The following is a 57,671-nucleotide window of genomic DNA, read 5'->3' on the forward strand; positions in this document are numbered from 1 at the left end:
AACGCGTAAAACAGCGAAGCCTGCACTCCGCTCTGGTTGCCCATCATGCCCCGATCCTCCATTCTCAAAGGAATTGAATCAGGACTTCAACACCAAAGCAACGCCTACTTTTTCAACGGAATCGGCCGTGAATGCTATATCCGCGCAGGATCAGGCAGGGTGATTGCTGCGGCGCACCAGGCAGTTCCGAGCCCGTTGTGACAAATGCTTTAGCATGAACAAACGGCAGCTTTTCGCAGCTGGTAGACTATTTGGGCAATTGGTCCAGTTCGGATACTTCTTTTTCGATCAAAGAAATCATTGAGGCGATGCGGGCAAATTTGCTCCTGCCACGCCTGAAGATCAACCAAAGGTCATGATAATGCTTGATGGGTAAATCCAGTATGGAGACATCACTACGCCTAGCAAACGCATCGACCCCCGATTTGGGCAGTATCGCAAACCCTAATCCTTCCGCAACCGGAATAAGGATCTGCCCTATTTGATTGACGGACGTTCGCGTTCTCAGCTGATCCGAGCCTCGGTACTCCTTTGCGAAATTTCTCCCAAGAAGCTCATCGGCATGTTCATACCCATCTGGGTGGGCGACAAATCCGAGTTTGTTCAGGTCTTCTAGCCCAACCTCTTGGGTTTGCATGGACTTCGGAACCACCAAGCAGAGCTCCTCACGCATGATCATCTTGGCTTCAAGTTGCGGCTGGAGGGGCCGGGTCGCCAGGATACCCAAATCCAATTCTCCGCGAATAAGGCCGCGTGTCACATCGCCTTGCGGGGCAGCTGTCAGGTGAAGCGCAAGATCAGGGGCCGTTCGCAAACGCTCCAAAAGATGTGGATAGAGCCACATCGCAAAGCTACCCGAACATCCGATCCTGACCTCGCCCACGCCTGGGTCATCCCGCTGCATCAATTCCTTAAGTTCACGTTCCTGTCGGCGACGGGCTAGTCCTACTTTGAAAAGAGCTTCACCGGCTGGGGTTGGCGTGAATGATTTCCCGTCCTGCACGATCAGGGTCTTGCCGACTTGCGCCTCCAACTTTCTAAGATGCTGCGACACACCGGGTTGTGTCATCCCCAGCACGTCAGCCGACCTTGTGAAATGACCAATCTCACAAAGAGTCGTGAAAGTGTTCAACCAAGTTGCATTTAGCATGATGATAACAATCCATTATTTAAAATATACATATCGATAATTTCAGGAAATGTCACTGCTAACCTATCTTCCAGCCAACGCAAATGAAAGGAAAAGCAATGACACCTACACCACGCACTTTCTCACACATTGGTCTCTCAGTACCGGATCTGGATAAGGCCGTTGCATTCTACCGGGATATTCTGGGTTTCTACGTGATTATGGAACCGACGCAAATCACTGAAGACGACAGCGACATTGGCCAAATGTGCAGTGATGTCTTGGGTGAAGGTTGGAGTAAATTCCGCATCGCGCACCTCGCGACGGCCGACCGCATCGGGTTTGAGCTGTTTGAGTTTGAAGGCCATCACGCACCGGAAAACAACATGGATTTCCGACAACACGGAACGTTCCATTTCGCCATTCAGGATCCAAACCTCGAAGACCTCTTGGCGAAGATTGTTGCTGCAGGCGGCAAACAACGCATGCCGGTCCGAGAGTATTTCCCCAATGAAAAGCCTTATCGCATGGTTTATGTTGAGGATCCATTTGGGATCGTTTTCGAGCTATACAGTCACAGCTATGAGCTGACCTACTCGGGAGGGGCCTACTCTTAGGCCAGGGCAACCCAACCTGCAAACCGGACCTTCAACAAGAAGTCTGAAAGGTTCGGTTTGTCCGCCCTGCGGTCATCCGGCATCTGAAAATGCTGCGGTTTGCACGACTGGCAGCTTCCAGAAAGACGAAATTAAACCCCGAAAGTCGGCAAGGGCCGTTTCTTTGAATAGAAAAAGCTTGGCAAATAGACGGCGGCAGAGAGCTGCCGTCTAAAGTTTACGAAGTTCCCGTTGGTTCACGTGAACCGGCAAAGGTGAACAAAAAGGGAAAATGAAGGCATTTCCGGTTCAAAACGAAGTTCCCGTTCGTCGATTTTCTGCGGTTTCGACAGGCGGGAACAGTCTTGACATCGAAGGGGTCACTGGTTCCTTGTAAAGGGGGATCATTTGGTTTTGCGCACATGCATTTGAGCGAAAGAATAGCCAATAATGCTACAGCGCTGAGAAGGATTTTTGTGTAACAATTTGCGTAACAAATTGTGTAACAATGCATGTGGTGATGCGGCTCTATATCGCATAAATAAGCCGTTTTGGTCGGTGGTTCGAATCCACCCGACTGTACCATTTCACTCTGATGATTTTCCCGAAAAACAAATAGTTCAAACCACTAGCTTTCTTGCGGTGTGGTTGTCTTCGTCCTGTGCGCAGCTTTGTATAGCAAATCGGGCAACAAAGGCTCGCTATGAGGGATGAGCCAAGCTCTCTGCAACAATCCAGAAAGACTATGGTGGGGATCGAAAATGAGCGACACACCAGCATCAGGCTCCGGGACGGTCAAGCGTACCAGCCCACCGGCGCAACCTGATGGGCGTTTTTTGTGTCAAATCCGATCGGGGTGGCTACGCCCAACAGCAATGATCAGATGATCAGCACCGAAATGTCGGAAGGCTGCAAGCGTGAGCGGACTGCATGCTGGCTTAGGCAACTTTGTGTTTTTTTCTTGAAATGTGCAACCAGAAATTAATCATAGCAACAAGAACTAACTATGACTCGTGTCTAGCGAGGGTGTTAAAAGGGGTGAGTATTTGTGTTATACTGAGATTATGCCTGATGTCGAAGCGATGCTGATGCTTTAATATTTAACAGTAGTGACTAAAACAATATAGACCTCATAAAGTCTTTAATGTTTTCTAAGGTAGTTTTCTCTATTCTCCACGCATTGGAGGCCTTATGCGTCTGTATAAATACCTATACTCGTTGTGCGATCGTCCCAGAACTGTTGCTGCAGCGCTGTTTTTTGCGCTCTTTTCAGCGAGTTTGATGATTGCTGGCACACTGTTTGTTTTTCAGGTTTTTCTGAATCTGGAAACACAATTGAATCGTGAGATCGCAAAGGTTGATCAGCTTGATTCTGCTTTTCACACGACGATGGTGGCGCTGAATTCCCACAACAGCACGGAAGCTTGCTCGCCGGAATTTCATCATTGGTTGAGTACAATCGCATTCTTGCCGGATGGTATCCATGAAATTCTATATTCAGACAAGGATCAGTCCTGCTCGGTCAGTCGTGGAAAAATTCCAGAAGGAATTGAATTGGGCAAGGCCGATCTCGTGCGGCGCGATCTGGGATATCAATTCTGGATGGACCGTGATCTTGGGGTTATCGGCTATCCCGGTTTGCAAGGCACGTTCTTAAGAGAAGGCAATTTTTTGCTTGTCCTACCACCGTTAAAGGCACAGGAGACTTGGCTGCATGGGCAAAAGCAAGAATTTGTGACACCAACGAAGGATGGCACATGGTTGCATCGCGGTGGTGCTGCCAGCCTGAAGGACAAATATCCGGATGTTCAAACAGCGCAAGCAGGCTTTTCTGCAACCGATTGGGCTTTTTGGGGCTTCAAATGCGACAGCTTCAATCTCGTCTGTGTCATGGTTGAAGCGCCAGTAACAGGTTTGATTGTGGCCAACAGTCAAACGATCCTTGTTGGTTTGGTGTTGATGCTCACCATTGTCTGGTCGTTAACCCAAGCTGCCAAGACAAAATTCCTCAGTATGATGTCTTTGCCATCACGGTTTGTGCGCACAATGTCAGAGGACAGTCTCGTTTGTCATTATCAGCCCATTCTGTCTCTTGAAAGCGGCGAGATCGAGGGCGTTGAAGTGCTTGTGCGCTGGCGCGACCTGGACGGATCGCTGGTTTATCCAGATCAGTTTTTGCCTGTCGTTGAGAAACGCAATCTATCGCGAATTCTGACGGAAATCGTGATCAAAAATGCTTTGTCGGACCTGAAAAACATTCAATTCGCAGTGGAACACCCCAGGGTAAATATCAATGTTTTCCCCCAAGATTTTGATGCACGCTGGCTGATCAAATTGTTGATGCCCCTGCAAACGGGGGCCTACAATTTCCAGCCAGTGGTTGAGATTGTCGAGACATCCGATCTCCCACTGGAGCCAACACGTGAAGCCATCGCTTTGCTTCGTGCCAGTGGCATCGAAACCTATATCGATGATTTTGGGGTGGGCTATTCAAGCATTCACTATTTGAGTGGGCTCGGAGCGGATGGCGTCAAGTTGGATCGCTTTTTTGCCATGGCACCGGAAGATTCCTTGTCTTCCAAACTGCTGTTTAGTGCAATTGAGATGATCAGTAAAACGGGCCAGAGGCTTGTGGTCGAAGGGGTCGAAACCAAAGCCAAGATGATGAGCTTGCGCGCCACCAATAAGGTTCATCAGTTGCAGGGCTACGGCATTTCACCGCCGGTTGCCGTTGATCGTCTGGCCGCCTTCCTTGAAGAATTCCGGCATAATCACGATCAAGCCACTGCGTTCCACCCCAAAGCAATCAGTGAAATATCGGCCGCCTTCAAATAGATCCACTCACGAAACCACCAACGATGGGATCAGCGATGTGACCTCCTGTTTGTTGCCATTTCTTCTTGGTTTGCAGAAGGAATTGCCGATATCACCGGTTTAGATTAAGATTATTTCAACTCAACAATTGCAGTATTCTATCTATCACAATTGGCCGGTTCAAATTCAAAACGTGAAGCGATGACTATAGAAATGTGCAGTAAGGCAGAAACTTCACAGGAGGCCAAAATGCTTGATGGTTCTGTGACAGAGTTGTTCTTGTTAAACAAGGTGCTCACAGAAAAAGGCAAATTATTTGCCGCGAACCAGAACTTACAGTCCGAAACATCGCTGCAGGTGAATCCAAACCAAACCCGTGACCCATCGCCAAAACACCAAAACCAAGAGGTTCTGCGTTCAGTTTTTGACGAGGATCCCGACTATTTGTTTGTGAAGGACAGAGAAAGCCGCTTTGTCATTGCCAATCGTGCTGTCGCCGCAGATTTGGGTTGCAGCCCACATGAACTGATCGGAAAGACCGATTTCCACTTTCACAGATTGCAACATGGGCGCAAATACTATTCGGACGAACAGAAGGTCATGAGTTCTGCCGTTCCGATACTGCATTTGGAAGAGGTCGTTATTGATTTTCGCGGACGGAAAAAGACCTTTTCTACATCCAAGCTGCCACTATACGACGACCAGAACTGCATTATTGGTCTTGTCGGAATCTGTCGTGAGATCACAAATCAAAGGCAAATGTGATTGAGTTGCGCAGTCTAGCCCCATTATCGATGCGGACAGGCGCAAGTCATTCTGTCAGTTGAGCGGCTACCTGCGTCGCTTACGGCCCATTGGGTCCAGACAAGCCTCGATGGATGCCGTTGCTATCGAGACGGAAGCAAGACTGCGGGGTGCCGCGTCGATAAACCCGACCGGCAGACGATCTTGATCATGTGTTCTTGATCAGGCGCTTTGGCGAAGACTTCCGGCAGAGAGGTCGCCATTTTGAGACAAGAGTTCAATGAGCTGTTCTTGGGTCAAGGGTTTTGAATAATAGAAGCCCTGGACCATATTGACTTGCAATTCGCGCAACAGCTTGAGTTCTTGCTCGGTTTCCACTCCTTCAACAATGCAGTCCAGTTCAATGTCTCTGGCAAGGTTGAGCAGCGATTTGACTATCGTGAAGTTACGGGCCTCGCGATTAAGATTGCTGACAAAGCTCTTGTCGATCTTGATCTTGGTCAGCGGCAGATGATGCAGGCGTGACAACGAGGAATGTCCAACCCCGAAATCATCCAGCGAGACGCCGCATCCAAGGTGTCGGAAGAGGCGCAAGTGCTCCTCGACCTTAGACGAATCTGTACCAAATGCGGTCTCGGTCACTTCCAGATTGATGCGTTGGGGTGCAATATCACTGCGAACAATCCGCTGATAGATCCACATCAGCAGGTCCTCATCCGAGACATCCTTGGCTGACAGGTTGACCGATAGCTGCAAGGCGCTTGGCCAGTCTCTTGCCGCAGCAAGGCTCTTTTCGAAAACGATTTTGGTGATATCGACAACACAGCCGGATGTTTCGGCAACGGGAATGAACTCGGATGGCATTACGTTGCCCAGAGAGACGCTGTTCCATCGGGCAAGCGCTTCGACCGCGATGATGCGATCATGGACGATGTCGACAATGGGCTGGAAGACTGGCGTGATCTCGTCAGAGAGTCCTTCAGATTTCAACGCATGTTGAATCTGCGTGGTGCGCCGCTGTTGGCAATGCAGATATTCGGAGAAGATGGTGCATGTGCCGCGCTCGTTTCGCTTGCCTTGATACAGGGCGAAATCCGCCTTCTCGATGACATCTTGGAAGCTGTCCATGTCTGGATCGAAATGGGCAATCCCGACCGTTGCAGAAATGGCGACTTCACTGTTGTCGATATCGAATGGGCGTTGCATGACCGCGCAGATCTGCTCTCCGATAAGGTGGGAATCCCCATCGGAACAAGGCTCGCTGACAATGAACGAGAATTCATCCCCGCCAACACGGAAAAAATCCGTTCCGGGGAACTGAGACGTCAGAGTTTGAAGCCGCAGCCCGACCTGTTTGAGCAATAAGTCGCCCACCATGTGGCCATACATGTCATTGATTGGCTTGAAACCGTCCAGATCGATGGCTCCCACCGCGATGGAGTTTTTGCTCTGACAAGCCTCCATGCATTGGCGCTCAAGGGCATTGTAGAAGGCCCGACGATTGGCCAGATCGGTCAGGCTATCCCGGTTGGCCAACCGTTTGTTGACTTCAATCAGTTGCTTGGAACGAACTTCCTCTTCGACCATGTGGCAGAAATGGCGATAGCTCTGGCGCATCACGAACAACATGCCGGCGCAAACCAGAGTCACATTGACCGCTGCAGCTCTAAAAAAGACCGTGTCGGAAAAGAGAAAGAAACCCACAAAGGTACCATTCACCACAATGGAAACAATGAGCGCAGCCTGAGGCACAGAACCCAGGCAGAAGATGCAAGATATAACCGTCACGGCCATGTAGAAAGAGACGTGCGCCTTGTCCAGGACATCGCCATACTCAAATAGCATCAAGGACCAGGTTGTGAAGGCAACGGAGATAACGACAGACAGTTTGATCACCGCTTGTACGCGCGAAATAGCCTGCTTTTTTGATAGGGAAGCGGGATCAAGACGCAGCCAGTCAATGCTGCGAAAGACAACGATCACCGTGGCGATAACAAGCGGGTAAAGGGTCAACCAGTCAGGTGCAATGGACATATGAGTGATAGCAAGTGCCCAGCTGCTGATCAGGAGGATACCATACATCATGGGCAACTGCCCTGACAGCACCGTCAATTGCGCGCGCAACATGGCCAGATCCTTGTCTCCGGCAAGAAACCAGCTCTTAAGCTTCTGAATGGTGTTTGGCTTGGCCTGAGCCATACAATAGTCTCCGATCGGCGTTCTTTGTGGCGAAGCCTATCTGAGAAGATGAAATATTCGGTAAAGTTGGTATTCTCGGTCAATACCATACTAATCTACAGCTTCTGCGTCCAAGCGCCAGCCATTCGCACCAGCCTGACTTCCATCCCGAAGTGAACAGGCAATCCGCCTGCATACACCAGTATGCCATCAATTGCCTCGGCAGCATTTTCAGCGATCAGACGCTAGGTGGGAGACATTTGGCAGTCAAACACGCTGTGCGCCGTAAACTCTGATCGTGGGTAATCAGCCCCTTCGCTCGCGTGCAGCAGAGACCGGTTGCCGACTTTCCGTTGCTTCTACTCTTTTGCGTTCAGCGCCGCTTGATGGGCCTCTGCCAAGCTTTGATCCTCTGTGAAGACATGTTGAAAGCTCGGCCGAGCAATGATGCGGTCGCGATAGCTGACAAAAGCAGGCCTTTCTGGCAAAAGACCGAACATCATTGTCCAATGAAAGGCCGATGCCCACTGTATGTCTGCGATACTGAAACGGTCACCCAGAAGATAGGGGCCGTGCGACAGCGCCATTTCCACGACATCAAGCATCTGGTCATAAGTGCCATAGACAGACATTGTTTCCGGTCCGGGATCCCTTGATTGCGCTTTGTCAACCAGAGCAGGCTCAAAGCAGGCCGCGTAAAAGAGCATCCAGCGCAAATAGCGCCCCCGATCCGTGTCGGAAATGGCCGGAGCGAGACCTGCCTGCGGGAACAGATCCCCCAGATAGATTGCAATAGCGATCTGCTCGGTAATGATCGTCTCACCATGCTTGATGGCAGGCACTTTGCCCAACGGGTTTATCTTGAGATAGCCTGGCTCGCGGTGCTCGCCTGCCTTGAGGTTCATCACATGCAGCTTGTAGGGCGCGCCGAGTTCATCAAGAATGATACGGGTGGTGCTTGAGCGTGTCTGCGGGCAATGGAAAAGGGTCAAGCTTCTTTCGTCGGTCATATCGTGGTCTCGTTTTCTCTTGGTTTGAATGGCTTTTAGAAATTGAGAGGAAAATACGTCCGACTACCTGTCAAAAACTGTCAGGTATATTTAAGATAATTGGAGAAAAGGAGTTTTTCCATGCGCGCCAGCCGTCTCTTGAATATCCTGACCACGCTGCAGGCCTCTGGACATGTTACGGCAACAAGGCTGGCCGAGGAAAACGAGGTCTCGCTCAGAACTATCTATCGTGACATTGATGCACTGTCTGCCGCTGGTATTCCTGTTTATAGCGAGCGGGGCCCCGAGGGCGGCTATAAGCTGCTTGAAGGCTATCGCGTCCGTCTCAACGGGATGTCCTCGGAAGAGGCCGAGGCGCTCGCTTTTTCCGGCATGGCAGGCCCTGCTGCCATCCTTGGTCTTGGGTCCATATTGGCCGCCGCTCAAAACAAACTGATGGTGGCCTTACCGGAAAGCCTGCGCGAAGGGGCCGACCAAATGCGACAGCGTTTCCATCTGGATACGTCCGCTTGGCATCAAGAAACCGAAGAGCCTTTGTATATTCGCGAGATAGCTGCCGCCGTTTGGCGCAGCACGGTCATTCGGATGACCTATCGCAGTTGGCATGCCGAAAAGGACCGCACCGTCTGCCCTGTTGGCCTGATCTTGAAAAATGGCGCATGGTATGCGGCTGCGATGACAGAAGACATCGTTAAAACCTACCGGGTCAGCCGCATTTTGAAACTGGAGACAACATCACAAACCTTCACCCGTCCGCGCAATTTCAATCTGGTAGCCTATTGGCAAGAAAACGAGAAGCGCTTGGAAAGGGAGTTGCATCCGCATCAAGCCAAACTGCGTGTCTCCGCGCTTGGCCTACGCATTCTGAAAGGCATCAGCCCCTCCTACGTGCGTGAGCATATGGATATATCTCCCCCTGATGCCAAGGACTACCGAACAGTGAGCTTGCCGAGCAGTCGCCCGGAGCAGGCTGTCCACGAATTCTTGCGTCTTGGTGCCGAAATTGAGGTGCTGGAGCCCAGCGAATTACGACAAGCAATGGCGATTGTCGCAAGAGATATGGCGGCTCTTTATGAGGAATGACGGCCCAGTCCGGTCACTCACAAGCGAACTCGGTCCTCAGATCCGCTTCCCCATACCCGCCATTCAAACAAAGCGCGGTGTTGAGCGCAAGCAGATCTCGGCAAACCTCAAGGCGACAGCACGCCGCATTCACTTAAGACGATGTCGGCGCGTTCGCTCAAGGACACCTTTGGCAACACACTCACAGTGTGGCCTAAATCATCCAGCATTCGCGAGATGCGGTGATATTCCTGAACCGCCATATCAAAGTCATGTCTGCGCTCTGCATCACCGACGAAAAGCTCTTGCCATGGCGGTGCTATGAATACACGCTGCGCATAGGGTCGATAGTTGCCAAGGGTTTCCTTTGCTTTTTGGCCTCCGGAATGCTCCAGGGCGACGGCAGCATCGATTAGTCCCCGATCGAAGAAAACAAGACCATCAAAGTGCCGAGCGGCTTCTAGGTCGGATATTGCCAGCGCAACAGCGCGCCGCGCAAATGCTTGCACATCCACCCATGGTAAAGCTCTGCCGTCTCCAGCCAGTTCATCCGCAACGATGCGTCGACCAGGCTCGGATATGGTCGCAAGTCCACGTTCAGCCAAAACGCTCAGTAGGGTTGATTTCCCTCCACCTGAACAGCCTGTCAGCAGGATGAATCTATCGCTCAACAATCTTGCCTTTCCATGCTCTGGGATATGTCTTTCTTGCTGCACAGAACAGCAATGCTGTCTTCTCCACGCAAGCCATCAAGAGCGATGCGGATTTTGCTTCTGCGAAAGACTGCATACGGCCTGTCAAGTTGGGCTGTTGCTTCGGATCATTAAGGCAACGCCCGCAAGGAGTTGTTCAACCCGTACTGGGCGTAACTTGTAAAATACCCAGTTTTTGACCTTCTTGCTCTCCACAAGCCCCGCCTCTTGCAGAATTCTCATGTGATTGGTCACTGTTGGCTGTTTGAGACCGATCTTTTCAGTAATGAAGCCGACGCAAACACCGTCATTGATCAAGTCACCATCGACCTGCGGCGGGAAATGGTGCTCAGGCTCCGCCAGCCAATGAAGGATGCGCAGGCGGTTCTCGTTTGCGACAGCACTGAGGTCACGTGCTATTGACTTTTGGTCAAAATCTAAATAGTCATTCATCTATATACCCTGTTGGCTATGTAGGATCCTTGTGTCATTAATCAAACAAACTTTCAACTTTATCCATTGCGATGTTTTCGCCTGCGAGCCGTATTCGGGCAACAGTCTTGCTGTGTTTCCCGAAAGCAAGGGGCTAAGCGGCGATCAAATGTTGACCATCACCCAAGAGCTGCGCCACTTTGAATCGATCTTTTTGAAACAAACGAATGGTCGGATATGCGCCCAAGTGTTTGATTTGTTCAAAGAACTTCCATTTGCAGGTCACCCCATCATTGGGGCGGCCTGCATATTGCACAAACAATCGGGCACGGATTCCGAACGGATCTGGACCATTGAATTGCCAGCTGGGCGAAGTGTGCAAGTCACCACGGAATATCGAGATGGGCGCTATTTCGGCACTCTGGATCAAGGACGCCCCAAGATGTTGGGCACTGTTGAGGAGAGGGCGGAAATCGCTCAAGCCTTCAACCTTGGTGCGTTAGCCGATCTTCCTCTGGAGGTTATTTCCACTGGCCTGAAGTATTTGGTGGTGCCGGTTGACGGTGGATTGGCTGATGCGCACATTACGGTGCCGGATCTGGAGACAAAACTGAACGGCTTGGGAGCGGAGTTTGCGTATCTCTTTGACGTGGGCACTTTTGAGGGGCGGCATTGGAACAATGACGGGATCATGGAAGATGTTGCAACTGGCAGTGCGGCAGGCGTCGTTGGTGCTTATGCTCTGAAGCATGGGCTTGCCCAACCAAGCGAAAGTGTCTTGCTTAAGCAAGGCCATTTTATGGGGCGGCCCAGTGCGCTCATCGTAACCCCATTTGGTACATCTGGAAATGTGGAACGGGTCACTGTCGCCGGAGAGGTCGCCTTTGTCGGACAGGGGGAGGTTATTGCACCATGAACCGGTTCGTCGTTCCCAACGCACTGTTTCCAGTCGTTTCAAGGAAAATGGTGCAATCGCTTGAGATCGGGAAAATAGGGGAGGGGCGGCATTGCCACACACATAGTGTGTGCAGCGTTTCAAAGGACTAGACCGCCCTACGGCTTTGGAAGCTATGGTCTTGTTTTATTATATGTAAATCTTGTTTTGAGTGCAGTTTTTTTGAACGAAATGTGAAGGTGCATGGCAAATTACTTGAAAAACAGTCGAGCCATGGAGTGAACCCGCGACAAAGAAATCGCTAGCGACGCTTCGGGCGTCTTCGGACTGGTGTTTTTGCTTTTGGCTGCGTCTGCCCATCGCTTTCTTGGGCGAGCCGAAGAGACTTTAGCCTTGAGATTGTTTCTCTGGTCTTAAGGGTCTGAACCTCCAGGTCGCTCATGGGTTTCTTTGGGGGCTTCTGAATGGCGAAAAGACTTTCCTCCGCCTTGGATCTGGCAATGCTGATCATCGTATAGTCCTCGTTTGGCAAGATCGCACCTCTGGTGCAGTCTTCATCCTTGTTAGTCCGTCAGTTGTAGATTGACGGCTTGGCGTTTGCCGCAGGCGTTTTTTTGCAGGTCATAGGAAAGCTGCAAGCCGTCGATCAGGCTGTTCAAGCCTGCCTGCTCGATATCGGAGATATGAACGAGCGCTTCTTTCGAGCCGTTGTTCGGCGCGATAACACCCAAACCGGTCGTTGAGTTGTAGAATTTTACTGTGCCAATTGTCATGATTGATGCCCTTTTAAATCCGGCCCATATTTTGAGACAACCTGCAAAACACCCAAGAACGCAGGGATCTTGGGGTGGCAAGGTTTTAAAAATGGGAAAATTAAGCTGGACGGCAGAAAGAATTTCTGAAGCCGTCTTTCCGGATATACTGTATATATAGATATTATTTTATTTTGCAAGTCATGTAGATAAAAATGCATTTATCTTGACGCGTCATGTTTGACTTGACCGATATGGGGAAGTTCTTTTTTGGGGCAAAATACTACTTTTCGAATAGGCGACGCGATCGTTCGCGCCGCCGACTGATTTCTCTCATTTGCTCTGAATTCAGAAGCTACGGTTGTAACGCAGGTAACTATAGAGAGTGGTGGTATCGCCAAGACGCTCGACATCCAGATTGGCGCGGATTGAAGAGCCATCTGTCAGAGATACGGTATCAAGGCTCAGACTGCCGCCGCCACCACATTCGGAGCTATCCTCACGTGCCCATTTGTGCTGGCAAAGGACCGAGGGGCCGAAGGAGAGGGTTGCTGTTCGGCTGTCGGAAGACAGCGCGTTAAACGGGGTTTGAATTTGTGGTGTGAACTGAAGTCGGGCAATGGTCAAATTTTCCGTATTCAGATCCAAATCAGTGGTGAAACCAGAGGCGGTGGCGTCGAATTTGTCGCCGGATAGCCATACATGCGACAGGCTGGCGGAGACTTCCGGAATCAGGTTGAAGTCGTCATAACTGATCACACCAGACAAGGAACTGCCGATCAAAGCGGTTGTCGCCCAATAGGTGCCGTCAACATCTGTGGTGCCATTGCTCAGAGCCAAATCATTATGTTGGCGCCCGACTTGCACGAACATGTCGGCAAAGAAAGCCTGATGGATGCGTTTAACAGCATAGGCCCCAATATTGCCGCCGATGCTTGTCTGATCACCGGAGTAGGTACCGTCAACATCCGCTTTGCCCAGATCAACGCCAAGAAAATAGCCAAACAGCATATCTTCATCGATGCGATGTTCCCGCGCCAGACGACCCGATCCCATCAAGCTCTTTGAGCCGTCATCATCAAAAGAGAAGGTCAAGCCGCCGGAAACCACGAACCGCGCATGTGTCTCGCTGTCTTCATCTTCATAGATCGCCATCGCATGCGCGGCCATTGCCGACGGGGAGCTTCCGATCGAACCCTGATAGGCGAGTGGGCCAACATGGTTCAGTCCAGAAAGGCTTTTACCATTGACGTCGGCCGCGAACCGATTGCGCGCCTGAGACATGAAGCGGCTATTGATAAGGGATTGCTGGGTGAGGCTTGCAGTGACCTGATTTTCGATCACTGTTTCGGTGGAGGCTTTCTCGGTCTCACCCGCACTGCCGGGATTTACCAGAACTGAGACATAGGTTATGCCGCCAAAAATGTCCCACATATTTGTTCCGCTAGTTACGGCGGAGCTGTTATATGTGACCGTCAGATCGCTATCGGCAATGCTGCAAGTGGTTGAGATTGCACTTCGGAGTTTGCTGGCATCACCCCAAATCCAGTCAGTGGTATTTGTGCTGCCTGATGGGCAATCGTAACTGACTTTCCAGGCGTGCATGGCCCAAGCGGGACTGCAGGCAAAAGAAAAGATGAGCCCCCAAATACATGCGATCACAGGAGCGTAAAAAGGTCTTCTTGAATTTGTCATTGATGCTGGCTTTGCTTGCAAAGTGAGTCTTGACGATCAGCTTAAGATCTCGTTAACAATTCGCCATGTGACATTCTGGCTTTTCACAAGCAATTGAAATTAAAAGTGAATTTTAAGGCAATCTACTTATCCAATGGAACGCACTGATCCTGTGGAGCGCAGGGGCATGCCCGAAACGGACAAATAGGGCACAGCAAGAGCCCTTGGATTGCCTGCGGGCCAGCATGAAATTCCGCCCCTTTCCCACCCCGCAAGCCATAATGCTCCGTCCCGCAGCATCAATGCAGAATGCAGCATATTCAATCCGCAAATGTCAGCAGTGCGGACTTTTGGGACATTGGGTGCAGTGCTGAAATGCTGACATAAAAAAATGTCGCTCAAAACTGGTCGGTAAGTATCATTTTAAACATTAGCTCCACCTAAAGATGGCAATCGTATTAACTGTGCGCTTTGATTGAATGCGCGAAGTACGAAGCGTCGGTTAAACTAATGAACCATGCCAGAATTCAAGAGCGAGTTAGTGGCTAATGATCAGGAGTAGTTGGATGAAGAATGTAATGGGGGCATGCGGTCACTTTATCAATAAATGGGCTCCGAGGCTGATTCCCAATACTTGGCTTCTGACATTGCTATGTGCGGCTTTGTCTTTTCATGCTGTTTATGCACTAGCGGATGAGTTGCCTAAGGCCGAAAAGGGTTGGGCATATTATTGCTCCGGTGAACGGTTGGATCCCTACTACGACAGCCCAAATGCGATCGTCATACTAAAATTGCGCAAGGAAGACGTGCGGCATGACAAGAAAGCAATGCTCTATTGTGAGACCGATAAAGTAGATGAACGCTTCATTCTTGAGAGTTTGTTCTTGCCGGGAGACCGGCGAATTAGAGGTGCTATTTCATTTAAGGTGCCAGTGATCATTGATGGTAAGGCTTACCAATTTGAAATGGTAACTGGATCAGGACCAATGGCGAACTACCAACAGCAGGGCAAATTGGAACGCTTCAATTCGAAGGGAAAGATCTGTGGCATGGCAAGTAAAGCCAATGAGTTAGGTTTATTTGTTGCCAAATTTAGAGAAAAGAAAATGGGATGCAATCGGATACCATTTACAGCATTTGGCTTTGTAAATTCAAAAGACATTCCTGTCGAGATCAGCTGCTTCGGTGATGGCGAGTGTCTTCACTATTTCTTTTATCGAGAATGGAAATTTTATGTACGAAAAGTGCCTCGCGATCTGCTTCCAAAGTGGCGCGATCTTCATCGGCAATTTGTCAAAGCTGTCGAAGAAAGGGTTGTTCTCTATCTAGCTCCTGATGGATGTATAGGCTCATTCAATTGCGAAACGCTGTCTGGTCTCGTCTACAAGAACGCGAGCAATTAAAGGCAAGACAGCGGTCGGCTCTCTGGAAGCCGTTTGTCGCATCTTAGAACAGCCTCCGATTTCAATGACTGCTTTGGCCTAAAACCAGCTATTTGAGAAAAATGCGGCATCGGGGCGCGCCCAAAAAACAATAACCCAATATCGATCAAAGGATACGAAGCTTCGACGCAACGGCTGGAAATGGGTGCACTAAGCCCCACTTCAACGGGTAGGATTGACATGCGATCAGACGTGCGCAGGCCTTCGGTCGACGGATGAGTCATCTTAACACCGGCAATTGCAGCCCAAAACTGACCCTTGCAGCAGGTGCATCGAAGGTCTTTAAAGAAATTCAAGTGCCAAGGCTCGACAACCGAGCTGCAAGACATCACAGCTTACACAGTCCGGCTTCAAAATTTTATCATAAACGCGCTTTACCAGTCCGTTCTCAGTCTTATGGTCTTCAAACCCTATCAAGGAGCTTTCCCATGGCAAAATCCGGCGGTGTCGATCGCAACCACGATCAGAGTTTTGGGGCGAAGATTGCCTTTTTCGTGCTTCATGCCGGTGTGGTGGCTATTTGCTTCTGGCTGGCCTTTGGCCGCTTTGACTGGGCCGATCCATTCAGGGCAAAAGTGCTGGCAGCCTGTGCTTTATTCTACTGTCTGCGCCACATCCTGACGCTGTTTGTCTTGCTCAAACGCCGGGTGCTGATGGCCGAGGTTTTGGGGCTGGTCGTTTTTATGGCTGTGTTTGAAATCGGCTTTCTTCTGCTCGGTGCAGGTGCGCTCTCTGGCTCCGCAACGCCGTTTGGCTGGCTGGACTGGGTTGGCGTTGTCATGGTCCTCATCGGCTCGTGGCTCAATAGCGGGTCCGAAGTTCAGCGCTGGCTTTGGAAAAGGCAGCCAACATCCAAAGGCAAATGCTACACCGAGGGTCTTTTCGCTTATTCCATGCATATCAACTATTTCGGCGACAGCGTCCTGTTTTCCGGCTGGGCGATTCTCGCCGCATCCATCTTCGCATGGCCCGTTCCAATCTTTATAACCGCAGCTTTTGTCTGGTTTCACATTCCAGCGTTGGATGCCTATCTTGAAGAACGATACGGAAAAGACTTCAAAACATACGCCCAAAAAACCGCGAAATTCGTCCCATTCATTTATTGAATTCCAAGATGGCAGGCATTCCAATTGCCAACAGCTTTTGGGGCTCGGAGCGGACATTTGCCGAGCAGCGGCTTCTCGATCTCCGTGTGACCGTGAAGCTTGGTGAGGAAAGCTGCCGAGACGGCCTCACGCAGGCTATCTTCCCAGATTGAGCATTCGCCTCATCAAGACAAGCGCGGCCCGCCATGCAACCCATCGGGTGTGTTTCGCCCCCTTCTTGCCACGCGCATCCTGATGGCCATTGGGGTGCATTCCCCGTTTGCAGGCAGAAGGGAAGGAAGGATGCAAACGCAACTGGTTGCTCGCCGTGCGGGTGCCAAATGTCTGGAAAATACGCACAAAAATTAGGTGCTTCAAACGGGGCTCGACGTTGATGCCATTGGCCCCTTTTTTGACTCATGGTTCAGACCATGTATCCTTTCCTCGTAAAGCTGCACTGCGGTTTAGAAAAAAAGTGAGTTAGGACAGGAGCTTAGATGAAAGCTCCGGAACCTGCCTGATTTGCGCCCCGGCTAACAGAGGAGAGATAAATGTTCAAAAGAATAATGGCACCGGTCGATTTGGCTCATGTCGAGAGGCTTGGCACAGCTCTCGACTGTGCTGCCGATTTGGCAAAACACTGGGGCGTGCCGATTGTGTATGTGGGGGTCACGTCGTCCGCTCCCAGCAACTTGGCGCACAACCCAAAAGAGTTCGGCCAGAAGCTTGACGCATTTGCTAAGGCGGAGGCTGCCAAGCACGGCGTCGAAACGTCGGCGCATACTGCGATCGCGCATGACCCGGCAACCGAGATCGACGATGCGCTGATGCGTGCCATCAGCGACACCGAGTCCGATCTCGTCGTCATGGCTAGCCACGTGCCGAACGTCATGGACTATATCTGGCCGTCGAACGGCGGCAGTCTAGCGGAACATGCAAAATGCTCAGTGATGGTGGTGCGGCCATGACGCAGAGGATCAAATATCAAGAAATAAAGGGGAAGCCGAAATATGTCAGATAATACGAGCTTAGAGGAAACCTCGGGGATCCCCGCGCCAGAGGGCGCGTCTGATCTCATTGACACCGATTATGAGATCGGTCAGGACAATATCGAAACAAACATCGGCCCCTTTGGGCTGGACATTCACAACCCGGTCTTTCTGATTTCGGGGTTGAGTGTCGTGGCCTTTGTTGTCTATGCGTTGCTGGCCCCGCAGCAGGCGGCCGACTTCTTTGGCTGGCTCCGACCGGCACTGACATCCACCTTTGACGGCTTTTTCCTGTCGGCGGCGAACATTTTCGTTTTGTTCTGCCTCGCTTTGATTGTGTTGCCCGTCGGGTCCGTCCGTCTGGGGGGAGCCGACGCGGAACCCGATTACGGATATCTCGGCTGGTTTGCGATGCTCTTTGCTGCCGGTATGGGCATCGGGCTGATGTTCTTCGGTGTTTTGGAGCCGGCCTACTATTTCGGCACCCCTTGGGGGGACGCGCCATTGGGTGCCGTGCGCCCATTCACCGAGGATGGCACTCTGATACCGGAAAATGTGGAAGCTGCGAAGCGTATGGCGCTGGCCGCGACCTCATTCCACTGGGCATTGCACCCATGGGCCATCTATGCCGTCGTGGCGCTCGCATTGGCGTTGTTCAGCTTTAACAAAGGTCTGCCGCTTTCCATGCGCTCGGCCTTTTACCCGATCCTGGGGGAACGTGTCTGGGGTTGGTGGGGCCACGTGATCGACATCATCGCGGTCTTTGCCACACTCTTCGGTCTTGCGACCTCTCTTGGCCTGGGCGCACAACAGGCCAATGCCGGGCTGGAGTTTGTCTATGGTATTCCGAGCAGTGTAACCGTTCAGGTTATCCTCATCATCGGTATCACCTCCATTGCACTGGTCTCTGTCCTGCGAGGGCTTGACGGCGGGGTCAAGATTCTGTCCGAGATCAACATGGTGGTGGCAATTGCGCTCCTGCTCTTCGTTTTGTTCACCGCAGGGGCCGTTGGCATCTTTACCGATTTTACCAAAACGCTCGTTGCCTATGCCCAAGAGGTGGTGCCGCTATCCAATCCCTTCGGGCGTTCGGATGATGGTTTCCGCGAAGGCTGGACTGCCTTCTATTGGGCCTGGTGGATTTCCTGGTCACCATTCGTGGGCATGTTCATTGCTCGTGTTTCGCGTGGTCGGACAGTCCGTGAATTTGTCATCTGCGTGCTGATTATCCCGTCAATTGTCTGCATCTTCTGGATGGCCGTGTTCGGGGGAACCGCGATCAACGACATGATTGCAAATCTCGGCGACAGCGCGGTGAAGGCCAACGTGATCGATGCCTACAAACCGGAATTGTCACTGTTTGCAATGCTGGAAAGCCTTCCGCTCGCAGCAATCACCTCAACGGTCGGTATCGTGCTGGTGATCGTGTTCTTCGTCACCTCGTCGGATTCAGGCTCGCTGGTAATCGACACGATCACGGCTGGTGGCAAGATCGATGCGCCGGTGCCACAACGGGTTTTCTGGTGTACCTTCGAAGGGTTGGTCGCCATCGTCCTCCTGATCGGTGGCGGCTTGGGGTCGTTGCAGGCGATGGTCATTTCGACTGGTCTGCCTTTCACACTCGTTCTGCTGTTGATGTGTTGGTGTATCTTCAAAGGCCTCAGGCAGGAATATAAACACGTCTGATCTATTGAGCTTTGAACAGGCGCGGTACCGCGCCTGTTCGCTTTTCTCCATCCCCCAAAATTGCCTTGTATGCATTGCTGAAGTGCCAGACATCTCGCAGGCCTCGCGGGTGCCGCCATCAACGCCGCAGAGAAACGCGGTCCGAGAGTCTATTGATCAATATCTGGGCCGACATGGCTGTTTTCAACAGGAGGCTAGAAATCTCCCATCCCGAAGGGACCGCCATGCAGGCGTGGCCCCGACAGGATTGAAGGGCCCTTGTTGCCGTCGGATTTTGCCGGTCTTTTCAAGACGCTGCGATGGGCAATCAAGAGATCCTCTCCCCATCACGTGGACAAGCTTCCTTTTGCGGGTGGTAGAAATTTACAAGCAATAATAGAAACTCTCCCGATCATAAAAGAAATTTCCGCATTGACACTATTGGCTTATCAGTCCATTTTTACGTTGCGCAAACGGTAAACCACGAGTGAGCAAACGTTATCTCACTGCGATTTTTGCAATGCGCCGAAAGGTAGAGATCGTGGCTTCAGAAACAAGTCCAACCCCAGCAACGGTGATCCAACATGTCACCATCCGGGACGTCGCTGCGAAAGCCGGTGTCAGTGTGACGACTGCGTCGCGGGCACTGAATGGGACAGGGCGGATGTCGGAAGACACACGCTTGCGGGTGCAACAGATTGCCAAAGATCTGGACTATCGCCCGAACACCATGGCGCGCGGCCTCGTTCAGCAGCGGTCCTTCACCCTTGGTTTGCTCACCGATGACACCTATGGGCGATTTACCCTTCCGGTTGCTGCTGGACTATCCTCGGCCATGACGGATCGAGGTGTCTCGGTGTTTCTGAGCGCTGGTGAAAAAGAGCCAAAACGGATGCAGCTCAATTTGCGCGCCATGGAAGAGAAGAGGGTTGACGGTCTGGTGATCACCGGCAAGCGCATCGATCGCGCGTTGCCGGTTGACGTTTCTCGGCTCGGGATGCCGGTCGTCTATGTCTATTCCAAATGCCCGGACGGTTCGATCGGGTTCGTGCCTGATGATTTCAACGCCGCCAGAATTGCGACCCAACATTTGATCTCACTGGGACGACGCAAGATTGCGCATATCACTGGCATGTCGTCTTTTGAAGCCGCGCATCTGCGCGGTGCAGGATGGAAGGCCGCCCTTGAGGAGGCCGGGCTTGCGCCCCACTGCGAAGCCATCTTCGGCAACTGGACCGAAGAGCATGGTTACGAAACGGCTTACAGACTTTTTGAAACCGCTGCGGATCGACCCGATGCGATTTTTTGCGGAAACGACCAGATTGCAAGAGGCGTTGTCGATGCCTTTTCGCATATGGGGATCAAGGTCCCCGATGATGTAGCCATTGTCGGCTTCGACAATTGGGAAGTTTTTGCCAAAGCAACGCGCCCACCGCTGACGACGGTGGATATGGGGCTCACCTGTTTGGGCAAGAGTGCAGGGTTAGCACTGCTCGACATGATTGAAGGCAAGCAAATCGATTCCGGTTTGAGAAAGCTGCCTTGTAGTCTGGTCGTGCGACAGTCCTGTGGAGGAACGGGGTCCGAGTAATCGGACAAGCAGACCCTGCAACGCTGATGACACGCCATGCAGGGTGAGAAACACACAAATTGCGCAAACGTTGTCTCAATAATCTGCTCAGCGAGGCAACTAACGAGGAGGAAGACAAGTGACTCTTAAAGCATTACTCGGTGGTGTTGCCATTGCCGCGCTCGCACTGCCCGGCCTGGCGCAGGCAGAAACCTTTTCTCTCTGGGTCCGTTCCGACGGATCGGAATTCATGCCAAAGCTCGTGGAAGCCTTCAACGCCAAGGGAGAAGACAAGGCCGAACTGCAAATCGTGCCCGTCAACGAGCTGGTGCAGAAATATGCCATCGCTGCGGCTGGCGGATCCCAGCCGGACGCCCTGTCTCTCGATCTGATCTATACGCCGTCTTTTGCAATGGCCGGTCAGCTCAAGGACATGACCGCGTTTGCCAAAGGTCTGCCCTATTATGACAAGCTGTCCAAGGCGCATCTGAGCGTTGGCACCTACGACGGCAAGATCTACGGCATGCCTTTCTCGGCCGATGCCTCGGTTCTGATCTGGAACAAAAATCTCTTCAAGAAAGCCGGCCTTGATCCAGAAAAAGCGCCGACCAACTGGGAGGAAATCCGCAAGGATGCCGAAGCGGTTGCCGCGCTCGGTGATGAAACATACGGCTTCTATTTCTCCGGCAATTGCGGCGGCTGTAACATCTTCACCTTCACACCGCTGGTCTGGGCCTCGGGGGGCAATCTGTTTGAGGATCAGGGTGGAACCGCAACGGTGAAAACGCCGCAAATGAAAGACGCGATCGAGTTTTACCGTGGCATGGTCAAGGACGGACTGGTGCCTGCCGGATCGCAGACCGATGCTGGTGTGAACTTCTTCGCAGCCTTTGCGGGCGGCAATATCGGCCTTGCTCCATCCGGGTCTTTTGCGATCGGCGCGCTCAACAACCAATATCCTGATCTCAAATATGGCGTGACCTATTTGCCGGGTAAAGACGGCGACTGGTCCTCCTTTGCCGGGGGGGACAACATCGTCGTATCAGCCGCGACCGACGATGAAAAAATGCCAGCCATTCAGGCCTTTATTGAATTTGCCTACTCGCCGGAAGGTCAGACGATACTTGCCAAAAACGGCTCGCTTCCGGTTCGCGCCGACGTTGCCGAGGTAGCTCTTGACGGGCTTGATGCGCGGTATCTGATTGCCGCCAAGGCAATGGATCGTGGCCGGACACCCTACAGCCCGGTCTTCAACGACCTGATCAACTCTCAGAACGGGCCATGGGTTACCATGCTCAACAAGGCCTTCTTTGCTGAAAGCAGCGAAGACGTCGATGAAGCCATGGACGACGCACAAGAAGAAATGCAGTCCATCATCGATAGCTCCCGGTAAGATCCTCCAAATCTACCGCTTGCAGCAACCGCCGACTGGGCTCCAGCTCCAGTCGGCGGGACTTGCAGACAACTGTTCTTAAGGATCAATCCATGACCGACAGTCTTACGGCAGGGCCAGAGACAGCTGTGCCCAAGGGACGCAAACGGCGCAGACTGGCCCAATGGAACGGGTTTTTGTTCGTGCTTCCGGCGTTGCTCCTCGTCATTATTTTCTTTCTTGTCCCGCTTGGCATGGCCGCCTGGATGTCCCTGCACAAATGGCCCTTGATGGGCTTTCCGCGCTGGATTGGCTTTGATAATTACGAACGCCTTCTGACCGACAAGAGTTTCTGGTCATCACTTTGGTTCACCATTCAATATACAGTGGTGATCACCATCGGTCTGCTGGGTGTCGCCATGGGGCTGGCACTGATCGTTCAGGGGCAGGGCAAGGCCGTTTCCCTGTACCGGACAATCTTCTTTCTGCCCGTCGTCACAGGCTTTGCCTCGGCTGCTTTGTTGTGGGTTTGGTTGTCAAATGTTGACACCGGTCTGTTTTCCCCCTTGGCCCAAGACATCGGTCTGACCACTGACAGGGTGAATATTCTCGCCAATTTCACCCCTGCCTTCTGGTCGGTAATTGCCATGGTCATCTGGAAGATGGCGGGTTTCTTCATGGTCATCCTGATGAGTGGCCTGCAATCCATTCCGACAGATTACATCGAGGCGGCCCGCATTGATGGCGCCAAGTGGCCACAAAGGTTCCGCTACATCATCATGCCGCTGATCCGCAAACCCTTTGCCCTTGCGCTGATCCTGTGCATCTCGGGGTCCATGCTGGCCTTTGACCAATTCTACATCATTCTCAATGGTGGACCGCAAAACAGCACGGTGACCGCGGTTTACAAGATCTTCAACGAGAGCTTCATTTCCTTCCGCCTTGGTTACGGAGCCGCCCTTTCGATGGTGTTGCTGTTGATCCTGTTGGTTCTCAGCATCATCCAACTGACCCTCCTGAGCGACAAGGAGGCAAAGAAATGAACGCAATGACCATGCAGCACAAACAGGCTCAAAAGGATGCTCCGGCACCCCGCAAAGGGCGCTATCGTTATCACAAGCTGCTGTTCCACGTCACAGCGACGCTGGTGTCGCTGCTGTTTCTCGCACCGCTTGTCTGGGTGGTGCTATCAAGCTTTCGCTCCCCGGTGGAGGCAACCACCCCGCCTTTGCCGCCATGGCCTCGGGATGGATTCAGCATCGATAGCTATGACAGGCTGGAAAATTTCGGGCAGTCGGTTTTTCATTATGCGGGCAACTCGCTGTTTGTGTCTGTCGGGACTTCCGTGCTGACCATCGTGGTTGCTCTGCTCGCGGGCTATGGCTTCTCGCGCTATCGGTTTCCCCTCAAAAACTTCATTTTCGTGTTGATCCTGTCGACGATGATGATCCCGTTTCAGTCAATCCTGACGCCCCTGTTCCTGTTGCTGGCAAAGCTTGGACTTCAGAACACCCTCATCGGGCTGGTCCTGATCTATACAACGCTGCAATTGCCTTTTTCCGTTTTCATGATGCGCAATGCGTTTGATGCGGTGCCAAAGGAAATCGAGGAAGCGGCCCGCGTGGATGGCGTGAAGGGCTGGCGGATGCTGGTTCAGGTGATGGGGCCTCTGGTTCTGCCCGGCATCGTCACCGTGGGATTGTTCGCCTTCCTCAATGCATGGAACGAGTTTCTTGCCGCGCTGGTGCTGCTCACCGACCAGAGCAAGTTCACCATGCCGGTTCTCATGACCGCCGTGCGCTATGGGCGTTTCGGCTCTGTCGACTGGGGGGCTGTTCAGGCTGGTGTCACCCTGATGATGATCCCCTGCATGATCCTCTTTCTCATTCTTCAAAGATCCTACATCCGGGGTCTTACGGCTGGCGCCGTCAAATAGGTTTCTTCCTGAGCAAGGACAAGAAAATGAAAACACAACAAACCAACACGACCACGGGCGTCATCCCTCCCAAGGCGAAATTCCGTCCGCTTGCGGTCAATCAGATTGACGTTGGGGGCTTTTTCGGCCCCAAGATTGACGTGATCGCCACCACAACAGCGAAGATCCTTTTGGATCGCTGCATGAAAGCCCGGATGTTGGAGCAGGTCGACCCGGATCTGCCCAATCCCGGCATTGTTATTCCGTTCCAGCACAACAACACCGTCACCACGCAAATGTTCTGGGACTCAGATTTCGGCAAGAGCATCGAGACAGCGGCTTACGCGCTCAATCGCCATCGCGATGCCGAACTGGAAGCACAGGTCGACGCCATTATTGACGCCTACGGCCGTTTGCAGGATGAGGACGGGTATCTCAATTCCTGGTATCAACGCATTGAACCGGGCAAGCGCTGGACCAACCTTAGGGATCGGCATGAGCTTTACAATGCGGGCCATCTGATGGAAGGGGCAATCGCCTATTACCATGCGACGGGCAAACGCAAATTTCTCGATATCATGTGTCGCTATGCAAACTGCATCGACGCGACCTTTGGCCCTGAGGCGAGCAAAAAACGTGGCTATCCGGGGCATCCCGAACTGGAACTGGCTCTGGTCAAGCTCGGGCGTGTGACCGGTGAACAGCGCTATCTGGATCTGGCGAAATTCTTTGTCGACGTTCGCGGCGAGGAGCCGAACTATTTTGATGCTGAAGCCTATGCTCGGGGCGAAAGCCCAGAGGACTTTCATTTCTCGACACTGGAATATTGTCAGGCGCACAAGCCCGTGCGCGAGCAACGCGAAGTGGTTGGCCACGCCGTGCGCGCCGCCTATCTCTATGCGGGCATGGCCGACGTGGCGACCGAATTTTCCGACGATAGCCTTGATCCGGCGCTGAATGCCCTCTGGGAGCATTTGACCGAGCGAAATCTCTATGTCACAGGCGGCTTTGGGCCATCGAAAGACAATGAAGGGCTGACCTTCGATTATGATCTGCCCAACGATTCCGCCTACGCCGAAACCTGTGCTGCGGTGGCTCTTGTCTTCTGGGCCAGCCGCATGCTTGGCCGAGAGCCTGATGCGCGCTATTCCGACGTCATGGAGCGGGCGCTTTACAACAATGTGCTGGCCGGTCTGTCTGACAATGGCAGCCAGTTCTTCTACGACAACCCGCTGGAAAGCCATGGACACCATCATCGTTGGCAATGGCATCGTTGCCCCTGTTGCCCACCCAATGTGTCACGGCTTCTGGCCTCCATTGGCACCTATTTCTACGGGGTGTCCGATGATGAGATTGCCGTGCATCTCTATTGCCAAAACAGAGCTGATCTTCAAGTCGCAGGCACGAGCCTGACTCTTACGCAAACCACAACCTATCCTGTCGATGGCCTTGTCGAGTTTGACTTTCATCTCGACAAACCCACCCGCTTCACAGTGTCCCTGCGTGTTCCGGAATGGGCTGGCAGCCATTCCCTTTGCCTGAATGGCGCGCCAATTGAAGCCAAAGCGGACAAGGGCTATCTGCGGCTTGAGCGCATTTGGCAGACAGGCGACAAGCTGTCACTCGAGCTCGACATGCAGCCGCAAAAGCTCTTTGCCAACACACAGATCGCCCACGATCAGGGCCGTGTTGCCTTATTAAGGGGGCCGATCGTCTATTGTGTTGAAGGGGTAGATCATGACGCGCCTTTGAATTGCTATGTCGTCAAGGATACCGCTTCGATCCAAACCACCGGATCTGCATTTTGGCCCGACACAATGCTTCTCGATGTCGATGCGCTGGTTGAGTATCGCTTTGATGAAGCCCTCTACACCACCGCACCACCAGAGCGCAAATCCGCAAAACTCAACGCAATCCCCTATTATCTTTGGGATAATCGCGAGCCCGGCGAAATGCTTGTCTGGCTGCGTAGGGAGGCATGACCATGAATGAGCAAGTGAATCTGCATCACATACAGAAACAGGCTGGCGTGCGCCTGAAGCGGGTCAGCAAATCCTTCGGAACGGTTCAGGTCATCCGCGATGTGGATCTTGAAATTGAAGGCGGCGAGTTCGTCGTCTTTGTCGGACCATCCGGATGCGGCAAATCCACGCTTCTGCGTTTGATTGCAGGGCTTGAGGAGGTGACGTGCGGGGATGTGTTGATCGCGGGCAAGGATGTGACGGAAGAAGATCCGTCTGATCGCGGGATTGCTATGGTCTTTCAGACATATGCTCTATATCCGCACATGACGGTCGCACAGAATATGGGCTTTGGCCTCAAGGTTGCCGGGCGTTCCAAATCGGACGTTGCGGCAAAGGTCCAGCAGGCTGCGGACGTGCTGCAACTGAACGACTATCTGGATCGACGACCGGGCCAGCTTTCGGGGGGACAGCGCCAACGCGTCGCCATCGGTCGCGCCATTGTCCGTGATCCGGATGTGTTTTTGTTCGACGAACCGCTCTCCAACCTCGATGCGGAGTTGCGCGTCGACATGCGCATTGAGATCGCCCGCCTTCACCAGAAACTGGGCAACACGATGATCTATGTGACCCATGACCAGACCGAAGCGATGACGCTGGCCGACAAGATCGTGGTTCTGCGTGATGGCCGCATCGAACAGGTTGGCTCGCCATCCGACTTGTATGACGATCCCGACAATATGTTTGTCGGAGGCTTCATCGGCAGTCCGAAGATGAATTTCCTCGACGGTATCATGCGCTCCGATGGCGTCGAGGTCGCAGGCATAGTGCTCGAAACGACCGCTTTGACCAACCGTCCCCCTGATGGGACACCCGTTTTTGTCGGCATTCGCCCAGAACATTGGCATTTGTCTGAAGATGGCCAACCGCCAGTGCCCTTCCATGTCGGCTTCTCTGAATTCCTCGGCGGGGCAAGCTATCTCTACGGCAATATCGGTGAGAAGAGTTGCACCGTGAATGTGGAGAGAGGCGCCATCTCACCACGCGGTAGCATGCTGGGCCTCGGAGTGGACAAGAACCATATTTGTTTGTTTGATCAGGACGAACAGCGTATCCGTTAATGTCAGTTCTGCCACATCCGCCCAAGCGAATGTGGCAGGACCGAAAGCCCAAGGCCTTTGCGTCTCACCCCTTCCGATCCCTTCAACGCACCCTCACTGGAAGGCTGTGACAAACTTCTGGAGCAAACCAGAACGGCGCTTTGGATTTTTTCCCGGTGACTTGCTCAACCCGTTAAAGCTGGGAAAACGGAGGGTTCGATAGGGCAGACTGCAGGTCATCGAATTTCGCTCATTGCCATATTCCGGTGACAGTGGCAGCCTATCACCATCGAAACCGACACGCAGTCTCTGCATGCGGAGCGAACAGACAGGGCTATCATGACAGGGCAAAAAGCAACACAAAGGCAATTGAAGGCGACCCTTGCCCTTCTTGACGCAGTGGCCAAGGCACTTGATGCCGACATCGCCATTGAACTCTGGGATGGAACCAGAGTGTCTCTGGGCAGCAACCCGGCCCCTGACCTGATCATCCGGATTGCCGATCCGGGTGTCATCGCCTCGTTGCTGCGCCGCCCCGGCCTTGATCGCATCATCCGCCCCTATATCAAGGGTCTCATCGAGATCAAGGGTGGCACGCTCTATGATGTGGGGCTGCTCTTCGCCTTCACCCCTTCGCGTAAACGCCTCAAGACAATATCAAAGAGCATCATCCTGTCTTTCCTCACTGCCTTCCTCTTCTCGCCCGGTGTCAAACTCGACGCCAGCCGGTCCTTTTCCGGAGACGAGAGTGACCATGGCAAAAGCCGACCCAAGAGCGACGAGACCGCGTTCATCCAGTTCCACTATGATGTCGGCAACGATTTCTACGAGCTGTTTCTTGATGAGCTGCGCCTCTATAGCTGCGCCTATTTCACCGATTGGAACAATTCGCTGGATCAGGCCCAGTGTGACAAGCTCGACATGATCTGCCGCAAGCTGCGCCTCAAACCGGGCGAACGGTTCCTAGATATTGGTTGCGGCTGGGGTGCCCTGATCTTCCATGCGGCCGAGACCTATGGCGTGCAGGCCCATGGCATCACCCTGTCCGAGGCCCAACTGGCCCACGTTCGTGAACAGATCAAGGCAAGGGGTCTTGAAGACCGCGTCAGTGTGGAGCTCAAGAATTATGTCGATCTGGAAGGCCCCTTTGACAAGATCGCCTCGGTTGGCATGATGGAGCATGTTGGGGAAGACAATCTCGACACCTATTGCGCCACCATTAACCGCCTTCTCGTCGACAAGGGGCTGTTTCTCAACCACGCCATATCCCGCAAGGCCAAGAAGGGGAAAAAGCGTTTTTCCTCGCGCCCCGAGCAGCGTGCGCTACAGAAATACATCTTTCCCGGTGGCGAGCTGATCGATCTGGGCCGGACCATTGCCAGCCTTGAGCAAAACAAGTTCGAGGTGATGGATGTGGAAGGCTGGCGGGAGCATTATCAGCGAACCACAAAACTCTGGCTTGATCGACTGGAGGCCAACCGTGACAGGGCGGTGGCATTGGCGGGTGAGGAAGTCTATCGCATCTGGACCGCCTATCTGGCCGGGTCATCCCTTGCCTTCCTACGCGGCTCGGCCCGTCTCTATCAGGTGCTTGTCAGCAAAAATCCCAAGGGACCGGCTAATTTGCCGCCAAGCCGGGCCGATCTGTATCGTTGATCGTGCGCAAGTCATTTGCGCTTATGCGCCTGATCCCTGGCTCAATCCGCTTTGCGAATGCCTCGGCATCCTTCAGGCCATCAAGGCCTTACTGAGATTGCCCGCTTGTCTCGGTTGGCGTTGAAGTCGGTAGCATTTTCCAGTCTGATGCGTATCAGGAGGGGCTCGCCAGTATCAGGAGGGGCTCGCCAATGGTTGCCGTGAGCATAAACGCATAGACATTCACAGCCAACGCGTCCTCTAAAAGAGGTGTTTGACGCGCATCCAGGAATTGAGAATATGCTCTTCAAGGATGGAGCCAAGCCGCTCTCCGTCGCGTGCCTTCAAGGCATCTATCATATCCTGATGCTCGCTCACCGCATCGTCCCAGAAGTCAGTGTCCTGATTGCCCATGAAACGGATGCGCTTGAGGCGTGCCTGTAGATTCGCCTGCGTTTCAGACAATGCACCATTGCCAGCATACAATGACAGCTTCGAATGAAATTGCTGATTGAGCTTGTAATAGGGCATCCGGTCTCGTTTGTTCCAGAATTCAAGCATCTGCTCATGAATGGCGAGCAAATTGTCGATTTCTGCGTCCGATGCCTTCTGGCAAACGAGTCGCCCGGCGAGTTTCTCGATATGGGCCAGAAACTCGAGCATGTCCTGCACATCTTTGGCTGTGAACTCCCGAACAACGCACCCCTTGGAGCGTTGGGAAACAACGAGTCCTTCTGCGGCAAGGGTGCGCAGCGCTTCGCGAAAGGGTGTGCGGGACACGCCCAATTCATTCGCCAGAGCAACTTCATCGATTCTCGAACCAGGTTTCAGATATCCCTCGATGATCATGTCGCGAATCTGGTTTGCCACTTGATCGTGTAATGCCAGCTTCTCAATGGCGACCGGTCTAGCCGAATGCACTGTCAGTTCTTGCAAAGCTTCCTCCAACGTAAGTTTGAGCAACCGGATTATAGCGAAAAAAAAATGAAAGGCGAGCCTTGCGTTACTCATATATTATGCATTATACATTACACAAGGGAGGAAATGGACGATCATCTCGGTGCCTGAAACTGGCGAGGCAAGATCCGTCCAAGGCTATGCAATCTGGCATTTGCCCTGTGTGACAACACAGGCTGTGGCGCGTTGCGATTAGGCGCATTCCCTTTGAAAGTTTAGGCAGACCGTCATCACAAGAGTCTCTGAAGGACTTGGTGTTGGCAGATCGCAAAGAAGGGCGAAGCGCATGGACAAGGGATTGAGAGTGGCAATGGCAATCGGGGATGCAGGTGGCATCAGTCCCGAGCTGGCGGCAAAGATTGTTGCAGATCCCAGTGCCAATGCAGACGATCTGATGATCTTCGCTGACCGTCGCATTCTCGAACAGGGCGCCGCCATTGCTGGCGTCGAGATCAATATCCCCACTGTTACCATGGATCAGCTGGATGGCCCTCTGCCGGAAGGCAGCTTTCTGGTCGATCTGGCCAATTGTGACCCGGCCAGCATCAAGCAGGGTGAGGCCAGCTATGAAGGCGGTCTGGCATCGGTCCAGAATTTCCGCGCCGTGTTGCTGGCCGCCAATGCGGGCTATGCGGATATTGTTTTCTTCACACCCTTCAACAAATCCGCCATGCGTCTGGCTCAGGCGGATTATGTCGACGAAATCGGCTTCATTGATGCGACGATCCATCCCAAGGAAAGCGGCCGTGAATTCAACGTGCTGGATGAAGTCTGGAATGCCCGGGTGACATCCCATATTCCGCTGAGCGCGGTTGCCAGCCGGATCACCGAGGACAGGGTCTTTGACAGCCTCTGCCTAACGGACAAAACCATGAAGGCTGCAGGCTACGAAGCCCCCAGAATTGGCGTTGCTGCCCTTAACCCCCATGCGGGCGACGGGCGCAATTTCGGCACCGAGGATGACGATATCATCCAGCCAGCCATCGAACGGGCGCAGGCCGCCAACATTCTGGCCACCGGGCCGGTGCCGTCAGACACGGTCTTTGTCCGGGCGACCCGCGGTGAGTTTGATGCGGTGATGACCATGTATCACGATCAGGGGCAGATCGCCATGAAACTGATCGGCTTTGATCGCGGGGTCACCCTCATCGCCAACTATCCGTTTCCAATCGTCACACCAGCGCATGGCACCGCCTATGACATAGCCGGCAAGGGCATTGCCGATCTTGGTGCAACGCGCAATGCGGTCAATCTTGGCCGGAAACTGGCTCTTATGGATCAGGGAGGATCCAGAAAAGCCAGTGGTGAGCCGCTATCCCAGCTTGTTTCCCAGGCACTTGATCCTGATCGGAAATGGGAAGCGGCATAGAGAAATAACTTTTGAACCGCCGAACGCTGTTCGGTGTTGCAACCCAAGGGAGGAAGACCAATGAAACATTTTCTCGCGACTGCATCCGTGATTGCACTCGCCCTTGTGGGGGGGGCAGCCAATGCTGCCGAATTTCCCGCTGACACCATCGAAGTTGTCACTCATGCTGGCAATGGTGGCGGGACTGACGTCACAACCCGGATGATGATGATCAAGGCGCGCCGTGAACTGGGTGCGGACATGGTTGTCGTCAACAAAAAGGGTGGCGGCGGTGCTGTTGCCATGGATTATTATCTCGATCAGCCAGCGGACGGCAACTCGATTTTGACCTTCACGATCGGTCATTCGGCAACGATCGCCAAGAGCAAAACCAAGATGACCCTTGACGATATTCGTCCAATTGCCCGCGGGACTGACGATCCTCAGATCCTGATGGTCAAATGCGGTGCCTATGATAGTGCAGAAGCCTTTGTTGCGGCTCAGAAGGAAGCGCCCATCGCTTATGGTACGACGCATCTGGGCAACATCGATGACGTCTCCGCCTTCATGTTCACCATCAAGGGTGGCATGAAAACACCAAAAATCATTCCTTTCGACGGTGGTGCCGAGCTCGCAACCCAGCTGATCGCCGGGGCAGTTCAGTCTGCCGTTCTCAACTTGGCTGAAGCAAGTTCCCAGATCGAAGCTGGCGATATTTGTCCGCTTGTGGTTCTTGCCGACGAGCGCATGGCCGGTCTGCCAGATGTGACCACCGCCAAGGAAATGGGCATCGATGTCAGTTTCTCCACGGTGCGTGGCTTCGTCGTGCACAAGGATGTGCCGGATGATGTGGCAAAGAAAATCGAAGATTCTTTGCTGAAGGCAATGAAGAGCGGTGTCTATCAGGGCTATCTTGAATCGGTTGGCCTCGACAGCACCTCTGTTGCCGGTGCCGAAGTTTGGGGTAAACAGCTCAAAACAATGGATACCGACATGAGGACCGCCCTTAAGGAACTGGGTTTTATCGAGTAAACTGACAAGGAGCGCGATGATGCCTGTCCCCCAAGCCAAGTATCATCGCGCTCTGCTTCCCCGTTCCTGAACGGGCAGCTTCCGACATGCCGGTCAATCAGAGCAATGGCGCATCTGGACGCCCAACTGCGGTGTCTCCCTTTTGCTGTGCGCTGTGCCTTTTGGTTGCAGATAAAGTTCAAGAGGCTCCATCATGCAATCCGATCAAGGTCATCCCCGACCTTCACGTTACGGACTATCTCACTACGCTATTCCAACCGTTATCATCGCATTTTGTGCGTTGGCTTTCTGGCTTTCGACGCAATTCGATCGTGTTCCCCCCATTCTTAAACGCGGTATTCAGCCATCGGATTTCCCGCAGCTCATCATCGGCTTGATCATCCTGCTGTCTCTGTCCCTGTACATCTGGGACAAGGATAAGACGCCTGATCCCTTGTCGGGCATTGTCTGGAAGACGATTGCGTTGATGGTCGGCTTTGTGGCGATCGCTCAGATTGACCTGATGCTCGGGATCAGTCTGTTTGGCGGCTGTCTGACAATTCTGTGGGGTGAGCGTCGCCCTGCGATGATTGCGATTGTTGCAATCCTTGTCCCGCTCGGGGCGTTCTTCCTCTTTGATCTGGTCTTTGAGGTGCGGTTCCCGCGCGGCCTTCTGACGAACTTCTGGTACGGGTGATACTCATGGATGCTGCATTCAACGGTCTGCTAGCCTTGGCGGACGTCAATCTCCTGGGGCTCATTCTGCTCGCCACGCTGGGTGGCGTGTTGATCGGTGCATTGCCCGGACTGAACGGGACCACGGGCGCCGCCTTGCTGCTGCCCTTTACCATCACGATGGAACCGATCGCGGCAATCGCCGTGCTGACGACGGTCTATTGTGCAGCCACATTTGCCGGTGCGATCACGGCCATTCTCATCAACACACCCGGCACCTCGGCCAGTGCCACGACCTGTCTGGATGGCTATCCTCTGGCCCAAAGGGGAGAGGCCGGGCGCGCTTTGGGAATGGCGGCGGTGTCCTCCACCATCGGTGGCGTGGTCTCCGTGATCTGTCTGATGTTGGCTGCCCCCCTTCTGGCCCGCGTCGCTTATAACTTTGCACCACCGGAATATTTCGCCCTGACCATGTTTGGCTTGTCGATGCTGGCAACCATTGGCAATGGCTCGCCGGTCAAGAATGTGCTGGCAGGGGCTACAGGGGTTCTGCTTGCCACCATTGGCATCGACCATTTGACGTCGATCGAACGCTTCACCTTTGGCCTTAACGAGTTGTCCGAAGGCATTGGCTTCGTCCCGATGATGATTGGCCTGTTCGGGATTTCGGAGCTGCTCTTCCAGGCTGAGAAGCTTCATGTCAAGCGTCGCCAGATCACCATGAAGGCCATTGAGCTGCCCACACGGGCCGACTATCGCAAGGTTTGGAAAGTCATTCTGCGCAGCACCGGTATCGGAACCTTCATTGGCATTCTGCCAGCCGAAGGGGCAACGGTGGCCTCGATGATTGGCTACAACGAAGCCAAGCGCTGGTCCAAGACCCCCGAGGAATTCGGCAAAGGCTCCATTGAAGGCATCGCTGGATCGGAAGCGGCAAACAATTCTGCCACTGGTGGAGCGATGGTGCCAACGCTGGCGCTCGGCATTCCGGGCAGCCCGACCGCTGCGGTTATTCTGGCTGGCCTGATGGTTCACGGTCTGCGTCCAGGGCCGACGCTCTTCACCGAGCAGGCCGACTTCGCCTTTGCCATCTTCTGGGCGATGCTTCTGGTCAACTGCCTGTTCTTCTTTGTCGGGCTCTGGGGTGCCAAGCTTTATGCACGCGTGACCCTGATCCCGATCAACATCCTCTGGCCGATTGTCTTCACTTTCTCGATCATCGGTGCCTATGCGCTTGATCAGTCCATGACAGATGTCTGGATCGCACTGGGCGCGGGCATCCTCGGTTTCTTCATGCGGCGCTACGGTTTCTCGGTCGTTCCGCTGGCTATCGGACTCATCCTTGGTGGCATGCTCGAAACCCGCTTCGGTCAATCAATGGTCATGCTGGACGAAAAATGGTGGCTGATCTTCTCGCGACCTTTGTCCCTGTTCTTCATTCTGCTGACCGCTTTGGCGCTCTTTGGCCCTGTGATTTTCGGTCGGAGGCGCAAGAAGAAGGCAGTTGCAGAGCCAATCGCCGAACCCGAAAGCACCACCTAACGAGGTGCCTTGGGCGTCGCCCAAGGCACACAACCGGACGCTTCAATCGCAAAGATCACGAGGATACTCATGGGCAGATACAGATGGACACGGGATAACTGGCCCATAGCGGCAGCGATGATCCCCTTTCCAAACAGGCTCGCCGACGGTCGGCTGGTTCAGGATATGCCTGCCGACCATTGGCAGGAGACGCTTGCCGAGGTGGCCGACGCAGGATTTTCAGAGCTGGACCCGACGGATTCCTGGTTGCGGATTGCCGATCTCGAACCCTCTCGGCTCGATGAGTTCCTCGGGGTTGCCCGATCTCTTAATCTCACGATCCCGGCCATTTCAACATCCCGTCGCAGTGTCATTGATCCGGTCAATGGTGACGACAATCTCGCCTATTGCCATCGGGTGATCGATACGGCGAGCAGCATCGGGGCAGGGGAGGTCAGCTTCGGCTTGTTTGGTCCCTTGACCGCAGCCCAGCAGAAGGCACTGTGGTTCTGGACCGTGGACGGAGAGAAGAATCCCGAAAATCCGGATATTTATGCGCTGGCCGTAGAGCGGATCCGGGAACTGGGAAAGCACGCGGCCGAGCAGGGCGTTGAGGTGTCTCTCGAGATGTATGAGGACACCTATATCGGGACGGCGGACGGGGCGGTCAGCTTCGTCGAAGCGGTCGATCTGCCCAATGTCGGCATCAACGCGGACATCGGCAATCTCATCCGCTTGCATCGGCCCATGGAGCATTGGCAGGACATGATGGCCAAGCTTGCGCCTTTTCTCAAATATTGGCACGTGAAGAACTATATTCGCGTCGAGGACCCGGTGACCGGTGCGTTTCTGTCCCATCCCGCACCGATGGAAGCAGGCATCATCAACTATCGTGCCGCGGTCAAGCTTGCATTGGAACACGGCTTCAAAAGCGCTTTCCTCTGTGAGCATTACGGTGGTGATGGCCTGACCATTGCCGCCCGCAACCGAGATTACCTTCGCAGCATTCTGCCCCGCACCTGAACGATCATCTGTCCGCTTCGCCACAACTGTCTGCTGACAGATGTGCTGCCTGACCGGATGACTGGCCATGCCAGACAAGACATTTGAGGAGGACAACCATGTCACTGACACAGGACCACCAAACCAAGAAGTTGATGAACGCGCCCGAAGACATCATTCCCGAAATGATTGAAGGCATGATTCTGGCACATCCCGATTTGTTGAAGCTTGAAGGGGCGACAGGGCGAGCGGTTGTCGCGGTCGATGGCCCACGCGATGGCAAGGTTGGTATCGTGGTGGGCGGTGGGTCAGGCCATGAGCCTGCATTTGCCGGCTATGTTGGTCGCGGGCTTGCCGATGCAGCGGCCGTGGGTAATGTCTTTGCCTCACCCTCACCGGAACATATCAAAGAGGCCGCCATGGCTGCGGATGGCGGAGCAGGGGTGGTTTTCCTTTATGGCAACTATACCGGTGATGTGCTCAATTTCGACATGGCTGCAGAGGAATGCGCCGAACTTGGCATTGATGCCCGCTCCGTTGCTGTGATCGATGATGTGGCCTCTGCACCAAAGGAGAAAGCTGGTGAGCGTCGCGGCATAGCAGGTGATTTTTTTGTCTTCAAAATCGCCGGTGCCGCTGCCGATCAGGGCCGTTCACTTGATGAGGTGGTTGCCGCGGCAAACCGTGCCAACGCGGCGACCCTGTCGATGGGTGTGGCGCTTTCGGCCTGTTCCATGCCCCAGACCCTCAAGCCCAACTTCGACATCGGACCCGATGAGATGGAAATCGGCATGGGCGTCCATGGGGAGCCGGGGATGCGAAGGGCAAAAGTCGGTCGGGCCGATGACGTGACCAATGAATTGATGGACCTGATCCTCAACGAAATGAAGCCAAAGGCAGGGGATGAAGTCGCAGTCCTTGTCAATGGCCTTGGTGCCACAGGGTTGATGGAGCTTTACGTGGTCTCTCGCCGGGTCGCCCAGATCCTGGCCGCTCAAGGGGTCACGATCCACTATTCATGGGTTGGCGAATATTGCACATCAATGGAAATGGCCGGGGCGTCCGTGACCTTGCTCAAACTGGATGAGGATCTGAAATCCCTTCTCGATCATCCTTGCCGAACCCCGGCTCTGACGGTTGGGGCGGCCCCTCGTCCAATTGACGGAGCGAAGAGAACAGTGCGGACCTATGAGGGAACAAGCCGTGCCGATGCGGTCGATCGTGCATCACTCAAGTCGAGCGGTTCAATCTCGCCTGAAATTTTTCGTGTCATGATGCTGGCGGCCGGAGCCGCAATTGCACAAGAGCGGGATCGATTGAGTGAGTTGGACGGGGTCATTGGCGACGGAGACCACGGTGTGACCATGGATATCGGTTGGCGGGCCGTGATCAAGGCCCTTGATGCCGCGCCCGCAGACGACACCATCACACTGACATGCACAAAGGCAGCCAAGGCATTCCTTGATGCTGTCGGCGCATCCTCCGGTCCGCTCTATGCCGGTGCCTTCAACACCGCAGGCAAGACTGTGGTTGACCGGCTCAATCTGGATGGCGCCGCGATGGCCGCTTGGGTTGAAGGCATGCTCAACGGCATCCTCGGTCGGGGTGGTGCCAGTGCAGGCGACAAGACAATGATCGATGCATGGATGCCCGCCGCAGAAGCGGCCCGCAAGGCCGCAGACACAACGGACGATCCGGCGATCGTGCTGAGGGCCGCATGCGATGGTGCCCGGATGGGGGCAGATGCAACGCAAGACATGGAGAGCCGGCGCGGTCGCTCCAAAAAACTCGGAATCCGGTCCGTTGGCCACATCGACCCTGGAGCAGAATCAGCCCATGTGATGCTCAAGGCAATGAGTGAGGCGCTTGGAAGCGCAGGCTAGATTCTGTTGACAGACCTGACTTGCAGGTCAGTAAAGGTCTGTATCGGGATGGTTATGAAGTAACGATCCTGAACCGCTTGCTGTTAAGCGATGGGGAATGGATGATGTTCAACGCGTCACCCATTCCTATGAATCACAGACTGTTTGGCAGGTCCCGACTTGAGGCCGATATGCCAAGACAAAACAGACAGGAAAAAGCCAACTCGAAGAGTCTGTGTAGGAATTGAATGGCTTGGAGCCATCCATTTCTAAAATCGGTAAAGTGCCTTTCTGTCCCAAATTTAGCAGAATTATGGATATGCCTGCATAATATAAGGATATGGTAAATAAATATTTGAAATGAACATTATGCAGTATTGTCAACAACTGTGTTAATCAGCCGAGATTTACGAACAATTAGGTAAAATACTTTAGTGTCTGGCGCATACTATTCGGACGGAGGAAGCGGATGTCCAAACCAGGCAAACAAGCAAAACATCAGTCGACCAACCGGTTGCATTCGGTTGGAACGAAAATTGGCGCTGGCATGGCGCTGCTCGCGGTTTTTGTGATCGCCATTGCCCTTGTGGGGGTACGCGGCATCGGATCTATCAGCGGCGCTCTTACCCAGACGACAGCGGCCACGGACATCCTCATTCATGTCAACACTGCGACCGGTTCGATCTCCGAGTTCATTCTCAATAAGAAACCGGATCGGATAGAGAATGCGGTCGAAAATCTCGACACAGCGCTTGGCCGGATCAGCTCCGAAAACAACCAAAGTGACGCTCAGATTGCCGCAGACATCAAGGCGATGAAAGAGGCAGTGCACCAATTGGGTAGCTCTCAGGCCGCCGTCGAGAAGGCATCCAGAGAACTCGTCGAAATCGTCGACAAACTCAACACCAGTTCCTCAAAGGCCGAACAAGCCAGTGCCGACGCCATCAATGCCGCTGAACGCGAAACGGGCAATGTCTTCGTCAATCTCGATCGTGCGCGCAAGATGCTCTACAGCGCCAGCAATGTGCGCTCCGCCGGTCTTGAGATTCATCAGGTGCTGACCGAGCAATTTTTCCTGACCCAGCAAGCCGTGGACAAAATCAAAGTGTCCTTCGAAGCTGTTCGCCCCTCCATCAAGTCGATGACCGATTTTGGCAGTGCCCCGAGCACTCAGAAACAGGTCAGCACCATCGTCACAGCCTTCTACAAGTTTGACAAGGCCGTGGCGCAGGATGGCCCATCAGCGGACTATTCCCTGCTCGTTGATAACGCCAAGATCATGGTCAAATACGCCTCTGAGCTGAACAATGTGCTGGCCGACGAAGTGGCCAAAGAGATGGCCATCAAGACCGAAAAAGACAATGACCGTTCTAAAGCCCGTGTGATTGGCGGCTTGGTGCACAATTTCTCGAATCTCATTCATTCAGCAACTCTGGCTGCGGATCGCTATCGGTTGGTACCGACCGAAGAGATGGCGGCCAAGGTTGAGGGAACGCTCAAAAAGGCTACCGGTTTTGCCAAAATTCTGGGCAAGAAAGGCCACGAAGACCTGCCCACGGGCCTTGAAAACCTGAAAGCGGCTTTCCAGTCCCTGCAGGATGCAACGGTCCAGTTTGACGAGACGACCAAGCGGGTTGTCGAAACCTCCCGGCTTGCAGCAGACCATGTCGAGCGCTACACCATCGAGGCGCAGAAGCTGGCAGAAACCCAAAGCAGCCGCAACATCACCCTGATGACAGCTGCAGGCGGGGTGGCAATTCTGCTCACCATCGCGGTCAGTTTTCTGTTGATCAAGCTGATTGCTCAGCCGATTATCAATATCACCGCCTCGATGTTGCGTCTGGCCGATGGCGATACGGACATTGATGTCAAACCGTCCAACCGGCGGGATGAAATCGGCACCATGCTGCATTCGGTGCGCATTTTCAGGGAAAACGCCCTTGAACGGGTGAAGCTGGAACAAGCCAAAGCTCAAGAGCAATCCGCCCAGATTGAACGGCAGAAGCATATCGAGGCACTGATCAGCGGCTTCCACCGCTCCAGCCACGAATTGCTGGCCGCAGTGGGCTCCACGGCGGGCGATCTCAACAACACGGCGACTGCCTTGACCAATATTGCCAGAGATTCCACCAATCGCGCCGATGACACCCAAGGCTCGTCATCCGAGGTCAGCAACAATGTGCAGACTGTGGCCTCTGCTGCGGAAGAATTGTCGGCGTCGATCTCTGAGATCTCGGAACAGGTCAACAGAACGACCGAAGTGGTGAGACGGGCAGGCGAGCGCACGCAAGCCACCAATGAGAAGGTTGAAGGGCTCTCCTCGTCAGCCTCGCGTATCGGTGAGGTGGTCAGCCTTATTCAGGCCATCGCCGAGCAAACCAACCTACTCGCGCTCAATGCGACCATCGAGGCCGCACGTGCGGGCGAGGCTGGCAAGGGCTTTGCTGTCGTCGCCGCAGAAGTGAAAGAGCTGGCGAACCAGACCTCCAAGGCAACTGAGGAGATCTCCTCACAGATCAATGAAATCCAGTCTCTGACCGAAGAAACGGTCTCTGCGATTGCCGCCATCACCGAGACGATGGAGGAAGTTGACAAATATACCGCCACCATTGCCGCGTCGGTCAATCAACAGGGGGCAGCAACCAACGAGATTTCGTTGAGTGCCGGGCAGGCTGCAAGAGGCACGGCCAGCGTGTCGTCCAACATCACCGGCCTTGCAGAGGCGGTCAATGACACATCCCGTTCGGCGGATCAGGTGCTTCAGGCCTCAGCCGCTTTGGGTGAAAAAACCGAGACCTTGACGCAACAGGTAGAGACCTTCCTGAACGAGGTTGCCTCTGCATAGGCCTTGCCTGACGAAGTTACAGAACACTCAAAACAAACAAACCGCGCAAAGCAATTTGCGCGGTTTGTTTTTGCCCGGATCGTCGAAACCAATCCAGCTCGGTGCACAGCAATCGACTGCAAGATCCGGTCAGGATTTTGCTTCGTCCTTGTGAGAAGCGGGCGGCGAAGGGAACTCCTGGACCGAAGTCTGAAACGGATCGATGCCTGAAGTGAGGATTGCGTCAGGACATGGAGCGAGCCTGTTGGCGCTTGCTGGAGTGAGAGCAAAAAAGGACCGCATTCTTGTCGGAATGCGGTCCTTTTTGGTGTTCAGTTATGAAAGCCTGCTAGCAAGCCCTGCGCTCTGGGCCCTCATAACTTGTTTCATTGTTTACGCGCCTGTCGAGAGGCCCTTGTCGCAAACCGAGAATGAAGCTGGCGACTTCCTGCTGCAGGGTTGCTGCGTCTTTCGTCATCCGGTCGGCCGATTGCAGGACGAAGTCCGCTGCGTGGCCCGTTTCTTCTGCATTCTGGGACACATTGTTGATATTCTGCGCGACTTGCTCCGTGCCGGTATGGGCTTCTTCCACATTCCGGGCAATTTCTGCTGTCGCTGCATTTTGCTGTTCCGCAGCGGCGGCAACGGCAGCCGTGATTTCCTCCATCTCGCCAATCACTCGGGAGACATTGCCAAAGGTGGCGACAGCCTCTTGTGTGGCGGCTTGAATGGTTTGGATCTGAAGCGTGATGTCATCAATGGCCCTTGATGTTTGACCAGCAAGATCCTTGACTTCACCAGCTACGACGGCAAATCCCTTGCCGGCTTCGCCCGCTCTGGCCGCTTCGATGGTTGCATTCAAGGCGAGCATGTTTGTTTGCGCGGCAATGGCAGAAATGAGCTCCACCACTCGGCCGATCGTATCGGCTGCCACGGCCAGACTCTGGATTTTTTCCTCACCTTGCCGTGTCTCGTTCACGGCGTTGTTTGCCACGCGAGCGGAGCGTTCGATCTGGGTGCCGATTTCCTGAGAACTCGCGCTGAGCTCTTCCACGGCGGCGGAGACCGTTTGCACATTGACCGACGTTTCATGGCTGGCCGAAGCGACAATGGCCGCCCGCTCATTGGTGTTTGCGGCGCTATTGGTCATTTCAGTGGCCGTCGAGTTCATCTGATCGCCAGCCTCGGAGAGATTGGCGGCAATGATTTTCGTGGCATCTTCAAAGTGGGTCGTTTTCTCGGCAAAGTCATTGATGCGCATTTGCACACGCGAGATTGCACCATTCATTTGCCCGGCATAGGCATGAAAGCTTCCATTCAGACCTTCGAGCTGGATGCGGCGATAATACTTGTTCTGAGACAAGGCGTTCGAAGACGCCACCGCTTCACGCATGAAGGTATCAAAGCTATCAACCAGATAGTTCACCGATGTCATCAGAACACGAAGATCCCCAGCATCGAGATTCTCATTTGTCCGTTGCTCGAAATCACCATATCCAACACGCTTGGCGATGGTGGAGACATGGTTGATTGATTGGCTGGTTTTGTGGTTTTGCCACACACCAACCAGCAACAAGGCGCTAGAGAGGGCCAACAGGACCAATGAAAAAGCCGCTCCGCCCAGCCCGGTAATGAACGAACCGATTGCCGTCAGGTTCAGGCCCAAGGCAACCAGAACACTCCAACGCATTTTAGAGAGTGAGGATAAATTGATCATAGGTCGTCCTTTTCTCTTCCAGAATGCTGGCGAGATGGTTGCTGCTGTCCTGCAATCCGGCTTTCCGGTTGCTCTGGCGTGCTTCAAGTTCAAGCAAGTTGCCGTAAAGGGGTTGAATCACCTTGGTGAGAACTTCCCGGTTCGGTGCGCGACGGGCCGAATGATATCCGACCACGTCTCCATCTGCGTCAAAGGAAGGCGTGACATGCGCAAACACCCAATAATGGTCGCCATTGTTGGACATGTTCTTCACATAGGCGAAAATCTCGCGTTTGGCCTCAAGGGCACCCCACAAGAGTTTGAAAACAGCACGAGGCATTTCGGGATGGCGAACACAATTATGCGGTTTGCCGAGCAGCTCCTTGTTTCCATACCCGGCAATCGTTCGAAAGAGTTGATTACAATAGGTAATCCGTCCCTTTGTGTCAGTTTTGCTGACCAGCATCTCGGCGGCGTCGAAATGACGCTCCACCCCCGTTGGTTTGATCTCTGATGCCATATTGACCCTCGCACGCATCGCAATAATATCTATGTAATAGTCCTATAATTGAAACTTTAACAATCTAGAAATGCGTGTATTTACCAAGTGAAATTTCCACAACTTCTCCGTACAATTATGTATAGTTAAGGTTGTGTGAGTATAATCTTTGAAAGTATTTGTATATACTGGAAGGTATTGTCAAATAACACTGTTCAGCGAAGCTGCGTAAACGCGTTAAATATTCCGAAACCAACTGGATAGAAGGAAGGCGACTAGGCAAAAAGTATTAAGGCGACGTGCGCGCTTGGTAAGGTTGTACCGGCCCTGCCGCCAATTGGTCCACCAAACAGAGGATGCTGACAATCCGAATATCGCAACTGCCAGAGCCAGAAACTACCGCAACCGCATCGAGATGATTGAGCGGGTATCTCGGTTTTTTGCTTTTTGCATCGACCTCCTCCACCCTGACCGTTACACTGACGCTGGACGTCGATGAACACAAGCGCATGCATCAAGCAAAACAACCGGGCTTGCTGGGCGATGGTGCTCAAGCAAGAGACAAACTGAGCAACGGACATTCGCAACAATGTCAATTTCCAGTAGCCCAATCATTCCCTTTCGGTGGGACTTGTCGAAACGAGAACAGCTCGGGGACCTCGCCAATCATCCGAAGGCGGATATCCCGGATGGATATTATCAGGACGTGCGCGCGATATCCGCCAAGGTCATCGCATTTTCTGATGCGTGTGATCTGGTTTTTGTGGGCCGCTCACCTGAGCATCTGTTTGACTATCTCAATGGAAGCTTTCAGGATCTGGAGCAACGACCCAGCCTGACATTGTTTCAATTTTCCAAAGCCCTTCAAAACCAGAGCTGGACGGCAAGGACCGGGCCGCCCGACTTCAAGCATCGGGAAGTGGTTGCGCTGCTTGATCACCTGATCGAGCTCAATATCGATCCGCTCAGCTTGACTGCCTCCAAACGAGCGCTGCGGTTTGTCGACTTTGTCAGCACGGGGGCCACATTCCGAGACTTGCTTGCACTTTACAAAAGACTCGCGGAACACCAGAAGGCAGACTGGAACATCGTTGAACGCAGGCTTGGTTTCATCGGCATCACAAGCCGTAAAAAGAACTCGCCCAATACCTATCGCTGGCAGCAATCAGAAGAATGGAAAACAATAGCAGGCAAGGTTGGAGCAAAGAATGTCTCGGTGTCCTGGCCCTTCTGGGATCACTGCGCCAATCGATCTGAAAAGGTAACGCCATCCCATCACCGCGGCAGATGGTTGAAGCCGCAGGTCGAAACGCCCGAATATGGAGAAGCCATACAAAAGGCTTTGGCGCGGTCCGTCGACATTTACGAATTTGCCAACAGCGCTGAAGAGCGAAAGCTTTTCTCGCAGACTCTGTCATCGAGCCGCGAAATCCGTCATGCATGGCTGCGAAAACTGGCGCATGATCTGAAGTTCGGTTGATTGGAAGGGGGCACCGCGCCCTCAATCCACTGGTTCGTCAAGCAACATTCTCACCCGTTCGTCAATCTGATCGCACATTTGCGCACTGGAATAGCCCGCGCGGGCGCGAAACATGTAGCCTTGTCTCATATCAAACAACAATGCAGCCCGTTCCCGGCAAGGGAAGGTGGGTGATAAGGTGCCTTTCTCGACTTCTTTTTCAAACCGCGCGGTCAAGCGTTCTTCTGCATTCGTGATCGCAGCGCCGACCCGTTCAACCACCCCCTCGACATGCCCGACAGAGGCAATGACACTGGAGGCGAGAAAGCACCCCTTTGCGCCGCCTTGATGGCCAGTCGCTGAGTGGATGACCTCAGTCAGAAAGGCGCGCAGCGCCTTCTCGATATCATCTTCTTTCTCGATCGCGACAAGTGGAGCGCAAGCATCGGCCGCGCAATAGTGATCGATGGTTTTGAGATAGAGTGCGCGTTTGTCGCCAAAAGCCGCGTAGAGGCTGGGGCCCGTGATGCCCATCGCACCCGTCAGATCGCGCAAGGATGCGCCATCATAGCCCTTTTCCCAAAATACAGTCATGGCCTTCATCAAGGCCTCATCGCAGTCGAAGGTTCGCGGGCGACCAATTTTTTTTGTATCGTTCAATATATATTCCTTGACGATGATGTGATTTTCGAATTATGTATTGATCAATATATATAGAAGGTGATCCGAAATGACTAGTAAAAAACTCACCGCCGGAGAGGTCTTTCCGGTGATCGATCTTCCTGTGCTTGATGGCAGTCGGCGCACATTGTCCAAACCTCGGCAGGGCTTTGACTGGATGCTGGTGCTGGTTTATCGCGGCAAGCATTGTCCAATCTGTACCACCTATCTCAGAGAGCTCAACGCGGTTCTGCCGGACTTGCATGCGCTAGGGGTGGATGTTGTTGCGGTCTCGGCGGATAGCAAGGAGCGAGCGATCGGCCACATGGCAGACGTGTCGCCCCAGTTTGACGTGGCCTATGAAATGACCGTCACCCAGATGCAGGAGCTGGGGCTTTATGTCTCTGGTCCGCGCAACGGCATCGATGTCGAAGCGCCCTTTGCAGAGCCGGGCCTGTTCGTCATCGACGAAACTGGCCACACCCAAATCATCGACATTTCGAATGTTCCATTTTCACGGCCCAGCCTGCCATTCATTGCCAAAGGCATTGGATTCCGGCGTGGTCCGATGAAAGACGCCCCCGTTAACGGCACATATGCCTGACTTTATAGGAGACATCATGACCGAGAAGACAAGCGCAGCCCTGCAGGACAAGGTGCAGGACCTGATGAAATATGGCGTCAGCGCCAACATGGAAGAGCTGGACAAAATCTACCACAAAGACATTGTGGTGATGGATCTGAGCATCGATGGACGACTGGTGACCCTTGAGAAACAGGCTTTCATGGCGCAACTGAAAGAAGCCTTCAAGGACAAGATACCGGAAGAGCATCTATGGGCCAAAATCCACAGCCTCACGGTCAATGGGGATCGCGGCCATGTTCTGATTTCGCGGAAAATTCCAGTCGGAGGGCCCAAAATGAAGATCGATCTGAGCATTGATTTTCTCTTCGAGGATGGCCGCTGGCAGGTAACCCGTGAAGTCAATTTCAGTCGACCTGATACGGACGACCAAGTCGCGGCCTGACAATCTCAGGCTCGATCTTGCAAGCATATGACTGGCACTGGTCTCGGGCTGGCAGACATTCAGCCCGAGCCGTACCTGATCGCCGGTCCGTCCTGTGTGTATGGCGTCTTGATACAGGATGATCAACAGGCGTCAGGGTTTCAGACGCGGCGGGCATGGTCGCGATAGTGACTGGGTGTCATCCCGGCTTCCTTGACGAAACTGCGGGTGAAGTGGGAGGCATCACAAAAGCCGGTTTCCGTTGCAATCTCGGTGATGCTGGCCTCCGCACGCCGCAGCAACATCCGGCTGTGGGACAAGCGCACTTTAAGGGCCGCTTCTGCCGGGCTGAGACCTAGGGCCTCTGTGAAACGGCGCTCCAGCGTCCGGCGGCTCACTTTGAGCATTCGGGCAAGATCATCCATTCGCATCGGTGACGTCAGCCGCTGGCGCATCAGCAGCAGCGCCCGCCGCACCATCGGATCACTGGTGGCAAGCTCCAATGGCAAACCGGGTTGGGGCTTTTCCTCAGTCTGGGCCTCATCGATGATCATGATATGCAGGCTCTTTTGCGCCTCCGCCTTGCCCACATGGCGATCCACCAGAAAGGCAGCCAAATGGGCTGAGCTGACGCCGCCTGAGCAGGTCAGTCGATCCCGATCGACCACGAAAATCTGGTCGGATACCGGGGTCAGGCCACCAAACTGGTCGAGAAAATCCTCATGATGGAACCAGCTTACACAGCAGCGGTAGCCCTCCATCAGCCCGGCCTTGTGCAGAATGAAGGCACCGGTGCATATGCCGACCAGCGGAACCCCCTTGTCTCGTGCCTCACGTAGGAAAGCGAGATAGTCCGGCCCCAATTCTGCTCCGGCCCCCAACAAGCCTCCCACGACTGCGATATAGTCATAGGCCTCCGGTTGCCGCAATGGGCCATCAGGTTGGACCTCGATTCCGGCGCTAGATCGCAACGCGCGACGGTCGGGGGATAGGATACGCCATTCACAGCGGATCGGGCGAGACCGGTCCCCTTCATCGGCGGCCAGACGCAAAACATCAACAAAGTTCGCAAAAGCCGACAGGGTGAAGCGCGGGGCTACGATCAGCCCGATACGCAAGCGAGGAATGACAGGACGGGATCTGGCATCGGACATGGCGCAGTCTTTTCATTTGGCAGTCAGGGGTTGGCGTAAAGATACAATAGCTTTGTCGCATTCATCCAATCAAGCCCATGGCCTGCGGATTTACCTTTTCTCAGTTGGCCTCAACACAATCACATGACAGCCAATCCGCGAAACCAGTGCTCAATCCAAGAGCATGGCGCGGATTGCAACAACAGGGAGCCGCCGCACCATGACCCGATATTCCGCTTGGTCGGTTTTCAAGAATGCCTTGACAGGTCATAAGAACTGGCCCGAGCAATGGCCGGACAAAGAGCCGAAATCCAGCTACGACGTGGTGATTGTCGGTGCTGGTGGTCACGGTTTGGGCGCTGCCTATTATCTTGCCAAGGAACATGGCATCACCAACATTGCGGTCATTGACAAAGGCTGGCTTGGTGGCGGCAACACCGGACGGAACACCTCGATCATTCGCTCCAACTATCTCTATGACGAAAGCGCCAAGCTCTATGATCACGCGGTCGATCTGTGGGAAGATCTGAGCGAGGATCTGAATTACAACGTGATGTTCTCCCGCCGTGGCGTCCTGATGCTGGCCCATAATCAGCATGACATCCAGAGCTTCCAGCGGCATATCCATGCCAATCGCCTCAATGGCGTTGACAATCGCTGGGTCAGTGCCGATGAGGCTAAGCAAATTTGCCCGCCGCTCAATCTTGACCCCGATGCCCGCCATCCGGTGCTTGGAGCCGCTTTCCAGTCCCGTGCCGGCACAGCTCGTCATGACGCGGTGGCCTGGGGCTATGCCCGTGCGGCAGCCAAGCTCGGCGTTGACATCATCCAGAATTGCCCCGTCACCGCCATCCGCCGCGATGCCAACGGATCGGTGGAGGGCGTCGTCACGCCCAAGGGCTTCATCCGGGCGGGCCGGGTCGGCGTGTCGGTGGCAGGCACCACCACCCCCTTGATGGAAAGCGCTGGTGTTCGCCTGCCGCTTGAAAGCTTCCCGCTGCAGGCGCTGGTGTCCGAACCGGTCAAGCCGATCTTCCCTTGCGTGGTCATGTCAAACAGCGTGCATGCCTATATCAGCCAGTCCGACAAGGGGGAACTGGTCATCGGCTCAGGCACCGACCAATATACCAGCTACAGCCAACGCGGCGGCCTGCCGCTGATCGAACATACCATTGCGGCAATCTGCGAGATCTTCCCGGTCTTCAACCGCATGCGGGTGATGCGCACATGGGCGGGCACCGTCGACGTGACGCCAGACCGCTCGCCAATCATCGGCAAGACGCCCGTCAAGGGTCTCTATGTCAATTGCGGCTGGGGCACCGGTGGCTTTAAGGCCACCCCCGGCTCGGCCCATCTCTTCGCCCATACGATTGCCAACGACGACCCGCACCCGATCAACGCCCCCTTCACGCTGGAGCGCTTCACCACCGGTCGCCTGATCGATGAAGCCGCCGCCGCCGCTGTGGCCCACTAAGGCGCATTGAGGACAAAACGATGCTGCATATTCATTGCCCCTATTGCAACGAAACCCTGCCAGAGGCCGAATTTGCCCATGCAGGGGAAGCCCATGTTGCGCGGCCGGAAACCCCCTCTGAGGTGAGTGACGAGGCATGGCGCGACTTTCTGTTCATCCGCGAAAATGTCCGTGGACTTACCTATGAGCGCTGGCGCCATATCCATGGCTGCGGTCGCTTCTTCAATGCGGTGCGCCACACGGTCACCGACCGGTTCCTGACCACCTACAAGGCGGGTGAACCCCGCCCCGATCTCGACAAATTGCAGGAGGCGGACCAATGAGCGCCAGCCGCATTCCCGGCTATGGCCGGATTGACCCGGACCAGCCGATCGTCTTCACCTTTGATGGCAAATCCTATCGCGGTCGGGCAGGGGACAGCGTGGCCTCTGCGCTTCTGGCCAACGACGTCCATCTGATGGCCCGTTCCTTCAAATATCATCGCCCGCGCGGCGTGGTCACCGCAGGGTCCGAAGAGCCCAATGCGCTGATGTCGAGCAGCCGCGGCCCCGGTCGGACCGAACCGAACAGCCGCGCCACAATGCTTGAAATCTGGGATGGCCTGACCGTTGGCAGTCAGAATTGCTGGCCGAGTCTCACTTTCGATGTTGGCGTGATCAATGACAAGATGGCGCGTTTCCTCGCAGCGGGCTTCTACTACAAAACCTTCATGAAACCGAAGTTTCTTTGGGAGCGGCTGTATGAACCTGTGATCCGGGCAGCTGCAGGGATTGGTGTGGCGCCCAAGGAAAAAGACCCCGATCATTATGCCTCCCGCAATTGGCATACTGATGTGCTGGTGGTTGGAGGAGGGCCAGCCGGTTTGGCCGCCGCCCGTAAGGCGGCTGAATCCGGGCTCGAGGTGATGCTGGTCGACGAGCATGCAGAACTTGGCGGCACACTGTTGAGCGAGCCTCAAGCCAAAATCAATGGCCAAGCTGCATGGGACTGGCTGGCAAAGGAACTCGAAGAACTTGCAGCCCTTGGCGTCAAGCTGATGAGCCGGACAACGGCGATTGGCTATTTCAACGACAATATGATGGGTCTCTGCCAGCGCCTGTCCGATCATCTGCAACAGCCCGACCCGGACCTGCCGCGTGAATGCATGTGGCGGGTGCGCGCCAGCCAGATCATTCTGGCGCAGGGGGCCATTGAGAAGCCTTTGGTCTTCCACGGTAATGATCGTCCCGGCGTGATGCTGGCCGGGGCTGCCCAGACCTATCTCAACCGTTTTGGTGTGTTGGTGGGGCAAAAACCGGTCATCATGACCAGTCATGATAGCGCCTATCATGCGGCCTTTGATTTGGCAGATGCAGGCGCCGCCATTCAGGCGATCATCGATACGCGCGCCGAGATCCCTGCTGCGCTTGAAGCCGAAGCCGGGAGCCGCAATATCCGCCTGTGCAAAGGGCACGTCGTCACTGCCGTGGATGGCAAAAATCAGGTGGCTGGTGTGGCCTTCAACCCGCTGAAGGGTGACAGGGTCGGGGCCGCCGAGCGCATTGCCTGCGATGCGGTGCTGATGTGCGGCGGCTGGACACCGTCTCTGCAACTCTTCTCCCATACGGGCGGCTCGATCCGCTGGGACGAGACCTGCGCTGTCTATCTGCCTGATCGAACCACGCAGGATTGCCAGATCGCCGGGGCCTGTGGTGGCCATTGGGGTCTGCAAGCCGCTTTTGATGATGGCTTGGCCGCAGGGCAGCGTGCCGCCGAAGCGTTCGGTAAAGCGTCCGAAACCGAAAGCCTGACAATTGAAGGCGACCGCATCGGCAGTGGCATCTCGCATCGCGAACTGCCCAACAATCTGGACAGCGTCAAGCAACGGGCTTTTGTCGATTTTCAGAGCGACGTCACCGCCAAGGATTTGCGTCTTGCAGTGCGTGAGGGGATGAAATCCGTCGAACATGTCAAGCGCTACACCACCGCTGGCATGGCGACCGATCAGGGAAAACTCTACAATCTCAACGGTTTGGCAATCATCGCCGATGCCCAGAACAAAAGCCAGCCTGAAATCGGTTTGACCACCTTCCGGCCGCCTTACACACCGATCACATTTGGCACCTATGCAGGCCATCATGGTGGCAAGCATTTCGAAGTGACCCGCCGCACCCCCATCGACGGTTGGGCGGAGCAGAATGGGGCCATGTTCGAACCTGTCAGCCAGTGGCGTCGGGCATGGTATTTCCCCAAAGCGGGCGAAAGCATGGACGAAGCCGTGGCGCGGGAATGCAAGGCGACCCGCGCCTCGGTCGGCATGTTCGATGCCTCGACCCTTGGCAAGATCGAGGTCGTCGGTCCTGACGCGGTCGAGTTCATGAACCGGCTCTACACCAACCCATGGACCAAGCTGGCACCGAGCCGCTGTCGTTATGGCCTGTTGCTTGGCGATGACGGTTTTGTCCGCGACGATGGGGTCATCGGCCGGTTGGCCGAGGATCGCTTCCATGTCACCACCACAACCGGTGGGGCGGCCCGTGTGCTCAATATGATGGAAGATTATCTCCAGACCGAATGGGGCGACCTCAAGGTCTGGCTGACCTCGACCACCGAGCAATGGGCCACCATTGCCTTGAACGGTCCCAATGCCCGCAAACTGCTCGCGCCCTTTGTCGAAGGTCTGGACATTGCCAACGAGTCCTTCCCGCACATGTCGGTGGGCGAATGCACGGTCGCCGGCTTCCCGGCGCGGCTCTTCCGCCTCAGCTTCACCGGCGAGTTGGGCTTTGAGGTCAATGTACCCGCCCAACATGGACTTGCCCTGTGGCAGACCCTGCATGAAGCCGGCAAGGCCCTTGATCTTTGCGTCTATGGTACCGAAACCATGCATGTCTTGAGGGCCGAAAAAGGCTTCATCATTGTGGGGCAGGATACCGACGGCACCGTCACTCCCTTTGATTTGGGTATGGGCTGGGCTGTTGCCAAGAAGAAACCGGACTTTGTCGGCATGCGCGGTCTGGCACGACCAGATCTTGTCGCCGAAGGCCGCAAGCAGTTGGTTGGCCTTCTGACCGATGACGCCGCAACCAAGCTCGAAGAGGGGGCACAGATCGTGCTGGATCCATCAGAGCCACTGCCCATGACCATGGTTGGCCATGTCACCTCCTCCTACCACAGCACCACAATCGGTCGTCCGATTGCCCTTGCTTTGTTGCAGGACGGGCACAAGCGGATTGGCGAACAGGTCCATATCCCGATGCCGGACGGGGTGATCACCGCGACCGTCCGTGACACCCTTTTCTTTGACCCCGATGGCAGCCGCCAGAAAATGTAACAGGAGGCGATGATGCCCATTCTCCCGGACCCGTTACAGACGGGCAAATTGATCGAACAGGACGCACTCGCCATTGAAGTGCTGCCAGAGCTCCAAAGTCGCCTCTCCCTGCGTGTGGCAGGAGGAGACCGCGAAACGCTTGCGGCGGAGATCGACATCCCGCTGCCGGACCAGATCGGCCTTCAGGCGCCTCTGGATGGCGGTGCAATTGCCTGCCTTGGGCCAGATGAATGGATGATGACCCTGACGCGCGATCTTGCGGCCCTTGTGCAGACACGTGCAGGCACGGCCTCTGTGCCTCACGCACTTGTCGACATTTCATCTCGCGAGCTGACGCTGGTGATCTCCGGCTCTGATGCCAAGGAATTGCTGTCGGTCGGCTGCCCGCGCGATTTGCGCTCTTTCACTCCCGGCAAGGCCTGCCGAACCTTGTGCTTTGACGTTCCGGTCATTCTCTGGTGCGAAGCAAAGGATCGCTATCGCCTTGACGTCTGGCGCTCCTTTGCGCCCCATCTGGCGTCCCTGCTGCAGCAGTCTGCCAGAGCAATAAAGGCTGAGAAAGATCTCTCGGTCTGATCTCGTTTCAAGGTCCCCACGAAACGAGAAAGCCGCCCTTCGGGGCGGCTTTGCTTTTGGCTCGGTGGTCATGTTCAATCGCGCGGTGGGATGGTCCAGCCTTTTTTGACCGCCGGGCGGGCTTCGAACCGCTCGACATAGGCGACCACATTCTTGAAGTCATAAAAGCCAGTCACTTCGGTGGCTTCATAGAATTTGACGATCGTTGCCAGCCATGGGGCAATGGCGATATCGGCGATCGAATAGGATCCGGCAATCCAGTCCTTGCCTTCCAGCTCTTTGTCGATGACTGCCAACAGACGCTTGGCTTCGTTGATATAGCGCTCGCGCGGGCGCGGATCCTCGATGTCCTTGCCAGCAAATTTGTAGAAAAAGCCCAACTGGCCAAGCATCGGCCCCAGACCGCCCATCTGGAACATCAGCCATTTGAGCACTTCAAGCCTGTTGCGTTCGTTGCTGCCAAAGAGCTTGCCGCTTTTCTCTGCGAGATAGATCAGGATCGCGCCGCTTTCAAACAGGCCAATCGGCTCGCCGTCCGGGCCGTTGGGATCGATGATCGCCGGGATCTTGTTGTTTGGATTGAGCGACAGGAAGGCGTCGCTTTTTACATCAGCGTCAGACAATGTGACTTTGTGGGCTTCGTAAGGCAGACCCATTTCCTCCAACGCGATGGAGACCTTCACGCCATTCGGTGTCGGGAAGGAATAAAGCTGGATGACATCGGGGTTGCTGGCGGGCCAACGCTTGGCAATAGGGAAAGCATCAAGGGATTTGGGATCGGACATGGGAGTGCTCCATACAGACAAAAGGGAAATCGGGCAAAGGAATGCGGACTCTGATGATATATTCAGAGACGACTGATTGGTCTATTTCCGAGATAAGTTTGCCGGAGTTGGAATGGGAGGGGGCTAAGTGATTTTATTTTGCAATTTTTCCCGCATGGGAAAAAACTGTTTCAAATCAGGACAGCGTATGCACGCGCAGTCCAGCGCGCGCCCAAATGTTAAGGATTGGCTTCCGTGACCGTGCCGCAATCAGGTTGCAACAAGGGGAAGGTCGCAAAAACGATATCCCGGCAAACCCGCCCCTAGCGGGCGGGCTACAAATGGCCGGGCCTGTCAAAATAGAAAAGAGATCAGGCAGCCCGAGCGATCGGCTCGTTGCTTTCACCTCTTGTTTTCAAGGTCTTCATGGTAAGCGCCAGTAGGTCGAGATCAACCGTGTAGCTTTCGATCAACATATCGACAATCAGGCCTTGCTCAAAGCTCTCAAAGCCTGTCTCACCAATGGCTTTCTGAATGGCCGCCTCATCCAGTAGATGCGGCCTTACCTTGTAGGAATGTACCATATCTTTCCCCAATTCCCGGCCTGCTATGCGGCCATGTTCCCGACACCATCTTTGAGCTATCCCCAACGATAAGCATGATGGGTGCGGAGCATTTGTCCCAAACTGCCAGCCATCAGCGCCATCTCCCGGACGCAATCAAAAAGGCTGAAAACCACACTGTGGGCATGTTGATGCCATCCCCTTATGGTTAATGAGCATGGTTAACAAAGCGTAAATTTCTCCTGCTGTGCCTGTAAAAATACCGCTACAGACACGCAGCATGTCACCTGTTTCAGTTCGGGGTGAGGAGAGGGAGCCATTGGGACGAATGGTATTGAATTCGCTTTTGTCCGAGGATCGTCCAGCTGCAAGGAGTCGGTGTCACTTCCGGGCATAAAAACCGGGCGTGATGCCATAGGCGTGGCGGAACTGCTTGATCAGATGGGCCTGATCACAATAGCCCAGATCGGATGCCACCCGGGCTGCATGCTGCCCCTGGCGCAGCCGGGTCTTGGCTTCTGCCAACCGCATGCTTCGATGCCATTTGGATGGCGTGGTGCCAACGGCTTTCGAGAACATCCGCAAAAAGGCGGTCTTGCTGAGATCAACCTCGTTGGCCAGAGCCTCAAGGCTCGGGGGGGTACTGAGATCGGCGCGTAGCCAGTTGAGCACATACTGCACGCGCCAGTCTTCGCTATGCGGGCTGGCTGCCAAACTGCGATCGGAATACCGGCTCGCACTGATCAACAGGATGCCATTGATCACCTCTTCCAGATCTCCCAGAGCATCATCACTCAGAACGGCATCAATGATCTTGGCGAAATATTCAAGTAGCTGCGGGTCATCGACGATCGCGCGGTCAAACACCATCTCACGGTCGGCATGGAGCGCTTGCTGAACATAAGCTTGATCCAGATAGATGCTACCGATCAACTCGGTGCCGGAGCCGGACTGTATTTGGCCCGGATTATACAGCGTCGTCGCATGCTGGGTCGCTTCCATGGCTCGGCCATCCAGCCTCAGCTTTTCATGCCCCTTGATGTTGCAGCTGAGAACAAACTCATCATGGGCGTGGGCGGCAAAGCTCTCATGCTCGGACCAGATTGCCGCTGCTTCATAGCGCGCCGTTTTGATCTGTTTGGTGATCATCAATGAAGACCTGGAAATAGTTATTTATACGAATGTGTCTTTGTTAACATGAGAGGGCATTTTCGTACAATATGACAAGACGCAGTTTCGCTACAGTCTCAAGCGTCTGCTGTTATTCGCGGTCGGACATTATGGTGCGCGCTTTGAAATTTCGATATTTCAATTGGTTATAGTGGGATCGGTGGCCGTTTTTAGAAGTGATGATGATGGTGGCCTCATCGGTTTGGTACCTGATCTTGCCTTGAGTTGTTGCTGAGGGGACGCAACAATGACAAGGGGTTGGGTGCAATAGTCATTTCGAACCACGCCATTTTTCTGCCATCGGTTTCAAGACCGGTTGGCTGGCAAAGCACCATGCATGAGGCTTTGATAAGGGCGCTGCCCTTCTCAAAGATGAGAGAGACTGAGATCCGGGGTGGAAACGAGACCAGGGTTTAACCATGGTCGGCCGCTTTCGCGCGAAGGGCTTGCTGGTTCCGCATATTTGCCAGCGCCTTGGCGTTCCATCTTGGAATAGTGGGGATTGCAGCGTCGGATTTGCTGGTTTTTGCGACGTGGCAATCCCCTTTTTTTGACCTGATGCAGCTGCCGGGTCACACCTCCCAATCATAGCTTGCCGACAGACTTGTCCAGATGCGTCCTTGGATCGTTTGACTCGTAATCGTTAGTGTAATAAATCTTCGCGTGCTCATAGAACTAAAGTAGGATTCTGTGGGGCTCGCCCGAGTTCCGCCCCGAAATGGTCGGAGTTGCGCCCTGCGGCGTGTCTTGGCTTGTCCGGGTGGCCGGACCAGCATCAGATCTCATGCGCTTTCGACAAGCGGCAATCTGTTCCTGATGACCACCCCTTTGCTGACGCAGACACGCGCCAAAGATGAGCGCACCCTCCTTTCTGTGACACCACCGGAACCAAATAAATAGGTAAGAAATGTCTGAGACATCCGAAACATACGACACCGACTATGAAGTCGGGCAGGACAATATCAATGCCTTTGGCATGGATGTTCACAATCCGGTCTTCCTCATTTCCGCTATACTCATTCTTGCTTTTGTTGTTGGTACACTGGCTGCACCCACGGAAGCAAAACAGATTTTCGATGGCGCCAAGGGATGGTCGATCAACAATTTTGATTGGCTCTTCATGCTGGCGGGCAACGTGTTTGTGCTGTTCAGCCTGTTCCTGATCATTTCGCCGATGAGCAAGATCCGTATCGGCGGCAAGGATGCAAAGCCTGAGTTCTCGGTCATGAGCTGGTTTGCCATGCTGTTCGCTGCCGGCATGGGTATCGGCTTGATGTTCTGGAGTGTTGCCGAGCCTGCCGCCTATTACACCGATTGGTGGGGCACGCCGCTCAATGCCGCAGCCAACACGCCTGAAGGGGCGCAGATGGCCATGGGGGCGACCATGTTCCACTGGGGCCTGCATCCATGGGCAATCTATGCTGTGGTGGGCCTGTCGCTCGCCTTCTTCACTTACAACAAGGATTTGCCACTGACCATTCGGTCTGCCTTTTACCCGTTGATCGGCGACCGCGCCTGGGGCTGGCCTGGCCATTTTGTCGACATTCTGGCCGTTGTTGCCACCCTGTTCGGTCTGGCGACCTCGCTGGGGCTGGGAGCGCAACAGGCCGCCAGTGGCCTGCATTTCCTGTTTGACATTCCAAACACCATCGTCACCCAGATCGTCATTGTCAGCGGTGTGACACTGGTAGCGCTTTGCTCGGTCACCTTGGGGCTGGACAAAGGGGTCAAGATCCTCAGCAACATCAATATGGGCATGGCGCTGCTGCTGTTGGTGTTTGTCTTCCTCTTCGGTCCAACTGTTGTCATCGTGACAAACATGTTTACCACCGGGTCAACCTACTTGGAAAACCTGATCCCGCTGAGCAACTGGATTGGCCGCTCCGATGACAAATTCTATCATGGCTGGACGGTCTTCTACTGGGCTTGGTGGATTTCCTGGTCACCTTTTGTCGGGATGTTCATCGCGCGCATTTCCAAGGGCCGCACGATCCGTCAGTTCCTCACTGCGGTGCTGCTGATCCCAACCCTGGTCACCCTTGTCTGGATGTCTGTCTTTGGGGGCAGCGCGCTTGACCAGATCCAGAATAATGTTGGTGAACTGGCCAACGGTCTGGGTGATGTGTCGCTCGCCATGTTCCACATGTTTGAAAATCTGCCTTTGACCGCAATGATTTCCTTCCTCGCCATTGTGCTGGTGTTGGTCTTCTTCGTCACCTCGTCCGACTCTGGCTCGCTGGTGATCGACAGTATCACAGCCGGTGGCAAGATCGATGCCCCGGTGCCACAGCGCGTCTTCTGGGCGCTGATCGAAGGCTGCATTGCTGCAGCTCTTCTTTACGGGGGCGGGGCCGATGCTTTGGGGGCCTTGCAGGCTGCCTCCATCTCTGCTGGCTTGCCGTTCATCATCGTGCTGCTGGTCATGTGCGTCAGCCTCTATATGGGCCTGCGCCATGAATGGAAGCATGCCGAAACCTGATCCCAGGGACCCGGTCTCTGGTCACTGACATTTGGCTCGCCGCGCTGATGCTCTTCCTGTCATCAGTGCGGCGAGTTTTTTGTGTCTATGAGAAAAAATAATTTTCTTATGAATACAAATATAGGAATTTACTTTTTTACATTCACTGCTATTCTGTGTTGAAACAGAGACAAAATGGACAGGCTGCCGTGCAGGGCACATCGCCAGAGCATGCAAGATTGTCTAATTTATTGGAGGATTGGTTATGTCTGCAATGAAACGCCTTGACGAGAAACTGGCGCGGATCGCAAAGGGAGCTTATCGGCCGGTCGACTTCATCATCGCAGATGCCAAGGATGCCGACATGGCCGCCGGGATCGCCGCCAATGGTCCCCGGCTCGATGATCAGGGCAAGCCAACAGCCATGATGCGCCCGATGCAGGTCTATCGTGACGACATGATTGAGATGTGCCGTTCTGACCTCGTCGACATCATGCTCACATCCCAGTCTTCCTGCGAATATCTGACCCGCGAAGGGCATTTTTCCGGCAGCGAAATCACACCCGCTGTGCGCCTCAATGATGGCAGCGATATCTGGCTGATGCGGGGTGCCGATTACAAGCGTCTTCCATGCCAGCCTTTCCGCTCGGCGCGCCTGGACCGGGTCAAACCAGTGGCAGATTTGGGCCTCTACGCCATCACCTTCTACAATGATCTGGAGAAAGACTATCGCACGCTGGAAAATTATGCCCGTTTCCGCGACGAAGCGTCGAGTGCTGGCGTGCGTCATTTCCTCGAAGTCTTCAATCCCCATTTCGACGTTGCCACTCCCGGCACTGACTTTGCCAGTTACAACAACGACGCCATTGTCCGCACCTTGGCTGGTGTGTCGAGCCTTGATCGCCCGATCTTTTTGAAAATGGCCTATAACGGCCCTCGGGCAATGGAGGAACTGGCCTCTTATGATCCGGGCAATCTGATCGTCGG

General features: G+C 54.2%; 47 protein-coding genes (1 of these 47 running past the window's edge). 32 read left to right on the forward strand and 15 right to left on the reverse strand.

Annotation, left to right across the window (positions count from 1 at the left end; all coding sequences use genetic code 11):
• Positions 1 to 247: 247 nt before the first annotated feature.
• Positions 248 to 1,150: a LysR family transcriptional regulator gene (locus DSD30_RS19725; RefSeq protein ID WP_114011478.1), complete on the reverse strand. Its 903-nt coding sequence runs from the start codon at positions 1,148 to 1,150 to the stop codon at positions 248 to 250.
• 98 nt (positions 1,151 to 1,248) lie between these two features.
• Here DSD30_RS19725 and DSD30_RS19730 point away from each other — a divergent pair, with 98 nt between their 5' ends.
• The 3 genes from DSD30_RS19730 (at position 1,249) to DSD30_RS19740 (ending at position 5,304) form a co-directional block, all read left to right on the forward strand.
• The gene (locus DSD30_RS19730; RefSeq protein ID WP_114011479.1) at positions 1,249 to 1,746 is read left to right on the forward strand and encodes a lactoylglutathione lyase family protein; all 498 of its coding nucleotides are present in this window, start codon (positions 1,249 to 1,251) and stop codon (positions 1,744 to 1,746) included.
• 1,170 nt (positions 1,747 to 2,916) lie between these two features.
• The gene (locus DSD30_RS19735; protein ID WP_114011480.1) at positions 2,917 to 4,560 is read left to right on the forward strand and encodes an EAL domain-containing protein; all 1,644 of its coding nucleotides are present in this window, start codon (positions 2,917 to 2,919) and stop codon (positions 4,558 to 4,560) included.
• 228 nt (positions 4,561 to 4,788) lie between these two features.
• The gene (locus tag DSD30_RS19740; RefSeq protein ID WP_157967792.1) at positions 4,789 to 5,304 is read left to right on the forward strand and encodes a PAS domain-containing protein; all 516 of its coding nucleotides are present in this window, start codon (positions 4,789 to 4,791) and stop codon (positions 5,302 to 5,304) included.
• Between the two features lie 201 nt (positions 5,305 to 5,505).
• Here DSD30_RS19740 and DSD30_RS19745 read toward each other — a convergent pair whose 3' ends face one another.
• Together DSD30_RS19745 and DSD30_RS19750 are read right to left on the reverse strand one after the other, a co-directional pair.
• The gene (locus DSD30_RS19745; RefSeq protein ID WP_114011482.1) at positions 5,506 to 7,482 is read right to left on the reverse strand and encodes a putative bifunctional diguanylate cyclase/phosphodiesterase; all 1,977 of its coding nucleotides are present in this window, start codon (positions 7,480 to 7,482) and stop codon (positions 5,506 to 5,508) included.
• Positions 7,483 to 7,820: 338 nt separating this feature from the next.
• The gene (locus tag DSD30_RS19750) at positions 7,821 to 8,471 is read right to left on the reverse strand and encodes a glutathione S-transferase family protein (protein WP_114011483.1); all 651 of its coding nucleotides are present in this window, start codon (positions 8,469 to 8,471) and stop codon (positions 7,821 to 7,823) included.
• Positions 8,472 to 8,591: 120 nt separating this feature from the next.
• Here DSD30_RS19750 and DSD30_RS19755 point away from each other — a divergent pair, with 120 nt between their 5' ends.
• A complete protein-coding gene (locus DSD30_RS19755) occupies positions 8,592 to 9,554 on the forward strand; it encodes a helix-turn-helix transcriptional regulator (RefSeq protein ID WP_114011484.1) in 963 nt (320 codons plus the stop codon).
• Positions 9,555 to 9,661: 107 nt separating this feature from the next.
• Here the strand turns inward: DSD30_RS19755 and DSD30_RS19760 are convergent, their stop codons facing one another.
• Both DSD30_RS19760 and DSD30_RS19765 read right to left on the reverse strand, forming a co-directional pair.
• A complete protein-coding gene (locus tag DSD30_RS19760) occupies positions 9,662 to 10,207 on the reverse strand; it encodes an AAA family ATPase (RefSeq protein WP_198663070.1) in 546 nt (181 codons plus the stop codon).
• A 123-nt stretch (positions 10,208 to 10,330) separates the two neighbouring features.
• Positions 10,331 to 10,678 carry an ArsR/SmtB family transcription factor gene (locus DSD30_RS19765; protein ID WP_114011485.1) on the reverse strand — a complete coding sequence of 116 codons (348 nt, stop codon included), beginning with the start codon at positions 10,676 to 10,678 and terminating at the stop codon, positions 10,331 to 10,333.
• Positions 10,679 to 10,709: 31 nt separating this feature from the next.
• On the opposite strand from DSD30_RS19765, the gene DSD30_RS19770 reads away from it, so the two are divergent.
• Positions 10,710 to 11,573, forward strand: a complete 864-nt coding sequence (locus tag DSD30_RS19770; protein WP_198663071.1) for a PhzF family phenazine biosynthesis protein — start codon at positions 10,710 to 10,712, stop codon at positions 11,571 to 11,573.
• Positions 11,574 to 12,115: 542 nt separating this feature from the next.
• Here DSD30_RS19770 and DSD30_RS19780 read toward each other — a convergent pair.
• Positions 12,116 to 12,325 (reverse strand): cold-shock protein, encoded by a 210-nt coding sequence (locus tag DSD30_RS19780; RefSeq protein ID WP_114011487.1) that lies wholly within the window; start codon positions 12,323 to 12,325, stop codon positions 12,116 to 12,118.
• 327 nt (positions 12,326 to 12,652) lie between these two features.
• The gene (locus DSD30_RS19785) at positions 12,653 to 13,738 is read right to left on the reverse strand and encodes an autotransporter outer membrane beta-barrel domain-containing protein (protein WP_114011488.1); all 1,086 of its coding nucleotides are present in this window, start codon (positions 13,736 to 13,738) and stop codon (positions 12,653 to 12,655) included.
• Between the two features lie 806 nt (positions 13,739 to 14,544).
• Here DSD30_RS19785 and DSD30_RS19790 point away from each other — a divergent pair.
• The 11 genes from DSD30_RS19790 (at position 14,545) to DSD30_RS19840 (ending at position 28,733) form a co-directional block, all read left to right on the forward strand.
• A complete protein-coding gene (locus DSD30_RS19790; protein WP_114011489.1) occupies positions 14,545 to 15,381 on the forward strand; it encodes a hypothetical protein in 837 nt (278 codons plus the stop codon).
• Positions 15,382 to 15,848: 467 nt separating this feature from the next.
• Complete coding sequence (locus tag DSD30_RS19795) at positions 15,849 to 16,526, forward strand: DUF1295 domain-containing protein (RefSeq protein WP_114011490.1); 678 nt, start codon at positions 15,849 to 15,851, stop codon at positions 16,524 to 16,526.
• A 530-nt stretch (positions 16,527 to 17,056) separates the two neighbouring features.
• Entirely contained in the window at positions 17,057 to 17,473 is a 417-nt protein-coding gene (locus tag DSD30_RS19800; protein ID WP_114011491.1) for a universal stress protein, read from the forward strand.
• Positions 17,474 to 17,515: 42 nt separating this feature from the next.
• On the forward strand, positions 17,516 to 19,180 hold the full coding sequence (locus DSD30_RS19805) for a BCCT family transporter (protein WP_114011492.1): 1,665 nt from the start codon (positions 17,516 to 17,518) through the stop codon (positions 19,178 to 19,180).
• Positions 19,181 to 19,700: 520 nt separating this feature from the next.
• Positions 19,701 to 20,750, forward strand: coding sequence for a LacI family DNA-binding transcriptional regulator (locus tag DSD30_RS19810; protein WP_245418556.1), 1,050 nt, complete (start codon positions 19,701 to 19,703; stop codon positions 20,748 to 20,750).
• A 118-nt stretch (positions 20,751 to 20,868) separates the two neighbouring features.
• Positions 20,869 to 22,122: an ABC transporter substrate-binding protein gene (locus DSD30_RS19815; RefSeq protein ID WP_114011494.1), complete on the forward strand. Its 1,254-nt coding sequence runs from the start codon at positions 20,869 to 20,871 to the stop codon at positions 22,120 to 22,122.
• A 92-nt stretch (positions 22,123 to 22,214) separates the two neighbouring features.
• On the forward strand, positions 22,215 to 23,144 hold the full coding sequence (locus DSD30_RS19820; RefSeq protein ID WP_114011495.1) for a carbohydrate ABC transporter permease: 930 nt from the start codon (positions 22,215 to 22,217) through the stop codon (positions 23,142 to 23,144).
• Positions 23,141 to 24,037 carry a carbohydrate ABC transporter permease gene (locus DSD30_RS19825; protein ID WP_245418557.1) on the forward strand — a complete coding sequence of 299 codons (897 nt, stop codon included), beginning with the start codon at positions 23,141 to 23,143 and terminating at the stop codon, positions 24,035 to 24,037. The genes DSD30_RS19820 and DSD30_RS19825 overlap by 4 nt, the downstream gene beginning before the upstream one ends.
• A gap of 26 nt (positions 24,038 to 24,063) precedes the next feature.
• The gene (locus tag DSD30_RS19830) at positions 24,064 to 25,998 is read left to right on the forward strand and encodes a glycoside hydrolase family 127 protein (RefSeq protein ID WP_114011496.1); all 1,935 of its coding nucleotides are present in this window, start codon (positions 24,064 to 24,066) and stop codon (positions 25,996 to 25,998) included.
• Between the two features lie 2 nt (positions 25,999 to 26,000).
• Positions 26,001 to 27,098 (forward strand): ABC transporter ATP-binding protein, encoded by a 1,098-nt coding sequence (locus DSD30_RS19835; RefSeq protein WP_198663072.1) that lies wholly within the window; start codon positions 26,001 to 26,003, stop codon positions 27,096 to 27,098.
• A gap of 318 nt (positions 27,099 to 27,416) precedes the next feature.
• Positions 27,417 to 28,733: a class I SAM-dependent methyltransferase gene (locus DSD30_RS19840; RefSeq protein WP_114011498.1), complete on the forward strand. Its 1,317-nt coding sequence runs from the start codon at positions 27,417 to 27,419 to the stop codon at positions 28,731 to 28,733.
• Between the two features lie 240 nt (positions 28,734 to 28,973).
• On the opposite strand, the gene DSD30_RS19845 is transcribed toward DSD30_RS19840, so the two are convergent.
• Entirely contained in the window at positions 28,974 to 29,648 is a 675-nt protein-coding gene (locus DSD30_RS19845; RefSeq protein WP_245418558.1) for a GntR family transcriptional regulator, read from the reverse strand.
• 307 nt (positions 29,649 to 29,955) lie between these two features.
• Here DSD30_RS19845 and DSD30_RS19850 point away from each other — a divergent pair, with 307 nt between their 5' ends.
• The 7 genes from DSD30_RS19850 (at position 29,956) to DSD30_RS19880 (ending at position 39,933) form a co-directional block, all read left to right on the forward strand.
• Positions 29,956 to 31,038, forward strand: coding sequence for a 4-hydroxythreonine-4-phosphate dehydrogenase PdxA (locus DSD30_RS19850; RefSeq protein ID WP_114011500.1), 1,083 nt, complete (start codon positions 29,956 to 29,958; stop codon positions 31,036 to 31,038).
• A 60-nt stretch (positions 31,039 to 31,098) separates the two neighbouring features.
• A complete protein-coding gene (locus DSD30_RS19855) occupies positions 31,099 to 32,049 on the forward strand; it encodes a Bug family tripartite tricarboxylate transporter substrate binding protein (RefSeq protein WP_114011501.1) in 951 nt (316 codons plus the stop codon).
• A gap of 193 nt (positions 32,050 to 32,242) precedes the next feature.
• Positions 32,243 to 32,725, forward strand: coding sequence for a tripartite tricarboxylate transporter TctB family protein (locus DSD30_RS19860; RefSeq protein WP_114011502.1), 483 nt, complete (start codon positions 32,243 to 32,245; stop codon positions 32,723 to 32,725).
• Positions 32,726 to 32,730: 5 nt separating this feature from the next.
• Positions 32,731 to 34,245: a tripartite tricarboxylate transporter permease gene (locus DSD30_RS19865; RefSeq protein WP_114011503.1), complete on the forward strand. Its 1,515-nt coding sequence runs from the start codon at positions 32,731 to 32,733 to the stop codon at positions 34,243 to 34,245.
• Positions 34,246 to 34,314: 69 nt separating this feature from the next.
• On the forward strand, positions 34,315 to 35,247 hold the full coding sequence (locus tag DSD30_RS19870) for a sugar phosphate isomerase/epimerase family protein (RefSeq protein ID WP_114011504.1): 933 nt from the start codon (positions 34,315 to 34,317) through the stop codon (positions 35,245 to 35,247).
• Positions 35,248 to 35,345: 98 nt separating this feature from the next.
• Positions 35,346 to 37,109 carry a dihydroxyacetone kinase subunit DhaL gene (gene dhaL / locus DSD30_RS19875; RefSeq protein ID WP_114011505.1) on the forward strand — a complete coding sequence of 588 codons (1,764 nt, stop codon included), beginning with the start codon at positions 35,346 to 35,348 and terminating at the stop codon, positions 37,107 to 37,109.
• Positions 37,110 to 37,557: 448 nt separating this feature from the next.
• Complete coding sequence (locus DSD30_RS19880) at positions 37,558 to 39,933, forward strand: methyl-accepting chemotaxis protein (protein WP_114011506.1); 2,376 nt, start codon at positions 37,558 to 37,560, stop codon at positions 39,931 to 39,933.
• 328 nt (positions 39,934 to 40,261) lie between these two features.
• Here DSD30_RS19880 and DSD30_RS21990 read toward each other — a convergent pair whose 3' ends face one another.
• A complete protein-coding gene (locus DSD30_RS21990; protein ID WP_198663073.1) occupies positions 40,262 to 41,629 on the reverse strand; it encodes a methyl-accepting chemotaxis protein in 1,368 nt (455 codons plus the stop codon).
• Entirely contained in the window at positions 41,604 to 42,128 is a 525-nt protein-coding gene (locus tag DSD30_RS19890; protein WP_114011507.1) for a PAS domain-containing protein, read from the reverse strand. Before DSD30_RS19890 ends, DSD30_RS21990 begins: the two co-directional genes overlap by 26 nt.
• A gap of 568 nt (positions 42,129 to 42,696) precedes the next feature.
• On the opposite strand from DSD30_RS19890, the gene DSD30_RS19895 reads away from it, so the two are divergent.
• Positions 42,697 to 43,587 carry a hypothetical protein gene (locus DSD30_RS19895; RefSeq protein WP_114011508.1) on the forward strand — a complete coding sequence of 297 codons (891 nt, stop codon included), beginning with the start codon at positions 42,697 to 42,699 and terminating at the stop codon, positions 43,585 to 43,587.
• Positions 43,588 to 43,608: 21 nt separating this feature from the next.
• Here DSD30_RS19895 and DSD30_RS19900 read toward each other — a convergent pair whose 3' ends face one another.
• On the reverse strand, positions 43,609 to 44,160 hold the full coding sequence (locus DSD30_RS19900) for a TetR/AcrR family transcriptional regulator (RefSeq protein ID WP_198663074.1): 552 nt from the start codon (positions 44,158 to 44,160) through the stop codon (positions 43,609 to 43,611).
• A 136-nt stretch (positions 44,161 to 44,296) separates the two neighbouring features.
• On the opposite strand from DSD30_RS19900, the gene DSD30_RS19905 reads away from it, so the two are divergent.
• Positions 44,297 to 44,830, forward strand: a complete 534-nt coding sequence (locus DSD30_RS19905; protein WP_114011509.1) for a peroxiredoxin-like family protein — start codon at positions 44,297 to 44,299, stop codon at positions 44,828 to 44,830.
• Positions 44,831 to 44,846: 16 nt separating this feature from the next.
• Complete coding sequence (locus tag DSD30_RS19910; protein ID WP_157967793.1) at positions 44,847 to 45,254, forward strand: hypothetical protein; 408 nt, start codon at positions 44,847 to 44,849, stop codon at positions 45,252 to 45,254.
• A gap of 140 nt (positions 45,255 to 45,394) precedes the next feature.
• Here DSD30_RS19910 and DSD30_RS19915 read toward each other — a convergent pair whose 3' ends face one another.
• The gene (locus tag DSD30_RS19915) at positions 45,395 to 46,387 is read right to left on the reverse strand and encodes a GlxA family transcriptional regulator (protein WP_114011511.1); all 993 of its coding nucleotides are present in this window, start codon (positions 46,385 to 46,387) and stop codon (positions 45,395 to 45,397) included.
• 199 nt (positions 46,388 to 46,586) lie between these two features.
• On the opposite strand from DSD30_RS19915, the gene DSD30_RS19920 reads away from it, so the two are divergent.
• Genes DSD30_RS19920 through DSD30_RS19935 form a run of 4 tightly spaced genes read left to right on the forward strand, consistent with a single transcriptional unit; the run spans position 46,587 to position 51,729 of the window.
• Positions 46,587 to 47,840 carry a sarcosine oxidase subunit beta family protein gene (locus DSD30_RS19920; RefSeq protein WP_114011600.1) on the forward strand — a complete coding sequence of 418 codons (1,254 nt, stop codon included), beginning with the start codon at positions 46,587 to 46,589 and terminating at the stop codon, positions 47,838 to 47,840.
• 20 nt (positions 47,841 to 47,860) lie between these two features.
• Complete coding sequence (locus tag DSD30_RS19925; protein ID WP_114011512.1) at positions 47,861 to 48,163, forward strand: sarcosine oxidase subunit delta; 303 nt, start codon at positions 47,861 to 47,863, stop codon at positions 48,161 to 48,163.
• Positions 48,160 to 51,153 (forward strand): sarcosine oxidase subunit alpha, encoded by a 2,994-nt coding sequence (locus tag DSD30_RS19930; RefSeq protein WP_114011513.1) that lies wholly within the window; start codon positions 48,160 to 48,162, stop codon positions 51,151 to 51,153. Before DSD30_RS19925 ends, DSD30_RS19930 begins: the two co-directional genes overlap by 4 nt.
• 12 nt (positions 51,154 to 51,165) lie before the next feature.
• Positions 51,166 to 51,729, forward strand: coding sequence for a sarcosine oxidase subunit gamma (locus DSD30_RS19935; RefSeq protein WP_157967794.1), 564 nt, complete (start codon positions 51,166 to 51,168; stop codon positions 51,727 to 51,729).
• Between the two features lie 74 nt (positions 51,730 to 51,803).
• On the opposite strand, the gene DSD30_RS19940 is transcribed toward DSD30_RS19935, so the two are convergent.
• From DSD30_RS19940 to DSD30_RS19950, 3 genes are all read right to left on the reverse strand, one after another.
• Positions 51,804 to 52,514, reverse strand: coding sequence for a glutathione S-transferase N-terminal domain-containing protein (locus DSD30_RS19940; protein ID WP_114011515.1), 711 nt, complete (start codon positions 52,512 to 52,514; stop codon positions 51,804 to 51,806).
• A 350-nt stretch (positions 52,515 to 52,864) separates the two neighbouring features.
• The gene (locus DSD30_RS19945) at positions 52,865 to 53,077 is read right to left on the reverse strand and encodes a hypothetical protein (protein WP_114011516.1); all 213 of its coding nucleotides are present in this window, start codon (positions 53,075 to 53,077) and stop codon (positions 52,865 to 52,867) included.
• 360 nt (positions 53,078 to 53,437) lie between these two features.
• Positions 53,438 to 54,205 (reverse strand): helix-turn-helix domain-containing protein, encoded by a 768-nt coding sequence (locus DSD30_RS19950; protein WP_114011517.1) that lies wholly within the window; start codon positions 54,203 to 54,205, stop codon positions 53,438 to 53,440.
• Positions 54,206 to 55,133: 928 nt separating this feature from the next.
• On the opposite strand from DSD30_RS19950, the gene DSD30_RS19955 reads away from it, so the two are divergent.
• Both DSD30_RS19955 and DSD30_RS19960 read left to right on the forward strand, forming a co-directional pair.
• Positions 55,134 to 56,705 carry a BCCT family transporter gene (locus DSD30_RS19955; RefSeq protein ID WP_114011518.1) on the forward strand — a complete coding sequence of 524 codons (1,572 nt, stop codon included), beginning with the start codon at positions 55,134 to 55,136 and terminating at the stop codon, positions 56,703 to 56,705.
• Between the two features lie 244 nt (positions 56,706 to 56,949).
• Positions 56,950 to 57,671 carry the 5' portion of a beta/alpha barrel domain-containing protein gene (locus tag DSD30_RS19960; RefSeq protein WP_198663075.1) on the forward strand. It continues 295 nt past the right edge of the window, so the window shows 722 of its 1,017 coding nt (coding positions 1-722); the start codon lies at positions 56,950 to 56,952; the stop codon falls past the right edge of the window.

This window comes from Cohaesibacter intestini (assembly GCF_003324485.1).
GTDB classification, from domain to species: domain Bacteria; phylum Pseudomonadota; class Alphaproteobacteria; order Rhizobiales; family Cohaesibacteraceae; genus Cohaesibacter; species Cohaesibacter intestini.

Bases quoted from the DNA above. Each gene is read 5' to 3' on its own strand.
- DSD30_RS19805 (WP_114011492.1), top strand. From the start codon at position 17,516: ATGTCAGATAATACGAGCTTAGAGGAAACCTCGGGGATCCCCGCGCCA.
- DSD30_RS19865 (WP_114011503.1), top strand. From the start codon at position 32,731: ATGGATGCTGCATTCAACGGTCTGCTAGCCTTGGCGGACGTCAATCTC.
- DSD30_RS19900 (WP_198663074.1), bottom strand. From the start codon at position 44,160: ATGACTGTATTTTGGGAAAAGGGCTATGATGGCGCATCCTTGCGCGAT.
- DSD30_RS19750 (WP_114011483.1), bottom strand. From the start codon at position 8,471: ATGACCGACGAAAGAAGCTTGACCCTTTTCCATTGCCCGCAGACACGC.
- DSD30_RS19725 (WP_114011478.1), bottom strand. From the start codon at position 1,150: ATGCTAAATGCAACTTGGTTGAACACTTTCACGACTCTTTGTGAGATT.
- DSD30_RS19740 (WP_157967792.1), top strand. From the start codon at position 4,789: ATGCTTGATGGTTCTGTGACAGAGTTGTTCTTGTTAAACAAGGTGCTC.
- DSD30_RS19765 (WP_114011485.1), bottom strand. From the start codon at position 10,678: ATGAATGACTATTTAGATTTTGACCAAAAGTCAATAGCACGTGACCTC.
- DSD30_RS19860 (WP_114011502.1), top strand. From the start codon at position 32,243: ATGCAATCCGATCAAGGTCATCCCCGACCTTCACGTTACGGACTATCT.
- DSD30_RS19855 (WP_114011501.1), top strand. From the start codon at position 31,099: ATGAAACATTTTCTCGCGACTGCATCCGTGATTGCACTCGCCCTTGTG.
- DSD30_RS19910 (WP_157967793.1), top strand. From the start codon at position 44,847: ATGACCGAGAAGACAAGCGCAGCCCTGCAGGACAAGGTGCAGGACCTG.
- DSD30_RS19850 (WP_114011500.1), top strand. From the start codon at position 29,956: ATGGACAAGGGATTGAGAGTGGCAATGGCAATCGGGGATGCAGGTGGC.
- DSD30_RS19940 (WP_114011515.1), bottom strand. From the start codon at position 52,514: ATGTCCGATCCCAAATCCCTTGATGCTTTCCCTATTGCCAAGCGTTGG.
- DSD30_RS21990 (WP_198663073.1), bottom strand. From the start codon at position 41,629: ATGATCAATTTATCCTCACTCTCTAAAATGCGTTGGAGTGTTCTGGTT.
- DSD30_RS19870 (WP_114011504.1), top strand. From the start codon at position 34,315: ATGGGCAGATACAGATGGACACGGGATAACTGGCCCATAGCGGCAGCG.
- DSD30_RS19835 (WP_198663072.1), top strand. From the start codon at position 26,001: ATGAATGAGCAAGTGAATCTGCATCACATACAGAAACAGGCTGGCGTG.
- DSD30_RS19880 (WP_114011506.1), top strand. From the start codon at position 37,558: ATGTCCAAACCAGGCAAACAAGCAAAACATCAGTCGACCAACCGGTTG.
- DSD30_RS19905 (WP_114011509.1), top strand. From the start codon at position 44,297: ATGACTAGTAAAAAACTCACCGCCGGAGAGGTCTTTCCGGTGATCGAT.
- DSD30_RS19790 (WP_114011489.1), top strand. From the start codon at position 14,545: ATGAAGAATGTAATGGGGGCATGCGGTCACTTTATCAATAAATGGGCT.
- DSD30_RS19730 (WP_114011479.1), top strand. From the start codon at position 1,249: ATGACACCTACACCACGCACTTTCTCACACATTGGTCTCTCAGTACCG.
- DSD30_RS19890 (WP_114011507.1), bottom strand. From the start codon at position 42,128: ATGGCATCAGAGATCAAACCAACGGGGGTGGAGCGTCATTTCGACGCC.
- DSD30_RS19795 (WP_114011490.1), top strand. From the start codon at position 15,849: ATGGCAAAATCCGGCGGTGTCGATCGCAACCACGATCAGAGTTTTGGG.
- DSD30_RS19950 (WP_114011517.1), bottom strand. From the start codon at position 54,205: ATGATCACCAAACAGATCAAAACGGCGCGCTATGAAGCAGCGGCAATC.
- DSD30_RS19840 (WP_114011498.1), top strand. From the start codon at position 27,417: ATGACAGGGCAAAAAGCAACACAAAGGCAATTGAAGGCGACCCTTGCC.
- DSD30_RS19930 (WP_114011513.1), top strand. From the start codon at position 48,160: ATGAGCGCCAGCCGCATTCCCGGCTATGGCCGGATTGACCCGGACCAG.
- DSD30_RS19895 (WP_114011508.1), top strand. From the start codon at position 42,697: ATGTCAATTTCCAGTAGCCCAATCATTCCCTTTCGGTGGGACTTGTCG.
- dhaL (WP_114011505.1), top strand. From the start codon at position 35,346: ATGTCACTGACACAGGACCACCAAACCAAGAAGTTGATGAACGCGCCC.
- DSD30_RS19820 (WP_114011495.1), top strand. From the start codon at position 22,215: ATGACCGACAGTCTTACGGCAGGGCCAGAGACAGCTGTGCCCAAGGGA.
- DSD30_RS19830 (WP_114011496.1), top strand. From the start codon at position 24,064: ATGAAAACACAACAAACCAACACGACCACGGGCGTCATCCCTCCCAAG.
- DSD30_RS19920 (WP_114011600.1), top strand. From the start codon at position 46,587: ATGACCCGATATTCCGCTTGGTCGGTTTTCAAGAATGCCTTGACAGGT.
- DSD30_RS19735 (WP_114011480.1), top strand. From the start codon at position 2,917: ATGCGTCTGTATAAATACCTATACTCGTTGTGCGATCGTCCCAGAACT.
- DSD30_RS19780 (WP_114011487.1), bottom strand. From the start codon at position 12,325: ATGACAATTGGCACAGTAAAATTCTACAACTCAACGACCGGTTTGGGT.
- DSD30_RS19800 (WP_114011491.1), top strand. From the start codon at position 17,057: ATGTTCAAAAGAATAATGGCACCGGTCGATTTGGCTCATGTCGAGAGG.
- DSD30_RS19945 (WP_114011516.1), bottom strand. From the start codon at position 53,077: ATGGTACATTCCTACAAGGTAAGGCCGCATCTACTGGATGAGGCGGCC.
- DSD30_RS19915 (WP_114011511.1), bottom strand. From the start codon at position 46,387: ATGTCCGATGCCAGATCCCGTCCTGTCATTCCTCGCTTGCGTATCGGG.
- DSD30_RS19925 (WP_114011512.1), top strand. From the start codon at position 47,861: ATGCTGCATATTCATTGCCCCTATTGCAACGAAACCCTGCCAGAGGCC.
- DSD30_RS19955 (WP_114011518.1), top strand. From the start codon at position 55,134: ATGTCTGAGACATCCGAAACATACGACACCGACTATGAAGTCGGGCAG.
- DSD30_RS19755 (WP_114011484.1), top strand. From the start codon at position 8,592: ATGCGCGCCAGCCGTCTCTTGAATATCCTGACCACGCTGCAGGCCTCT.
- DSD30_RS19935 (WP_157967794.1), top strand. From the start codon at position 51,166: ATGCCCATTCTCCCGGACCCGTTACAGACGGGCAAATTGATCGAACAG.
- DSD30_RS19785 (WP_114011488.1), bottom strand. From the start codon at position 13,738: ATGTGGGACATTTTTGGCGGCATAACCTATGTCTCAGTTCTGGTAAAT.
- DSD30_RS19745 (WP_114011482.1), bottom strand. From the start codon at position 7,482: ATGGCTCAGGCCAAGCCAAACACCATTCAGAAGCTTAAGAGCTGGTTT.
- DSD30_RS19825 (WP_245418557.1), top strand. From the start codon at position 23,141: ATGAACGCAATGACCATGCAGCACAAACAGGCTCAAAAGGATGCTCCG.